Origin of the sequence: Sphingomonas sp. CCH9-F2, from assembly GCF_001556735.1 — a bacterium.
Classification (GTDB): domain Bacteria; phylum Pseudomonadota; class Alphaproteobacteria; order Sphingomonadales; family Sphingomonadaceae; genus Sphingomonas; species Sphingomonas ginsenosidimutans.
Genome location: NZ_LSJO01000676.1, coordinates 1 through 47,913, shown reverse-complemented (window position 1 = coordinate 47,913; position 47,913 = coordinate 1). Strand labels below are relative to the sequence as shown.

Annotated in this window: 44 protein-coding genes and 1 tRNA gene; 29 read left to right on the top strand and 16 right to left on the bottom strand. The window is 68.5% G+C overall.

Annotated features, from left to right (window positions below):
- Positions 1–177 precede the first annotated feature (177 nt).
- The gene (locus tag AX685_RS19455; RefSeq protein WP_066491703.1) at positions 178–1,311 is read left to right on the top strand and encodes a hypothetical protein; all 1,134 of its coding nucleotides are present in this window, start codon (positions 178–180) and stop codon (positions 1,309–1,311) included.
- 7 nt (positions 1,312–1,318) lie between these two features.
- Here the strand turns inward: AX685_RS19455 and obgE are convergent, their stop codons facing one another.
- The 3 genes from obgE to AX685_RS19445 all read right to left on the bottom strand — a co-directional run bounded on the left by obgE (position 1,319) and on the right by AX685_RS19445 (position 3,418).
- Entirely contained in the window at positions 1,319–2,365 is a 1,047-nt protein-coding gene (obgE, locus tag AX685_RS19450) for a GTPase ObgE (protein ID WP_066491700.1), read from the bottom strand.
- Positions 2,366–2,488: 123 nt separating this feature from the next.
- On the bottom strand, positions 2,489–2,803 hold the full coding sequence (locus AX685_RS22105; RefSeq protein ID WP_197418719.1) for a hypothetical protein: 315 nt from the start codon (positions 2,801–2,803) through the stop codon (positions 2,489–2,491).
- A 6-nt stretch (positions 2,804–2,809) separates the two neighbouring features.
- Positions 2,810–3,418, bottom strand: a complete 609-nt coding sequence (locus tag AX685_RS19445; protein ID WP_066491699.1) for a TetR/AcrR family transcriptional regulator — start codon at positions 3,416–3,418, stop codon at positions 2,810–2,812.
- 57 nt (positions 3,419–3,475) lie between these two features.
- Between AX685_RS19445 and AX685_RS19440 the strand changes: the two genes are divergently transcribed.
- Positions 3,476–4,327: a metal-dependent hydrolase gene (locus AX685_RS19440; protein ID WP_082741102.1), complete on the top strand. Its 852-nt coding sequence runs from the start codon at positions 3,476–3,478 to the stop codon at positions 4,325–4,327.
- Positions 4,328–4,375: 48 nt separating this feature from the next.
- Here AX685_RS19440 and AX685_RS19435 read toward each other — a convergent pair whose 3' ends face one another.
- From AX685_RS19435 to hspQ, 4 genes are all read right to left on the bottom strand, one after another.
- The gene (locus AX685_RS19435) at positions 4,376–4,936 is read right to left on the bottom strand and encodes a GNAT family N-acetyltransferase (RefSeq protein WP_066491694.1); all 561 of its coding nucleotides are present in this window, start codon (positions 4,934–4,936) and stop codon (positions 4,376–4,378) included.
- Between the two features lie 174 nt (positions 4,937–5,110).
- A complete protein-coding gene (rpmA, locus tag AX685_RS19430; RefSeq protein ID WP_066491693.1) occupies positions 5,111–5,380 on the bottom strand; it encodes a 50S ribosomal protein L27 in 270 nt (89 codons plus the stop codon).
- 27 nt (positions 5,381–5,407) lie between these two features.
- Positions 5,408–5,704: a 50S ribosomal protein L21 gene (gene rplU / locus AX685_RS19425; protein ID WP_066491690.1), complete on the bottom strand. Its 297-nt coding sequence runs from the start codon at positions 5,702–5,704 to the stop codon at positions 5,408–5,410.
- Positions 5,705–5,832: 128 nt separating this feature from the next.
- Complete coding sequence (hspQ, locus tag AX685_RS19420) at positions 5,833–6,210, bottom strand: heat shock protein HspQ (protein ID WP_066491688.1); 378 nt, start codon at positions 6,208–6,210, stop codon at positions 5,833–5,835.
- A 126-nt stretch (positions 6,211–6,336) separates the two neighbouring features.
- On the opposite strand from hspQ, the gene AX685_RS19415 reads away from it, so the two are divergent.
- Positions 6,337–6,426 (top strand) — tRNA-Ser (locus AX685_RS19415).
- 1,082 nt (positions 6,427–7,508) lie between these two features.
- Here the strand turns inward: AX685_RS19415 and AX685_RS22100 are convergent.
- From AX685_RS22100 to AX685_RS19405, 3 genes are all read right to left on the bottom strand, one after another.
- Positions 7,509–8,276, bottom strand: a complete 768-nt coding sequence (locus AX685_RS22100; RefSeq protein WP_156445946.1) for a hypothetical protein — start codon at positions 8,274–8,276, stop codon at positions 7,509–7,511.
- 114 nt (positions 8,277–8,390) lie between these two features.
- Entirely contained in the window at positions 8,391–8,630 is a 240-nt protein-coding gene (locus AX685_RS19410; RefSeq protein ID WP_156445945.1) for a helix-turn-helix domain-containing protein, read from the bottom strand.
- 274 nt (positions 8,631–8,904) lie between these two features.
- Positions 8,905–10,089, bottom strand: coding sequence for a tyrosine-type recombinase/integrase (locus AX685_RS19405; protein WP_066491720.1), 1,185 nt, complete (start codon positions 10,087–10,089; stop codon positions 8,905–8,907).
- A 374-nt stretch (positions 10,090–10,463) separates the two neighbouring features.
- Between AX685_RS19405 and AX685_RS19400 the strand changes: the two genes are divergently transcribed.
- The 15 genes from AX685_RS19400 (at position 10,464) to AX685_RS19330 (ending at position 25,252) form a co-directional block, all read left to right on the top strand.
- Entirely contained in the window at positions 10,464–11,114 is a 651-nt protein-coding gene (locus AX685_RS19400) for a TetR/AcrR family transcriptional regulator (protein ID WP_066491685.1), read from the top strand.
- 92 nt (positions 11,115–11,206) lie between these two features.
- Entirely contained in the window at positions 11,207–13,552 is a 2,346-nt protein-coding gene (locus AX685_RS19395) for a TonB-dependent receptor (RefSeq protein ID WP_066491684.1), read from the top strand.
- 1 nt (position 13,553) lies between these two features.
- On the top strand, positions 13,554–13,784 hold the full coding sequence (locus AX685_RS19390) for a hypothetical protein (RefSeq protein WP_066491683.1): 231 nt from the start codon (positions 13,554–13,556) through the stop codon (positions 13,782–13,784).
- The gene (locus tag AX685_RS19385) at positions 13,781–14,581 is read left to right on the top strand and encodes an SDR family NAD(P)-dependent oxidoreductase (RefSeq protein ID WP_197418717.1); all 801 of its coding nucleotides are present in this window, start codon (positions 13,781–13,783) and stop codon (positions 14,579–14,581) included. The genes AX685_RS19390 and AX685_RS19385 overlap by 4 nt, the downstream gene beginning before the upstream one ends.
- 11 nt (positions 14,582–14,592) lie before the next feature.
- The gene (locus tag AX685_RS19380; RefSeq protein ID WP_066491681.1) at positions 14,593–15,126 is read left to right on the top strand and encodes a cupin domain-containing protein; all 534 of its coding nucleotides are present in this window, start codon (positions 14,593–14,595) and stop codon (positions 15,124–15,126) included.
- Positions 15,123–16,211: a zinc-binding dehydrogenase gene (locus AX685_RS19375; protein ID WP_231792316.1), complete on the top strand. Its 1,089-nt coding sequence runs from the start codon at positions 15,123–15,125 to the stop codon at positions 16,209–16,211. The genes AX685_RS19380 and AX685_RS19375 overlap by 4 nt, the downstream gene beginning before the upstream one ends.
- A complete protein-coding gene (locus AX685_RS19370; protein ID WP_156445944.1) occupies positions 16,202–16,720 on the top strand; it encodes a hypothetical protein in 519 nt (172 codons plus the stop codon). The genes AX685_RS19375 and AX685_RS19370 overlap by 10 nt, the downstream gene beginning before the upstream one ends.
- A complete protein-coding gene (locus AX685_RS19365; RefSeq protein ID WP_197418716.1) occupies positions 16,717–18,264 on the top strand; it encodes an acyl-CoA synthetase in 1,548 nt (515 codons plus the stop codon). Before AX685_RS19370 ends, AX685_RS19365 begins: the two co-directional genes overlap by 4 nt.
- A 46-nt stretch (positions 18,265–18,310) precedes the next feature.
- Positions 18,311–18,970 carry a TetR/AcrR family transcriptional regulator gene (locus tag AX685_RS19360; RefSeq protein WP_066491675.1) on the top strand — a complete coding sequence of 220 codons (660 nt, stop codon included), beginning with the start codon at positions 18,311–18,313 and terminating at the stop codon, positions 18,968–18,970.
- A 69-nt stretch (positions 18,971–19,039) separates the two neighbouring features.
- Positions 19,040–20,338, top strand: a complete 1,299-nt coding sequence (locus tag AX685_RS19355; RefSeq protein WP_066491670.1) for an acyl-CoA dehydrogenase family protein — start codon at positions 19,040–19,042, stop codon at positions 20,336–20,338.
- A gap of 4 nt (positions 20,339–20,342) precedes the next feature.
- Positions 20,343–21,086: an SDR family NAD(P)-dependent oxidoreductase gene (locus tag AX685_RS19350; RefSeq protein WP_231792315.1), complete on the top strand. Its 744-nt coding sequence runs from the start codon at positions 20,343–20,345 to the stop codon at positions 21,084–21,086.
- 14 nt (positions 21,087–21,100) lie between these two features.
- Positions 21,101–22,138: an alcohol dehydrogenase catalytic domain-containing protein gene (locus AX685_RS19345; protein WP_066491666.1), complete on the top strand. Its 1,038-nt coding sequence runs from the start codon at positions 21,101–21,103 to the stop codon at positions 22,136–22,138.
- Positions 22,139–22,241: 103 nt separating this feature from the next.
- Positions 22,242–23,003 carry a tyrosine-protein phosphatase gene (locus AX685_RS19340; RefSeq protein ID WP_066491664.1) on the top strand — a complete coding sequence of 254 codons (762 nt, stop codon included), beginning with the start codon at positions 22,242–22,244 and terminating at the stop codon, positions 23,001–23,003.
- A 75-nt stretch (positions 23,004–23,078) separates the two neighbouring features.
- Positions 23,079–24,584 carry a tryptophan halogenase family protein gene (locus tag AX685_RS19335; protein WP_066491663.1) on the top strand — a complete coding sequence of 502 codons (1,506 nt, stop codon included), beginning with the start codon at positions 23,079–23,081 and terminating at the stop codon, positions 24,582–24,584.
- The gene (locus AX685_RS19330) at positions 24,581–25,252 is read left to right on the top strand and encodes a DUF6445 family protein (RefSeq protein WP_231792314.1); all 672 of its coding nucleotides are present in this window, start codon (positions 24,581–24,583) and stop codon (positions 25,250–25,252) included. The genes AX685_RS19335 and AX685_RS19330 overlap by 4 nt, the downstream gene beginning before the upstream one ends.
- Before the next feature lie 28 nt (positions 25,253–25,280).
- Here AX685_RS19330 and AX685_RS19325 read toward each other — a convergent pair whose 3' ends face one another.
- Positions 25,281–27,332, bottom strand: a complete 2,052-nt coding sequence (locus tag AX685_RS19325; protein WP_066491658.1) for a hypothetical protein — start codon at positions 27,330–27,332, stop codon at positions 25,281–25,283.
- Positions 27,333–27,412: 80 nt separating this feature from the next.
- Positions 27,413–29,983, bottom strand: a complete 2,571-nt coding sequence (locus AX685_RS19320) for a TonB-dependent siderophore receptor (protein WP_082741101.1) — start codon at positions 29,981–29,983, stop codon at positions 27,413–27,415.
- Between the two features lie 233 nt (positions 29,984–30,216).
- On the opposite strand from AX685_RS19320, the gene AX685_RS19315 reads away from it, so the two are divergent.
- The 4 genes from AX685_RS19315 (at position 30,217) to maiA (ending at position 35,304) form a co-directional block, all read left to right on the top strand.
- Positions 30,217–32,325: a TonB-dependent siderophore receptor gene (locus AX685_RS19315; RefSeq protein WP_066491657.1), complete on the top strand. Its 2,109-nt coding sequence runs from the start codon at positions 30,217–30,219 to the stop codon at positions 32,323–32,325.
- Between the two features lie 81 nt (positions 32,326–32,406).
- On the top strand, positions 32,407–33,891 hold the full coding sequence (locus AX685_RS19310; RefSeq protein ID WP_156445943.1) for a DHA2 family efflux MFS transporter permease subunit: 1,485 nt from the start codon (positions 32,407–32,409) through the stop codon (positions 33,889–33,891).
- A gap of 79 nt (positions 33,892–33,970) precedes the next feature.
- On the top strand, positions 33,971–34,669 hold the full coding sequence (locus tag AX685_RS19305) for a fumarylacetoacetate hydrolase family protein (RefSeq protein WP_066491655.1): 699 nt from the start codon (positions 33,971–33,973) through the stop codon (positions 34,667–34,669).
- 5 nt (positions 34,670–34,674) lie between these two features.
- The gene (gene maiA, locus AX685_RS19300) at positions 34,675–35,304 is read left to right on the top strand and encodes a maleylacetoacetate isomerase (RefSeq protein ID WP_066491710.1); all 630 of its coding nucleotides are present in this window, start codon (positions 34,675–34,677) and stop codon (positions 35,302–35,304) included.
- 78 nt (positions 35,305–35,382) lie between these two features.
- Here maiA and AX685_RS19295 read toward each other — a convergent pair whose 3' ends face one another.
- A complete protein-coding gene (locus AX685_RS19295) occupies positions 35,383–36,288 on the bottom strand; it encodes a LysR family transcriptional regulator (RefSeq protein ID WP_066491647.1) in 906 nt (301 codons plus the stop codon).
- A gap of 100 nt (positions 36,289–36,388) precedes the next feature.
- Here AX685_RS19295 and AX685_RS19290 point away from each other — a divergent pair, with 100 nt between their 5' ends.
- The 4 genes from AX685_RS19290 (at position 36,389) to AX685_RS19275 (ending at position 40,007) form a co-directional block, all read left to right on the top strand.
- Entirely contained in the window at positions 36,389–37,129 is a 741-nt protein-coding gene (locus AX685_RS19290) for an SDR family NAD(P)-dependent oxidoreductase (protein ID WP_066491646.1), read from the top strand.
- The gene (locus tag AX685_RS19285; protein WP_066491644.1) at positions 37,126–38,199 is read left to right on the top strand and encodes a phosphotransferase family protein; all 1,074 of its coding nucleotides are present in this window, start codon (positions 37,126–37,128) and stop codon (positions 38,197–38,199) included. Before AX685_RS19290 ends, AX685_RS19285 begins: the two co-directional genes overlap by 4 nt.
- Positions 38,200–38,210: 11 nt before the next feature.
- Complete coding sequence (locus AX685_RS19280; protein ID WP_066491642.1) at positions 38,211–39,437, top strand: acyl-CoA dehydrogenase family protein; 1,227 nt, start codon at positions 38,211–38,213, stop codon at positions 39,435–39,437.
- Between the two features lie 78 nt (positions 39,438–39,515).
- On the top strand, positions 39,516–40,007 hold the full coding sequence (locus AX685_RS19275) for a nucleoside deaminase (protein ID WP_066491639.1): 492 nt from the start codon (positions 39,516–39,518) through the stop codon (positions 40,005–40,007).
- 43 nt (positions 40,008–40,050) lie between these two features.
- Here the strand turns inward: AX685_RS19275 and AX685_RS19270 are convergent, their stop codons facing one another.
- From AX685_RS19270 to AX685_RS19260, 3 genes are all read right to left on the bottom strand, one after another.
- On the bottom strand, positions 40,051–41,076 hold the full coding sequence (locus AX685_RS19270) for a phytase (protein ID WP_066491637.1): 1,026 nt from the start codon (positions 41,074–41,076) through the stop codon (positions 40,051–40,053).
- Positions 41,073–43,889, bottom strand: a complete 2,817-nt coding sequence (locus AX685_RS19265; RefSeq protein WP_082741099.1) for a TonB-dependent receptor — start codon at positions 43,887–43,889, stop codon at positions 41,073–41,075. The genes AX685_RS19270 and AX685_RS19265 overlap by 4 nt, the downstream gene beginning before the upstream one ends.
- 105 nt (positions 43,890–43,994) lie before the next feature.
- Positions 43,995–45,251, bottom strand: a complete 1,257-nt coding sequence (locus AX685_RS19260) for an MFS transporter (RefSeq protein WP_066491635.1) — start codon at positions 45,249–45,251, stop codon at positions 43,995–43,997.
- A gap of 157 nt (positions 45,252–45,408) precedes the next feature.
- On the opposite strand from AX685_RS19260, the gene leuC reads away from it, so the two are divergent.
- From leuC to AX685_RS19245, 3 genes are all read left to right on the top strand, one after another.
- Positions 45,409–46,842 (top strand): 3-isopropylmalate dehydratase large subunit, encoded by a 1,434-nt coding sequence (gene leuC / locus AX685_RS19255; RefSeq protein WP_066491626.1) that lies wholly within the window; start codon positions 45,409–45,411, stop codon positions 46,840–46,842.
- A gap of 144 nt (positions 46,843–46,986) precedes the next feature.
- Positions 46,987–47,616 (top strand): 3-isopropylmalate dehydratase small subunit, encoded by a 630-nt coding sequence (leuD, locus tag AX685_RS19250; RefSeq protein WP_066491624.1) that lies wholly within the window; start codon positions 46,987–46,989, stop codon positions 47,614–47,616.
- Positions 47,579–47,913, top strand: a 335-nt coding sequence (locus AX685_RS19245) for an alcohol dehydrogenase catalytic domain-containing protein (RefSeq protein ID WP_156445942.1), incomplete at its 3' end; no start/stop codon positions are given. The genes leuD and AX685_RS19245, both read left to right, overlap by 38 nt.

The following is a 47,913-nucleotide window of genomic DNA, read 5'->3' as shown; positions in this document are numbered from 1 at the left end:
CACGCCCGCCGCACGCCGCCGTCGGGATCGACGAGCAGGGCGGAGCCGATCTTGACGATCAGCCGCGGGCAGGTGGCAGGCGGGAACAGCGACATGATGTCGGCTGACTAGCGTCACGGATGACGACGTGCCACGACGAACTTGTCCACATGCCGAAACAGGGGACGGGAGCAGAACATGCAGCGGGGCACTTGGGCGGCGATCGGGATCGTCGCGATGATCGGCATGCCGCCGGCAGCGGCGGAGACGGTGCGCGGCACCGCGCAGATCGATGGCGTCGACAGCGCGGTCGAGTTGCAGACAGGCGAGGGGATCGGCGAACTGCGCTATCGGCCGCTTGCCGGTGCGGCGCGGTGGGAGACGGTGCCGCTCGATACGCTGGCGCCGGTCATCGCGATTCTGGCCGACCGGCGGCTGGCGTTCCTGCACGATGCGATCACGCGCTGGGGCGGGGAGGATGTGTCGCCGTTGCGCGATGCGATGATCGCACGCACGCGCGCCGCATGGGAGAAGGGCCGCGCCGGGACCCGGGCGGCGCAGCCGGCGCAGGGCGCGGTGCGGACGCGGGTGCGCGCGCTGTTGCAATATGTCGCGGCGCTTCGCGATGCGGGACGGTGGCCCGAGGCGATCGCGCTGTTGCGGGAAGAGCGCGACGTCCATCCGTTGAAGAACGACTGGGACCGTTCCGAATGGTCGAGCATGTCGCTGGCCCTCGCGGGCGCGCAGGCGGAGCAGGGGCGTATCGACGAGGCGGTGGCCACGCTCGACGACACGGCGGCGCGGCTGGGCGCGTCCCCCTATGCGATCAACGCCGAGCTACAGGCCGCCTCGATGCTGGCGCTGGCGGGGCGTTATGCGGAGGCGTCGCCGCATTTCGACCGCGCCGAGCGTGCGTTCGCGACGGTCGCGAAGCGCGCGCAGGTCGTGCCGGGCGCGATGGTGCAGTTCGACACGGTGCGCGCCTGCGTGCTGCACGGGCTGGGCAGGACCGCGGAGGCGGCGGCGCTGCTGGCGCGGATCGACCAGGCCGCTTCGCCGGAAAGCCGCCGCTACGCGCCGCCGCCCAACCGCGACCTGATCGAGCGGGCGGCGATCTGCATGAAGGATGCCGAGGCGCTGGCGGCGGTGTGGCGCCGCGATCTGGAACGACTGCCGGTCGGATCGGCGATGCTGATCACCGTTCAGCCGGGTTTCCGGCAACCCTATTACGATGCCGCGACGCTGGAACGCGCGCGGGCGATCCTCGGCGCGCCGCCACCGCTGCGCATCCTGCCGGACCGCTACGCGCCGGCGCTGAACAGCTGGCGGTAAGGGGGCGTTACACCGGCGACCATTGCACCTCGTCTTCCTCGCCATCGTCCTCCACCGGACGGTCGTTGGCGGGGATCGCCTCCAGCAGGCGGTCGAGCGCCCAGTCGACGCCGACGCCGCTGACGCCCGACAGCGGGATGACCGGGCCGCCGCTGGCTTCCTCCAGCTCAGCCGAGAGCGCGGCGATCAGCTCGTCGTCGAGCGTGTCGATCTTGTTGAGCGCGACGACCACCGGCTTTTCGTCGAGTCCGCCGCCATAGGCGTTCAGTTCGTCGCGGACGATGCGATAGCTTTCCGCGACATCCTTGTCGTTGGCGTCGATCAGGTGGAGCAGCACGCGGCACCGCTCGATATGCCCCAGGAAGCGGTCGCCGATCCCCGCACCGTCGGCGGCGCCCTCGATCAGGCCGGGGATGTCGGCGACGACGAATTCGCGCTGGTGGTGGCGCACCACGCCCAGTTGCGGGCGGGTGGTGGTGAAGGCATAGGCGCCGACCTTCGCCTGCGCATTGGTGACCGCGTTGATGAAGGTCGACTTGCCGGCATTGGGCAGCCCGACCAGCCCGGCATCCGCCAGCAGCTTCAGCCGCAGCCACACCCATGCCTCGTCAGACGGCCAGCCGGTGCCGTGCTGGCGCGGCGCGCGGTTGGTCGACGTCTTGTAGCTGGCATTGCCGCGCCCGCCGTCGCCGCCGCGCAGGAACACGATCCGCTCGCCCACGCGCGTCAGGTCGGCGAGCAGGGTCCGCTCCTCGTCGTCGGCGAGGACCTGCGTGCCGACCGGCACCTTGATGACCAGATCGTCGCCGCCCGCGCCGGTGCGGTTGCTGCCCGATCCGCCCTGTCCGCGCGGCGCGCGGAAATGCTGGGTGTAGCGAAAGTCGATCAGCGTGTTGAGGCCGGCCACCGCCTCGAAGATGATGTCGCCGCCCTTGCCGCCGTTGCCGCCGTCCGGCCCGCCATATTCGATGAACTTTTCGCGCCGGAAACTGACCGCGCCGGGACCGCCGGAGCCGGAGCGGACGAAAATCTTTGCCTGATCGAGGAAATGCATGGCGCGCGCCTTACCGCTTCGGCGCGGTTAAAGCGATATCGGAGTGTGAGGGGGGGCGAGGTGGGTTTGCGGCGGCGGGATTCTCGTGGAGTAGTCTACGACTGGTTTTGGTGGGATGCGGACCTAAGGCGCAGTTTGAACCCAGATCGTGGAAACACCGTATTTATCGGCCCATCGCTCTGCAGCTGCCAAAGCTTCGGCCAAGGTCCTGTCGTTCTCGGGCAGCGAGCCATAGCCGACCCATGCGCCGCTCGGCTTCCACGCTGCACCTGTCCCAAAAAACCGCCCATCGTCTGATGCCTCAACGATCAACCACGGCTCTTGGTCCCCATGGTCGGGCATCTCGTCACCGGGCGATAGGTAGATGATCGCTGTCATGATGGAAAAATGCCGCGCTTTTTGAACGGTCGCAAGCGGGCCTGCGCGGCCTTCGCCCAATCAGCGTCACGTGGCGGAAGTGACGCCGTCCAGATGGTCCGCCAGCAGCATCTGCCGCGCGATCGCGCGCGCGCGGTCGCGGGGCAGTTCCAGCGCGCGCGCCATCGGGGCGCCCAGCAGCGCGTCGCCCAGCGCCATCAGCACCAGATGCAGCGTTTCATCGCGGATCGGCACGTTCGGACGATCCTCGTCCTTCGACAGATCCTCGACCAGATCATGGATCGCGGTGAGGATCGGATCGAGCGCGTCGTGGTTGCCGTTCAGGATCATCCACCCGGCCAGCGCCCCGGCGCCGTTACGGCCGAAGGCGTCGAAGACCAGGTCGACCAGTTCCGCCGGGTCGCGCGCCGCGCGCGAGCGGTGGACCGCGTCGCGGATCGTGCCGACGATGCTGGTCGCCATGCGCTCGATCAGCGCCTTCTGCAGGCCGTCCGCGGAGCCGAAATGGTGGAGCAGGTTGGCGTGCGTGCGCCCGATCCGCGCCGCCACCGCCTTCAGCGTCACCGCCTGCGGCCCCGATTCGACCAGCAGCGAACGCGCCGCATCCAGCGCCGCGTCGCGCGACGCTTCGGGCGTCAGGCGACGGCGGGGGGTTGAAAGCGCGGTGGCGGTCACGTAACTTACACTCTTGTCAGTTATTGTTTGTTGTCCCTACCCTTACTGGAGGTTTCCGTGGCGAAAGCAACCACGCCCGCCGACCTGACGATCACCCCGCGCGACCGGCGCTTCGCCCGCGACGGGCAGGTGCGGCGCTGGTGGCTCAACGACGATCCCTATGCGACTGCCTTCTACAACGCGCTGTCGGTGACGTTTCCGAAGGGCGAGGGCTTCTTCGTCGACAGCGTCCGCCGCTTCCGCGACGGCACGCCGCCCAAGCTGGAGCGCGAGATCAACGCCTTCATCAAGCAGGAGGTGCTGCATACGCGCGAACATGTCGCGTTCAACCGCCATGTCGCCGACCAGGGATATGACACCACGCTGCTCGACCGCGACGTCGATGCCGCGCTGGCGCTGACCAGGGGCAGGCCGCCGATCGGCAGCCTGGCGGCGACCTGTGCGCTGGAGCATTTCACCGCGATGCTGGCGCATGCGCTGATCGCGGACCCGCGCCATCTGGAGGGCGCCGATCCGCAGGCGCGCGCGCTGTGGCTGTGGCACGCCGCCGAGGAGATCGAGCACAAGGGCGTCGCCTATGACACCTGGCTGCACGCGACGCGCGACTGGCCGCGCTTCCGCCGCTGGTGGGTCAAGTCGCTGGTGATGTGGCTGACCAGCTGGCAGTTCCTGAAGGGCCGCGCGCGCGGCATGGCCGAGCTGCTGCGGCAGGACGGGCTGACCGGGCCGAAGGTGTGGGCGCGGATGGCCTGGTATGCGTTCGGCCGCCCCGGCATGGCGCGCAAAATGGCGGGGGTGTGGCTGGCCTATTTCCTGCCCGGCTTCCACCCGTGGAAGCATGACGACCGCGCGCTGATCGGGTTGGCGGAAAGCGACTATGAAGCGGCGGTGATGCCGCAGGCGGCGTAACCATGCTGATGCCCCCCGCGCCGGTCGTGGCGCGGGGGGCAGCGGTCGTCAGGCGGCGATCGGCATGTTCGACGGGTCGTCGGCGGCTTCGCCATCGCCGCGCAGGTCGATCGCGAAGTCGACGCACTCCACCTCGCCGCCGCGCGAGAGCGTGGGGAGGCGCGAGCGCGTGCCGGTGGGCGCAAAGCCCAGCTTGCGCATGACCCGGCCTGAAGCGGGATTGTCGACGAAGTGCCGCGCGACGACGCGCTTCAGCCCGAGCGCGTGGCGCGCCATGTCGAGCACCGCGCGCCCCGCCTCGGTCGCATAGCCGCGGCCCCAGGCGTCGGGGGTCAGCCAATAGCCCAGTTCCCAGTCGCCATGCGCCTCCAGGTGAAGGCCGATGCCGCCGATCAGCCGGTGATCGCCGAACCGTTCGCAGATCTGAAACCGCGGTTCGTGCGCGCCGCGCGGCAGCGCGAGGAACGCCGCCGCATCCGCCACGCCATAGGGCCAGGGCGCGCGCGACAGGTTGCGGACCACCGGCTCATGCCCGATCGCGCGCGCCAGCGCGGGCGCGTCCTCCGGCCAGCCGGGCCGTAACGTCAGTCGGGGCGTCAACGCGAACATGCTCCGTCTCCTCGATCGGGCCGCTGCCACGCGCGGATGACGTGGGCGCGACACAGGGCAGGGGAGGGAGCAAGAAAAAAGGGAGCCGGGGCGACCCGTCTCCCTTGTCTGGCGGGGTTCCGTTCCCGGAACCGGCGGGTCGCCCTGGAGGGCAACCCGCATGGTCGCCCGATGTTATTCGGCCGCGGCCTGAATCATGTCCACCGAGCAGAACTTGCGACCAAGCTTGCCGTCATGGAACACGACGCGACCGTCGACGAGCGCGAACAGGGTATGGTCCTTGCCCATGCCCACGTTGCGGCCCGGATAGAATTTGGTCCCGCGCTGACGCACGAGGATATTGCCCGCGATCGCTTCCTGACCGCCGAACTTCTTCACGCCAAGGCGACGGCCGGCCGAATCACGACCGTTGCGCGACGAACCGCCTGCTTTCTTATGTGCCATTGCGAATACTCCTGCGCTGCTGTGGGCTTAGCCGACCGAGACGATCTTGAGGATCGTGTGGTTCTGGCGGTGGCCGTTGCGGCGACGATAGTTGTGGCGGCGACGCTTCTTGAAAACGATCACCTTCTCGCCCTTGGCCTGGGCGATGATCTCGGCGGCGACGGTCAGGCCGGCGACGTCCTTCAGCTCCGAGCCTTCGCCCGCGAGCAGCACGTCACCCAGCGTCACCGACGCGCCGGCCTCGCCCTCGATCTTCTCGACGACGATCTTGTCTCCGGCGGCGACGCGATACTGCTTGCCGCCCGTGCGCACGACTGCGAACATGGCTCTTGTCACTTCCCAAATATCATGACCCGCAAAGGGCGCACCTTCACGGGAGAAGCGCGGCTGCTAAGGGATGGGGCGATTCGTGTCAACCGCTATCCCGCCACCGCGGCGCCGCGGCGCGCCGGTCAGTGGCGGTGCAGCGGTTTCAGGCCGTAGCCGCCGTCGGCGCGCCGATCGAACAGCCCGGCGATCGCGGGGTGATCGACCGGTTCGTCGCTGTCGTCATGCACCAGGTTCTGCTGGCTGACATAGGCGACATAGGTCGATTCCATGTTCTCGGCGAGCAGGTGATAGAACGGCTGGTCCTTGCGCGGGCGCAGCCCCTCCGGGATCGACTGATACCATTCCTCGCTGTTGGCGAAGACGGGGTCGACGTCGAACACCACGCCGCGGAAGTCGAGCATGCGATGGCGGACGACGTCGCCGATCGAGAAGCGGGCATGCGCCACCGCGGGCGCCTCGGGCAGAGCGATGGCAGGGGGCGACAGATGCGTACGGATCATGCCCCCTATCTAATGCGGAAATCGCAGCGCACAACGTCGACCCGCTTGCGTCCCGCGCCCGACCGCGCTAGGGGCGCCGCTCGATCGCCGCCGGCCGCCGTTTCCACGGCCCCGGCGTCCCTCCGCGGAGAGGTGCCAGAGTGGTCGATTGGGACGGTCTCGAAAACCGTTGTGCCCTCACGGGTACCGTGGGTTCGAATCCCACCCTCTCCGCCACTTACCCACGATAAATCGTTGAATTAGATCGATAAAGCGCGAAGCGCGGGTCATGTTCCCCTCATCCTTCCCCACACGCGGGTTGCGACCGCCCGGCCTGTGAAGGGCAACATGCATTTTTAGCGCTAGGGGCGCACGACCGATGCAATCATGCGCCCGGCATTGCGCGGCATTTTGCTGAGTTCTTGGACGGTTCTATATCTGCATCAGGCAGGCGCGTGGTCTCAGCGCCGTGAGCGCCGCGCAGGCACCGCTGGTCTTGCCCTCGCCATCGTAGCTGCAACGGCGCGAGCGACGTACCCGCAAACGTTGGCCTCGTTCGGTGCCCCCTTCGCGGCGGTACAGGCCTGTACGTCAGCGCGGAACGTCGTCGGGCTGGCTACATGGTCGGGCAAAGGACAGCCCTGTCCAGCGAGTAGCGGGACGATGCGGTCCCCATTCTGCGAGAACTTCTCGTGTGAGTCGGCTATCGCGCGTAGGCGACGAGACACGACGTTCAGGTCGCCAGTAGCGTTCGCATAGGTTTGATCGGCCTTGAGCATCGACTGGTTGGCATCGTCGATGATGGTGAACGCTACCTCGTTCTCTGCGAAGCTCCGTAGCAGCTTTTCGCACGGCGAGGGCATTGGGGCTGACGCTTGGATCGCCAGCGCAGCAACAAGGGTTAAAGGCATGTAAGTCCCCGTGTTCGCCGCACCGCCCCGCCAGTCGGGTCGGTTGAACGACGCGAACACAGGAACACGCCTCCCGCGTATTCCCCGAAGGTGTTGTATTTCGCAGGCCGCCCGACCGTATGGCCGAGAGCCTGTGTTCGCCGCCGATTGCGGGTCACTCCTCCCGTTCAAAGTCGGAGCGACAGGGGACTGTTACGTCGAATTGAGGGGCGGGTTCAATGACGTTGTCGTGACAAGGTCGATTTCCGTGGAACTGCGTCCCGAGTGGAGTCATCTGGGGTCGCGCCCCTCCCCGCTGGCGACCGCCGCTACAGACGGCAGCGGTCAACGGCAGCTACAGCCCATTCTCGATCACCGAACATCGGTTGTTCCAGTCGTAAAGCGTCGTTCCGGCTAGGAGCGGGCCTGTCATGCATTCGCCACGTTGCTCGCCGGAGGTGGCGGCAACTGGGTCAGACCATCCCGCCGCTTCCACTCATCATGGCGGTTACGCATCTCCACGACTGTGCGGTTGGCATCGTTCCCGAAGACCAAGTCGGCGAACGTTTTATCGCCAACAGTGTGGTGTTTGCCCCATCCGAGGAAATGGTTCCAAATATGTGTTGAATGGCCAAGACAGTCGGAAAGCATTAACTGGCCTACCGCTTCAGCGTCATTCAGCAGTCGCCACGATCCCGGTACGGGATGGCCACCTAACTCGCAGTGAAAGCCGTAATCGGCGCTCCTGAAATGACCGTCGGCCGCCTTGCGAAGCTTGGCGGGTGTGAAAAACGAATGTCTCTCCTCCCGCGTACTTCGAAGCCAGCGGCGACATTCTTCATCATCTTTCTCAAAGGCCCATGCCAGATATTCCACCTCGACAAGCTGACGCACAAGTGCTGCGCCCGCATAGTGACGGCCCCTGTCCACAAGGTCCGCACATCCTGATACAAGCTCACTACCAATGCGTAGCAGCATCGAAACCGCGACCACGGCATCGTCGCCATGCCCGAACGGTGAAACGCCGTCGCGTCGGTCGGGGCCAAGTATATGACCGCAGACAAACAATTTCTCGCCCAAGTTCTTGAACGTGTTTGCGGTGAACTTTGCAAAACTCAGCCGCGCTGCAACGTGTGACGGATCGATCGCAGCTGCTCGAATGGTTTCGCGGGAAAGGTCCAGATGGCTATCGTTCATGCGGATTCCATACCACGTGCCAGTGGAGCGGACCTAGCGCTCTGGACCTTATGGCCAGACCCTCCTTGTCCGGCGCTCAGCGACATGGCGATGGCGTAGCCCAGGCGGCGGCGGTTACGTTGGTCGGCCAAACTGTCCGGCGATGAGGGCTTCTAGATCGGCGGCACGGATGAGGCGGCGTTTGCCGATGAGCGTGGACGGCAGGACGCCTTCCGTCATTAGCGCGTACAGCTTGGTCTTGCCGATACCGATCGCGGCGGACGCCTCTGGCACGCTGTACGCGAGGCGGCCAAGCCGGTCCCCGCTGCCGCTGCTGGTCGATGTGTCACGTTGCAAGTTGTAGATGTTGGTCATGGTGTTCGCCTCCGACACACCATCTACGTTCGATCGGAGCCGCTGTCAGCCGCCACTGGCCGAGTTACCGGGTAGTTGTAGCAGCTGCAGTTTACTGAAGTACGCCACCTCCGCCTTCAGTATGTCTCAGTTTTTTCTGTTTTACCGGGTAACTCTTCATTTATATATTACTTTTCAACATCATCATCAAATCCAGATATATAAAATGTGCAGTATGGAACGGTACAAAGTACCCGGTAAAACGGAAAAAACCGGAAGGGAGTAGGACCGGCAGTTATGCGGCCTTGAGCATCGGCGGCGCGCCCGCCCCCACGAACGTCGCCCAATCGGTCATCATCGTCCGTCGGATATCGAGGTAGATCGATCGAAGGTACGACTTGACGGTTTTGCTCGGGATGACGTGGGCCAGTGCGGCCTCTGCCGCCTCGCTGGGGAACGTCGTCGCCTCCGCTGCCCAATCGCGAAAGCTGGATCGCAAGCCGTGGACCGTCCACGTCCCGCCGACCGCAGTTCTCAACGCCTTCCGCATCGTGGCGTCGCTCAGGGGCTTGCCGCTTGGTCCGGGGAACACTGGCTCACCCGCGATACCCTTCCGCATGCTCTCTGCGACCCGCAACACGGCGAGGGCGGCGGGCGAGAGCGGCACAAGGTGTTCTTTCTGGGCCTTCATGCGACTGGCGGGGATGGTCCACAACGCCCCAGCAAAATCGATTTCTTCCCACGTCGCGCCGATCACCTCACCCGATCGCGCAGCCGTCAGGATGACGAACTGCAACGCCAGTCGGCCCGCCGTGTCGTTCCCAATGAGCTTGGCCATGAGGCCTTCCACCTGCTGGTACGGGAGCGCGGCAAAATTGCCCGGTCGCGTGGTCTGCCGTGCCAGCCCGGTCTTGACGGATCGCAGGGGCGCTTCCTCCGCCCTGTGACCCTTGGCGTGCGCCCAATCGAGCACGGTCTTGATCCGTTGAAGAACGCGCCGCGCCGTCTCCGGCTTGTCGTTCCAGATCGGCGCGAGCAGGTCGCGGATCGCTGGCCCGGCGACCTTATCGACCGGCGTCCCGCCGATGCTAGGGAATGCGTAGGTCTGCAACGTCGAGAGCCACTGCGCCCGATGCTTCGGGTTCTTCCAGTACCGCTCGCGCTCGCTGTGGACAGCGAGCGCTGCCTCGCGAAAGGTCGGCATGGCCGCTAGGATTCTTCGTGAGGCCCGTTTGGCTTCTGCCGGGTCCGTACCCGCCTCGGCCTGCCGACGCGTCTCTGTGGCCCTCTGACGGGCTTCCTTGACGCCCACCGTCTTCGCGGACCCTAAACCAAACTCTCGACGCCGACCGTTCCATTGGATCAACAGCACCCAAGACCGCGAGCCGCTGCCCTTGATGACGAGATACAGCCCGTCTCCGTCCGCATAGCGTCCCGGCGCGGTCAGGGCCTTGATGGCGAGGGTGTTCAGCTTTCCCATGATCGTCTCCGTCCCTACAGTTGACCCCACAGTTTTGAGCGGTCGTGGGCGAACAGGGAAGGTCGGGGGCGGCAAGCTACCGGGTAAGAACTCCGGTTCTTCAGGGGATTAGCGATCGTGGGCGATTCAGCGCGGACACGGGTCCGGCAGACACCCTCTCCGCCATTCCGTTTCCCGATACGCTGCTGTCATGCCCGAAAGGCCACGGAAGCGCGGCTTTCGCGCGGCGGCACCTGCTGCAGAACCGGACACATCCGCCCGGCGGGTGCAGGGGCGTCGCTGCCGTCATCGGCGCGGTGCGTATCGCTTCCTCCGGCGTTCGCCCGGCCGAACCCGGCGATTGAATTGCGCGGCGTAACGGGTCAGATCGGCCCATGCAGAACAGCGACCCCGCCTATATCAAGCGCCCGACGCGCCGACTGACGGACAAGGGCGCCGCCACGCGCGAGCGTATCCTGGCGGCGACGGTGGAGCGGATCGTCGAATCGGGCTTCGCCGCGATGACGATCGAGAGCGTGATGGCCAAAGCGGGGCTGTCGCGCGGATCGGTGCTGCACCAGTTCCCGACCCGGCTGGACCTGGCGATCGCCACGGCGCAGCGGACGATGCGTGCGGTAATGGACGCAGCACGGGAGCGCGCCAACGCCATCGACGATCCGTTCGAGCGACTGGCCGGTTACGCGCAAATCGTCTGGGACACGCATTCGACGCCGGAAGGCCTGGCGCTCACCGATATCCTCAACGCCGCGCGCTGGGATACGGAGCTACTTGCCGCGATCCAGCCCGTCGCCGCGCAGGTGGAGGCGGAGATCGCGGAGGAGCTGCGGGCGCTGGCGACCGCGGGCGGGCTGGCGGAGCCGGAGGCGATGGTCGCGCGCGGATGGCTGCTCGTATCGAGCGCGCGGGGCCTCATCATCGAGCATCGGCTGGGCAGCAACCGGCACGTCATCAACGCCGCGATCGAGGAGATGAAGCTGAGCCATCGGCGTTACTGCGAGGCGCATTCGAAAATTAGTCAGACGTGATTGGTTGATATTGACTAGAAAAGGTATTGGTGCTCTACCGGTCGCGAGCCGGGCACCATGAATGCGCCGGCCGATCAGGAGAGGATCAGCCGATGGCATATTCGAAGGCGGTGTTGTGCGCAGGTGCGGCCTGGTGGGCGCTGGCGGCGGCACCGGTGATGGCGCAGACGGTCGAGGGCAGCGGCAGCGGCGTCGCCGTGCCGGCGCCGGCCGCCGACGCGCCGGCCGACGCCGCTCCGGGGACCGGCGACATCATCGTCACGGCGCAGCGGCGTGCCCAATCGGTCAACTCGGTGCCGATGTCGATCACCGCGATCGGCGGCGACCAGCTGGCCGCGCAGGGGATTTCCAGCACCGCCGATCTGGTCAAGCTGGTGCCCGGCCTGACCTTCACGCAAAGCCAGGTGGCCACCCCGGTCTACACGCTGCGCGGCGTCGGCTTCTATGAATCGACGCTGTCCGCCTCGCCCGCCGTCAGCGTCTATGTCGACGAAGTGCCGCTGCCGTTCGCGATCCTGACCGAGGGGGCGAGCCTCGACATCGCGCGCGTCGAGGTGCTGAAGGGGCCGCAGGGCACCCTGTACGGCCAGAATGCCACGGGCGGCGCGATCAACTATATCTCCGCCAAGCCCGGCGAGCAGTTCGCCGCCGGCGCCGACGCCAGCCTGGGTCGCTTCGGCGCGTTCGACGCCTCCGGTTTCGTCAGCGGCCCGATCACCGATACGCTGGGCGCGCGGATCAGCATGAAGACCGAGCAGGGCGGCACCTGGCAGCGCAACTATACCCGCGATGACACGCTGGGGCGTGCGGACCGTGTGAGCGGGCGGGCGATCTTCGTCTGGCGGCCGGACAGTGCGCTGACCGTGACCGCCAATCTGAACGCCTGGTCCGACACGTCGGACGTGCAGGCGCCGCAGCTGATCGGCCATACGCCGTACAATCCCGGCAACGCCTATGCCCGCGTGCTGGCGGTGCCGCCGGCACCGGCCAATGCCCGCGCCGCGAACTGGAGCGCGGACTGGCCGATGCGCCGGGACGACCATTTCTATCAGGGATCGCTGCGCGCCGACTGGGACCTGACGGATTCGGTCAAGCTGACCTCGATCTCGTCATGGCTGCGCTTCACCACCAATTCGTACCAGGACCTGGACGGTACGCAGTTTCGCCAGCTCGACAGCTATACCCCGGGCCGGGTGCGCAGCTTCTATCAGGAACTGCGGCTGACGGGCACGACCGGCCCCGCCCGCTGGATCCTGGGCGCCAATTACGAACGCGATCGCGCGCGCGAAAGCCAGATCCTGCGCACCGACGATCTCAGCAGCAACGTCATTATCCCCGGTCTGCCGATCCTGACGCGATCGGGCGTGTTCACCGAACAGGCGGTCAAGAGCTATGCCGGTTACGCGAACCTCGAATATGACGTGACGTCGCGGCTGACCGCGCAGGGCGGCGTGCGCTATACGCGCAATATTCGCGATTTCCGGGGCTGCGGCTACGACGCCGACGGGACGACATATCTGTCGTTCAACGTCCTGACCCAGGTGTTCACCGGCGCGCCGCCGCTGGTGCCGATCCCGGCGGGCGGGTGCCTGACGTTCAGCCCGACGTTCCAGCCCGGGCTGGTCACCGATCGCCTGTCGCAGGACAATGTGTCGTGGCGCGGGGGGCTGACCTATACGTTCGACAGCCGCGCGATCGTCTACGCCAATATCTCCAAGGGGTGGAAGGCGGGCGGCTTCCCGACGGTGCCGGCATCGTCGTTCACCGGTTTCCTGCCGGCGACGCAGGAATCGCTGCTCGCCTATGAGGCGGGGTTCAAGCTGCCGCTCGCCGAGCGCACGTTGCAGCTGAACGGCGCGGGCTTCTACTATGATTATCGCAACAAGCAGGTTCGCGGGCGGATCCTCGACCCGATCTTCGGGCTGCTCGAAAAGCTGGTCAACATCCCGACATCGGAGCTGTACGGCGCCGAGGCGGCGATCGTGTGGACCCCGCGCGGCACCGGGCTGACCGCCAACCTGTCGGGTACGTGGGTGAAGAGCCGGATCATCGAATTCACCGGCTACAACGGCACGGGGGCCTTCGGCAGCTATGCCGGATCGCCGTTCCCGTTCACGCCGGAATGGCAGGTGATGGGCGACGTGCAATATCAATGGCCGCTGACCGAGCGGTGGAAGGCCACCGTCGGCGCCAATGCCAATTACAACAGCGCCACCAATTCCACCTTCGGCGATCCGGCGATCCTGTCGATCAACGCGCGCACGCTCGTCGATCTGCGCGCCGGGGTGGAAACCGAGGACGGGAAGCTGCGTGCCCAGTTGTGGGGGCGCAACGTCTTCGACAAATATTACTGGAACACGACGTTCCAGGGCGACACGGCGTGGCGGATGGCCGGGCGACCGGCGACCTATGGCGTGACGCTGGGCTGGCGGTACTGACGTGACGGCGACCCGCCTCACCGCCGCGAACGGCATCAGGCTGGGCGCCACGGTCGAAGGTGACGGCCAGCCGGTGGTTCCGGGACTGGACATGATCGTGGCGATGCGGGCGATCGTGCCCCATCTGTCCGATGCGATCCTGTTCGGCGGATGCGGCCACTGGACGTGGGCCGCGGAGGTGACCCGGCACCTTCCGGCCTGGCTGAGAACCCTACCGGCGGGAGAGAGATGATGCGCTTCGGCGGCAAGGTGGCGATCGTGACCGGCGGGGCGTCGGGGATCGGAGCGGCGTTCGCGCGGCGGGTGCAGGCCGAGGGGGGGGCGGTGATGGTCGCCGATCTCGACGTCGAGCGCGGGCAGGCACTGGCCGCCGAACTGGGGGAGCGCGCCGCATTCCGCCCCGTGGACGTCGCCGATCCGGCAGCGATGGAGACGCTGGCGGCGGACACCGCGGCGGCGTTCGGCGGGATCGACATCCTGTACAACAACGCCGGGATCGGCTGCTACGGGCTGACCCCCGATCTGGCGATCGAGCAATGGCGGCGGGTCGTCGCGGTCAATCTGGATGCGGTGTTCTACGGCTGCCGCGCGGTCATCCCGCACCTGAAGGCGCGCGGCGGCGGCGCGATCGTCAACACCGCCTCGGCCAGCGGGCTGCATGCCGACTATGGCTTCACCGCCTACAATGCCGCCAAGGCGGGCGTCATCAACTATACGCGCAGCCTGGCCATCGACCATGCGCGCGACAACATCCGCGCCAATGCCGTCTGCCCCGGCCCGGTCGACACGCCGATCCTGACCAGCGGGGTCGATGCGATCCCCGGCCTGCGCGCCGAGTGGGAGCAGGTCGTCCCCGCCGGCCGGTTCGCGCGGCCCGAGGAGATCGCGGCGGTTGCCGCATTCCTGGCCAGCGACGACGCGAGCGCGGTGACCGGCGCGGCGATCCCGGTCGACGGCGGGCTGACGGCCCATACCGGCCAGCCCGATCTGCGCGCCCGCATGGAAGCGGCGGCATCCCAGAACGTGTGAGGAGAGCGATCATGACAGTCCCATCCGAAACCAGCGACACCCCCCGTTTCCAGGTCTATCGCGCAGCCGATGCGCCCGATTACAGCGAGACGTCGTGCATGGAGACGTCGGGACTGACCGACATCATCATCGACGGGATCACCCGCGCCGAGGCGGCCGGCGCGTCGGAGGGCAATGTCGTCAAGCTGCTGTTCGCGATGCCGGGGATGAGCCTGACCTATGCCTGGTTCAAGAGCGGCTTCCCGCTGCCGCTGCACAGCCACAACGCCGATTGCCTCTATTACATCATCGCGGGATCGCTGCGGCTGGGCACGGAGGAACTGGGCGCGGGTGACGGCTTCTTCGTGGGGCGCGACGTGCCGTACAACTACAAACCGGGACCGGACGGGGTCGAGGTGCTGGAATTCCGCACCGCCGACACGTTCGACATCCGCTTCCTGGGCAAGACGGCGGCCTTCTGGGACAAGACCGTCGCCGCGCTGGAAGCCGAACGCCCCAAATGGGCCACGCAGCGCCCGCCGCACGAGCTGGCCGCGGCACGATGAGCGCGACGATGCGCGCGCTGGTGCGGCGCGGCCCCACGCTTCAGGTCGCCGACGTTCCCGATGCCGTGCCGGGCGGCGGGCAGGTGGTGGCGCGGGTGCTGGCGTGCGGCATCTGCGGATCGGACCTTCACGCGGTCGATCATCTGGAACATGGCGTCGCGATCGGCCTTCGGTCCGGCGCCGCGGACACGATCGACCCGACCTGCGATCTGGTGATGGGGCATGAATTCTGTGCCGAGATCCTCGATCACGGTCCGGGCAGCGACCGGCGGCTGAAGCCCGGCACGCGCGTCGTTTCCACGCCGTTCGCCTTCGGTCCGCTGGGGCCGGAGCTGATCGGCTTTTCCACCCGCTACCGCGGCGCCTTCGCGGAGCGCGTGGTGCTGACCGAGGCGCTGTTGTTGCCGGTCGCCAACGGATTGTCGTCCGACGCCGCCGCGCTGACCGAGCCGCTGTCGGTGGGCACCCATGCGGTGGCGGTCGCGGCGCCGACGCCGCGGTCCGTGGCGCTGGTCGTCGGGTGCGGGCCGATCGGACTGGCGGTGATCGTCGCGTTGAAGCGCCGCGGGGTCGGACCGGTGATCGCGAGCGATTTTTCCCCCGCGCGGCGCGCCCGTGCCGAACGCCTGGGGGCGGACATCGTCGTCGATCCCGCAACGACGTCGCCGCACGGCGAATGGGAACGCCATGACGTGCCCGCGACGCTGGCATCGCTGGGGCCGGCGCAACTGGCCGGGCGCAGCCTGCGGGATGCGATCATCTTCGAATGCGTCGGCGTGCCGGGCATGTTGCAGTCGCTGATCGAGAATGCGCCGCCGACCGCGCATGTCGTGGTGGTCGGCGCCTGTCAGGAGGACGACCGGATCCTGCCGGTGATCGCCATCAACAAGCAGCTGCGCTTCAGCTTCGTCTTCGCCTATTCGCCGGACGAGTTCGCGGAGACGCTGGCGGCGCTGGCGGAGGGGGAGATCGACGCCGATGCGTTCCTGACCGGCGCGGTCGCGCTGGATGAGGCGCCGGCCGCGTTCCGGCGGCTGGCGACCCCGGACGACGCCGTGAAGGTGGTGGTGCGGCCATGGCAGTGACGGCCGGGGCGGCGCCCGCGCCGCCGCTGACCATCGCGCTGGCGGCGGGGATCACGCTGGGCGTGGTCGTGCTGATCGCCGGTTTCCTGGTGCTGGGCGCCGCGCTGGGCCTGGCGCCGCTGTACGCGGGGTTCCTGATATTGTGGTATTTCGGGAACATCGACATGCTGGACGACAAGGCGTTGCCGGTGCTGTGCGTCGGCGCGCTCGCGGGGGCAGCGACCGCGTGGCTGCTGCAGGCCGGCATCGTCGCGGCAGGGGCGGTCGGGGCCGTCCCCGCGCTGGCCGTCATCGTCGCCGCGATCTTCTGCCAGCTGCTCGGCTGGCTGCCGCTCGTCATCAACCGCGCCTATATGCTGTACGTGACGGTCCTGGCGGCCCCGTTGCTGCAGCAGCATGAGCGGTTCGACCGCGTGCTGCTGACGATCGTCGTCGCGACCGTCTATTTCGGCGGCGTGGTGCTGGCCGGCCGCCGGATCGTCGCGATGCGCCGCGGGGCGGGCGCATGACCGCGCCTACGACAGGGTCGGTCGGGCTGCACCTGACCCAGCCGCTGCATCGCGCGCTGCGCGAGGGCGCGGATCGCATCGCGACGATCGACGGCACGCGCGTGCGCCGCTGGCACGAGGTGGTGGGCCGGGTGCGGCGCGTGGCGACCGTGCTGGCCGGCCGCGGCGTCGAACCGGGCGACCGCGTGGCGTTGCTGGCGCCGAACGGCGACGTGTTTGTCGACCTGCTGTTCGGCACGGCCTGGGCCGGGGGCGTGCTGGTCCCGATCAACACGCGTTGGTCCGCCGCGGAGATCGCGCACGCCCTGACCGACAGCGCGCCGCGCGTGCTGGTGATCGATCACGGCTTCCTGCCGCTGCTGCCCGCGATCCGGGACGCGATGCCGCAGTTGCCGCCGGTCATCGTATCGGGAGCGGTGGCGGAGGGGTTCGACGATCTCGACCACCTGGTCGCGGCGGCGGCGGAAGCGGACGAGCGATTGCGCCATGGCGACGATCTGGCCGCGCTGCTCTACACCGGCGGGACGACCGGCGCATCGAAGGGCGTGATGCTGTCGCATCGCGCGCTGCTTACCTATGCGATGTGCCTTGCCGGCTCGGGGGAGAGCGCGCCGGGGGCGTGCATGCTCCACACCGCGCCGCTGTTCCACGTCGGCGCGCTGTCGGGATTGCTCGCCAGCTTGCTCAACCGCGCGCGGCACGTCTTCCTGCCGGCGTTCGACGCCGGCGCGGTGATCGCCGCGATCGCGGAACATCGCGTCAGCGACCTGTTCCTGGTGCCGACGATGCTGCAGGCGCTGCTGGATCATCCCGCATTCGGGCAGCACGATCTTTCCTGTGTCGAGCGGGTCTATTACGGCGCGGCGCCGATCGCGCCGGCCCTGATGGACCGCGCCATCGCAGCGATGGCGCGCGTCGGCTTCGTGCAGGGTTACGGGATGACGGAGACGTCGGGGTCGGTCGCGCTGTTGCAGCCGTCGGACCACCGGCACGCCGCGCATGTCCGCTCGAACGGCCGGGCGGTGATGGCGATCGAGATGCGGATCGTCGACGCCGACGACCGCGAGGTGCCGGCCGGCACGCATGGCGAGATCGTCGTGCGCGGCGACGCGGTGATGCGCGGTTACTGGAATCGCCCCGACGAGACCGCCGCGGCGCTGCGGGGCGGCTGGATGCACACCGGCGATGTCGGCTGGATGGACGCCGACGGCTATGTGCATGTCGTCGACCGGCTGAAGGACATGATCCTGACCGGCGGCGAGAACGTCTTTTCGATCGAGGTGGAAAGCGCGCTGTCGCATCATCCCGCGGTCGCGCAATGCGCGGTGGTGGGGCGCCCCGACGATCGCTGGGGAGAGACGGTGCACGCGATCGTCGTGCTGCGCGCGCCGGCGACGGCCGACGACCTGATCGAACATTGTCGCGATCGGATCGCCCGCTACAAGTGTCCGCGCAGCATCGAGTTCCGCACGCAGCTGCCGCTGTCGTCGGCGGGCAAGATCCTGAAGGCGCAGTTGCGGGACCAGGCGCGCAACGGGGCATGAGCGCGCGCCGTTTCCCTTCGTCGCGCGGGACCGCTAAGGCGCGGCGATGGCAACATCGGGATCGAAGGTGCAGCGGGCGACCGCGACGCGCACGCAACTGAAGCGTGTGGCGCGCCGCATGTTCGCCACCCGCGGCATCAGCGCGGTCGGCCTGCGCGAAGTGGCGGTCGCGGCCGGCCAGCGGAACACCGCCGCGGTCCACTATCATTTCGGCACCAAGGACGACCTGCTGCGCGAATTGCTGGTCGATGGCGCGCGGGCGATCGACGCGCATCGCTGCATGATGCTGGACGCGGCGGAGGCGGCCGGCGCGGTGACGCTGGACGACGTGGTCCGCGCGCTGGTTCAGCCCAGCCTGGACCTGCGCAGCGATCCCGAGGATTTCGAAACCTATCATCGCTTCATCAGCAACATCATGGGCGAGCGTCGCGAGCTGTTCGAAAGCACGATCGTCGACCGCCATGCCGTCGGCTACCAGCGCGCGACGCAGCATGTCCGCCGGCTGCTGGGCGACGTGCCGCCAGCGGAGGTCGATCGCCGCATCGTCTTCGCCACGCTGTCGCTGCAGGCGATCTTCACCGCGCGCGAGGCCGCCTGCGACGCGGTGCGCGGCGATGCGCATCCGTTCTGGGGACGCGCCGATGTCACGCAGGGCATCTTCACGACGACCGCCACCATCCTGCGACAACGCGACCCGAACGGATAAAGCGGTTGCTTTAAGAATGCCCGACGCTACGGTCCGCTGCCAGGAGACATCGCAGGGAGAGGACCGCGGATGGGCTGGGATTTCGAAACCGATCCGGCATTTCAGGAACGGCTCGACTGGGTCGCGCGGTTCGTCCGCGAGGAGGTGGAGCCGCTCGACCACGTGCTCGGCAGCCAGTGGAACGTCCACGATCCCGACTTCGTGCGCCTCGTCCGGCCGCTGCAGGCGATCGTCCGGCGCGAAGGGTTGTGGGCGTGTCACCTGGGGCCGGAACTGGGCGGGCAGGGGTTCGGCCAGGTCAAGCTGGGACTGCTGAACGAAATCCTCGGCCGCTCGCGCTTCGGTCCGGTCGTCTTCGGAACGCAGGCGCCCGATACCGGCAATGCGGAGATCCTCGCGCATTTCGGCACGCCGGCGCAGAAGGCCCGCTGGATGGCGCCGCTGCTGGAGAACGAGATCGTCTCCTGCTTCTCGATGACCGAGCCGCAGGGCGGGGCCGATCCGCTGATCTTCACCACCAGCGCGACGCTGGACGGCGACGAATGGGTCATCAGCGGCGAGAAATGGTTCTCCTCCAACGCGCGGTTCGCCGATTTCCTGATCGTGATGGCGGTGACCGAACCGGACGCGCCCCCGCATCAGCGCATGTCGATGATCATCGTCCCCACCGCCACGCCGGGGGTGGAGATCGTCCGCGACGTGGGTTGGTACGGCGAAAGCGTCCACGCGCATGCCTATATCCGTTACCACGACGTGCGCGTGCCCGCCGGGAACCTGCTGGGCGAGCGCGGGCAGGCGTTCGCGATCGCGCAGACGCGGCTGGGCGGCGGGCGCATCCACCACGCGATGCGGACCATCGGCGAGGCGCGCAAGGCGTTCGACATGATGGCCGAGCGCGTCCTGAGCCGCGTGACAAAGGGCGAACTGCTCGCCGACAAGCAGATGGTGCAGGAGAAGATCGCCGACAGCTGGATCGAGATCGAGCAGTTCCGCCTGCTGGTGCTGCGCACCGCCTGGCTGATCGACAAGCACAACGACTATCGCCGCGTCCGACGCGATATCGCCGCGGTGAAGGCGGCGATGCCCAAGCTGCTGCACGACGTCGCCGCGCGCGCGCTGCACCTGCACGGTTCGCTGGGGCTGACCCACGAAATGCCGTTCATGGCGCAGGTCGCGACCTCGTTCATGCTGGGCCTGGCCGACGGACCGACCGAGGTCCACAAGGTCACCGTCGCGCGCGAGACGCTGAAGGCCTATTCCGCCACCGACGAGCTGTTCCCCGCCTATCACCTGCCGCGGCAGGAAGCGGCGGCGCGCGCCCGATACGATATGCGCACGATCGACGAACTGGTGCAGGCCGATGGCTGATCCGATGTTCGACCTTGCGGGCAAGGTCGCGCTGATCACCGGCGGGTCGCGCGGGCTGGGGCGCGAGATGGCGCTGGCCTTCGCCGATGCGGGCGCCGACGTCATCATCTCCAGCCGCAACATCGACGCGTGCGAGGCGGTGGCATCCGAGATCGGCGACAAGGGGCGCCGCGCGCTGGCGATCGCGGCCCATGCCGGGCGCTGGGACGAGGTCGACCGGCTGATCGACGCGGCCTATGCCGCATTCGGGCGGATCGACGTGCTGGTCGCCAACGCCGGCATGTCGCCCGCCATGTCCTCGCACGAGATCAGCGAGAAGCTGTTCGATTCGGTCGTCTCGCTCAACTTCAAGGGGCCGTTCCGGCTGGCGTCGGCGGTGGCGCACCGCATGGCGCAGGGCGACGGTGGTTCGATCATCTTCACCTCGTCCACCGCCGCGCTGGAACCGTCGCCCAAGGTGGTGCCCTATGCCGGGGCGAAGGCGGCGCTGCTGGCGCTGACGTCGTCGCTGGCGCACGAATATGCGCCGCGGGTACGCGTCAATGCGATCGCCGCGGGACCGTTCCTGACCGACATTTCGAAGGCATGGGCCGACGTCGATCGCGAAACGGCGCGCAACGCACTGGGCCGCCCCGGCCGCCCGGAGGAGATCGTCGGCACCGCGCTGTACCTTGCCAGCGCCGCCTCCAGCTTCGTCACCGCGACGACGATCCGCTGCGACGGTGGCACCTGTCGCTCGCAATATTGACGGAAGGACGCACCATGAAGGCCCTGCAATATGTCGCCCCGCGCGACGTCCGCTACGGCGACATGCCCGATCCGCGGATCGAGGATGCGCGCGACATCGTCGTGAAGATCGACCGCTGCGGCATCTGCGGCAGCGACCTGCACATCTATCACGGCGACAAGCTGCGCGATGATGCCGGTTTCTGCATCGGGCACGAGGCGATCGGTGAGGTGGTGGAGACCGGCCGCGCGGTGACGCGGCTGAAAGCCGGCGACCGCGTGCTGATCCCCGCCTCGGTCGGGTGCGGCGCGTGCGTCCATTGCCTGGCGGGCAACGTGCTCAAATGCAGCAACGACGTCGAATATTGCTACGGCCTGAGCAGCCGGCTGCAGGGGTGCCAGGCCGAGGGGATGCGCGTGCCCGCCGGCGATTTCAACGCGGTGCCGATGCCGGAGGGAATCACCCCCGACCAGGCGATCATGCTGACCGACAATCTGCCCACCGCATGGTTCGGGTGTCGCAATGCCGATATCGCGCCCGGCGCCACCGTGGTGATCGTCGGCCTGGGGCCGATCGGACTGATGGCGGTGGAGGCGGCATTCGTCCTGGGGGCCGCGACGGTCTTCGCGATCGATCTGGTGGCCGAGCGGCGCGCGGTCGCCGCCTCGCTGGGTGCGATCGCGCTGGGCCCGGAGGATGCCGCGGACGTTATCCGCGACGCCACCGACGGCCGCATGGCCGACAGCGTGGTCGAGGCGGTGGGACTGGAAAAGACGATCGCGCTGGCGGTGCGCCTTGCCGGCAAGCAGGCGAGCGTATCGATCATCGGCGTCAACATGAACCGGCGCATGGAATTCCCGATGGCGCGCGTGTTCGTTAACGGACTGACGCTGCGCAGCGGCATGTGCCCGGTGGCCCGCCAGTTCGGCGAGCTGGTCCCGCTGATCCAGCAGGGCCGGCTGCACCCCGAACGCTTCGTCACCGACGTGCTGCCGCTGTCGCAAGGCGCGCAGGCCTATGCCAGGTTCGACGCGCGCGAGGAGGGCACGTTGAAGATGATCCTGGTCCCCTGACCTCATATCGTCATCATCGTCCGGCGAGATGCGGCGTGCCGGCACCGCCGTGCCGACGCTATAGCACCGGCGATTCGCCGCAACGGCGCCCGAGAGGATCGAGATGCACGACGACCGACTGGTTCCGCTGGCCGGCGGCCACAATTTTCGCGATTTCGGCGGCTATCCGACGGTCGATGGCCGTCGCGTCGTGCGCGGGGGGCTGTTCCGGTCCGGCGTGATGTCGCATCTCACTGCGGACGATGAGGAGCGGTTGCGCGCTTTGGGCATCGTCACGATCTGCGACCTGCGGACCCGCGCCGAGCGCGACGAGCGCCCGACGCGCTGGTTCGACGATACGTGCGACCTCTTGGTCGATGACGATACCGAGCCGACCACCACGCTCCGCGCACTGCTTGATCGCCCTGATTCGAGCGAGGAGGAGGGCAGGGACGCGATGATCGCGCTCTATCGCGAACTGCCGTTCAAGCACCGGGTGATGTATCGCGCGATGTTCCGGCGGCTGGTGGACGGACGGGTGCCGCTGGTCGTCAATTGTTCGGCGGGCAAGGATCGCACCGGGGTGGGCGCCGCGCTGGTGCTGCGCGCGCTGGGCGTGGCGCCGGACCTGATCGAGCGCGATTTCCTGGCCACCGCGACCGCGCTGGATACCGCGCGGCTGCTGGGCGACACCGGCTTCGCGCGCGGCGTGGACGTATCGTCGCGGGTGGTCGCCGCGATGATGACGGTCGTGCCGCAATATCTTGCCGCCGCCTTCGCCGCCATCGACGAACGGTGCGGGTCGTTCGACCGCTATCGCGTGGAGGAACTCGGCGTGGACGATGCCGACCTTGCCCGGATGCGCGCGATATTGCTGGAGGGATAGGTCGCCGGGGCCGCGTCGACGTCGACGGGGGGGGATGGTATCGCCGGGCGGCGCGGAAGGCCGTAAGACGCGCGGATGAGCACCGACCGACGTATCTCGCGCATCGTGATTCTGGGTGGAGGAACCGCCGGGTGGATGACCGCGGCGGCACTGTCGCGCAGTTTCGGGCCCACGGTGGCGATCACCTTGCTCGAATCGGACGAGATCGGGACGGTGGGGGTCGGTGAGGCGACAATCCCGACGATCCACTGGTTCAACGATCTGATCGGCCTGGACGAGGCCGAATTCCTGCGCGAGACCAAGGCGACGTTCAAGCTGGGGATCGAGTTCGTCGACTGGACGCGGCCCGGCCACCGTTACTTCCACCCGTTCGGCCAATATGGCGCGCCGCTGCCGGGGGTCGCCTTTCACCACCGCTGGTTGAAAGCTCGGGCGGAGGGGAGCGCGTTGCCGCTATCGGCGCTGTCGCTGGCGGCGCGGCTGGCGGGGGACGGGCGCTTTGCCAGGCCGGTCGGCGATGCGCGCTCGATCCTGTCGACGTTGGGCTATGCCTATCATTTCGACGCCGGGCTGTACGCCCGCTACCTGCGCCGGCTGGCGGAGGCGGGCGGCGTGGTCCGTGTCGAGGGGCGCTTGCGCGACATCGTGCGCGACGGCGACAGCGGGCATGTCACCGCCCTGGTCACCGAGCGCGGGGAGACGCTGGAAGGCGAGCTGTTCGTGGATTGCTCGGGGTTCCGCGCGCTGTTGATCGACGGCGCGATGGGCGAGGCGCTGGAGGACTGGTCGCATTGGCTGCCGTGCGACCGGGCGGTGGCGGTGCCCTGTGCGCGGGTCGCCGCGACCACGCCCTACACGCGCTCGACCGCGCGTGCGGCGGGGTGGCAATGGCGCATCCCGCTGCAACACCGCACCGGCAACGGCTATGTCTATGCCAGCGCGCATCTGAGCGAGGACGAAGCGACCGCGACGCTGCTCGCCAACCTTGACGGCGAGCCGCTGGCGGCGCCGCGCACCTTGCGCTTCACGGCCGGGACACGGCGGCGGCCGTGGCGCGGGAACGTGGTGGCGATCGGGCTGTCGTCGGGGTTCCTAGAGCCGCTGGAATCGACCAGCATCCATCTGATCCAGAGCGGCATCACCAAGCTGCTGACGCTGTTTCCCGACCGCGACATGGATCCCGCGCTGGCGGACCGGTTCAACGGGCTGTTCGGCCGCGACATGGACGGGATCAAGGATTTTCTGATCCTCCATTATCACGCCACCAGCGGACGGGACGCGCCGCTGTGGCAGCATTGCCGCACCATGACGCTGCCCGACACGCTGGTCGCGCGCGTGGCGCAATATCGCCGTTCGGGGCGGCTGATCCTCGACAGCGACGAGCTGTTCCGCGAAGCCAGCTGGCTGGCGGTGCTCGACGGGCAGGGCGTGACCGCCAGCGGTTACAATCCGCTCGCCGATGCGCTCGATGCCGATACCAACCGCGCGCAGGTGGAGCAGATCGCGCAGGTGATCGCGCGCGCCGCGCCGACGCTGCCGATGCACGACGATGCGCTGGCGCAGCTGATCGGCGCACCGTGACGACGCCCGACATGGTCGCGCGGCGGATCGGCGCGGAGCGGCAGCCGATCGCGATCGTGGACGGGTTCCACCCCGATCCGGCGGCGCTGCGCACGGCCGCGCTGTCCGCGCGCTTCGCGCCGGGGCGGCATCATTATCCAGGCGTCCGCGCGGCGTTGCCGCCCGATTATTTCGTGGCGGTGCGCCCGGCGCTGACCGCGGTGCTGGCGGGCGTGTTCGGGCATCGCGGCGGCGTGTCGCTGCTCGATGCGAGCTTTTCGATCGTGACGACGCCGCCGGCGCAGCTGAGCGTGACGCAACGGCTGCCGCATATCGATGCCACCGACCCGCGCCGCATCGCGCTGGTCCATTATCTGGGGGAGGGGGACGGGACCGCGTTCTTCCGGCATCGCGCGACCGGCTACGAGACGATCGATACGGCGCGCGCGGCGGGGTATCTGGCCGGGCTGAACGATGAGCTGCGTCGCGACGGCGATCCGCCGTCGGCCTATATCGCGGATTCGACGCCGCTGTTCGAGCGGACCGCCCTGGTCGCGGCGCAGCCGAACCGTGCGGTGATCTATCGCAGTTCGCTGCTCCACAGCGGTGCGATCGCGCCCGGGGCGGCGCTGGGCGACGATCCGGCGCGCGGGCGGCTGACGGTGACGGCGTTCCTGATGCTGGAGTGACGCCGTCCCGCCTGGCCGCGGCGCGCGCCTATTTCTTCGGCGGCTGCACCGCGAGATAGACGGTGCTCCACAATTGCGCGGCATTCGATTCGTCGACGTCCTGCTTGCCCGCGCCGAAGGCGACGACCTTGTACCGGCCGCCCTCATAGGCCCAGGACCACAATTCCGAGCTTTGCGTCGCGCGCGTCGCCTGGATCGCGCGCCACAGCGTCGCCTGCGCGCGCGTCAGGATCGCACGGGTCGAGGCGGGCAGGTCGCGGCGGGCCAGCTGGCGTTCCAGCCCGGCCGCGAACAGCGCCTGCTGCCACGACCACACGACCGCACCGTGATAGGCCGCCGGGGTGAAACGGCCCTGCGCGGTCGCATCCGCCTGCGCCGCATTGGCGACCAGCATCCCGATATCGGTCATCAGCCCCGCCGGGAACGGGCGCATCGCCGCGGTGACATAGGTGTCCAGTTCCGCCGGCGAGGGGTTCGAGAACATCAGCGCGAACCCCTCGTCGGAATTGACGATCGGCACCGCCTTGCCGCCCGCGTCGAGCGACAGCGCATGGAAGGTGAGCGGCGCATCGCCGAGCGACGCCAGCGCGGGCTGGGCGGGAATCCCCAGCGACCGGGCATAGTCACGCACCCGCGCGCTCGCCTGCGCCGCCGGAATATCGACGCGGAACAGCGCCGGGGCGCGCTGGCGCCAAGTCGCGGCCATCGCCCCGGCCTTGCCCAGCGCCGCGCGGTCCTGCGGCGTCAGATAGGCGTCGAGCAGGCCCGCGCGCAGCATCCGCGCCGCGGCGTCGAGCGCGGCGGGGACGAACACGGCGTTGACGTCATAGGCATATCGCCCGCGGCCCAGCCCCTCCTCGCTGTCGCGCCACTGGCCGGTCAGGCGGCCGGGCTTGAGCGCCACCAGCCGCTCGACCGCCGGGGTGCGGGCGAAGGGTTCGGCGGTCGCGACCACGAAGCGCAGGTTGCGCACCAGCGCCTTCCCCGCCGGCTCGACCGTGCCGGGCACGCCTTCGCTGGTCATCGCCCGCGCAAGGAAGCGACGCGCCGCGGCACGGTCCGCGTGATCGAGCAGGTAGGTCGCGGCGACCGGCGCGAGCATGTAATCGTCGTCGACCATCGCGTAATCGAGCACCGCGGCGTCGCCGCTGCCGCCATGCGCGCGGCGGTCGACCACCGCGAATTCGCCGATCCCCTCCTCGTGCGCGACGTCGCCGCGCGCATCGAGCCGGGCAAGGACCGATCCCAGCCCCGCCTCCACCGCGCCGGGTTGCAGCACGGGCATCAGCATGCGTACCGACATCAGCGTGTCGCGCCCGAAATAGGTCTGGAACCGCCACGATCCGGCCAGGAACTTCTCGCGATAGCTGAGAAAGCGCAGCGCATCGCGCGCCGCAGGATCGTCGGCGGCGCGCGCGGTCAACAACGCGCCCGCCGTCAGCCCGGTCAGCGGCGTCTCCCCGGTGGCGGCGGTGATGCGCAGGCGGATGCGGCCGTCCGCGCCCGGCAGGATCGCGGTGCCGTCCACGCGACCGCCCAGCACCTCCAGCTTCAGGTAATAGCCCGGCGCGCCGTCCAGCCGGCGGCGATAGCCGGTCACGACGTTGCCGGCGATGGACGGGGTCGCCTCCACCTCGTTCGGCAGGCGGCCGATCGCCTGATAGTCGCGCAGGAAGCGGATCGACGAGAGCACCGTCTTGTGCAGCTCAAGCCGCGGCGCGTCGATGCTGGCCACCGCGACCACGCCGTGCAGCCGGCGCCCCGCCGTGCCGTTCGGCTCCGCCATGGTCAGCGGACGCGGCGCCTGTTCCAGGCGCCACGTTGCCGGGCGATCAAGCCGCGCGAACCACTGGCCCGCCCCGCTGTTGCCGGCGGGGAAGGCGACGAGGATGCGCGGGTCGACGCCATTGCGCAGCAGCAGATGTGCCGCGACCGGTCCCTCCCGCACGAAGGCGTTGATGTTCTGGCCCTCGGTCAGTTCATACGCCAGATCCGGTGCGGGTGCCTCGCGCTGCGCCGTCGCCATCCCTGCCGCCGTCACCAGTGCCGCGCCCAGCATCATGCGTGCCACGTGCTTCATCGCCTTCTCCCGTCAACAAACGGGGGCGCCGCGACCGCTGCCGGTCACGACGCCCCCCATGATCGTTCTAACCGCCCGGATCAGAAGCGGAAGGTCAGCGACCCGCCATAGGTGGGGCCGACGATGCCGCGGGCGTAGAAATAGCCGTCGGTGATCGCCTGCGTCTGTCCCTGGCGCGGATTGCCCTCGGTCAGGCCGACGACGTCGAAGATATTCTCCGCATTCAGGCTCAGCTGCAGCTGCGGCGTCAGGTTCAGGTTCACGCCGACGCTGGTCACGCCATAGCTGGGCAGCGCCACGCCGTTGCCGGCATCGGCGAAGATCTTCCCGATGAACTTGTACCGGCCGTAGACCTCGCCCAGCCCGTTGGGGAGCGAGAACGACGGCGTGACGGTCCACAACTGGGCGGGCGTCCGCTCGGGACGGTTGCCCTCGAAGCCGGCTTGGTTCGCGCCGTCGATCTGCAGATTGACCAGCTTCGGATCCTGGAACACGCCCTGGAAATCGACCGAGAAGAACGTCACCGGCCGCACCATCACGTCGATCTCGACACCCTTGGTACGCAGGTCGGCGTTGATGTTCTGCTGCTGCGACGGGTTGCTCGGGTTGGCGAAATTGTAGTTCTGATCGTCGAAGTTGGTGCGGAACACGGTCACCGATCCGCTGAAGATGCGCGCATACTGATAGCGCACGCCCGCTTCATACAGCTTGATGGTGGTGATCGGGTCGACGTTGTTGGTCTGGAAGCCGTCGGCATAGCGGCCGTAGATCGACAGGTTGGGGGTGATCAGATAGTTCGCACCCACCGTCCAGGCGATCTTGTCCTGCTTGCGACGGCGAACGTCATACTGGCCGGCGAACGTCGCGCCGACCGTGGTCAGCACGCCGCCCTGGCCGACGGGCACCAGCTGTTCGAACCCGCCGTTCGCCGCCACGATGCGGCGCGAGGGATCGGCGGCGGCGGCGTTGCGACCGTCGAGCGCGACCGCGCTGTCCTGTTCCCAGCGGATGCCGCCGTCGATGCGCAGGTGATCGCCCAGCGCGATTTCGTCGTTGGCGTAGAGCGACACGGCTTCGTCGTTGCGCTCGCGGATGCCGTTGCCCCAGTCGCCATAAGACACCAGGCCGCTGTCGGTCAGCGACCCGATGACGCCGTTGGCGCCGTTCAGCGCGACGATGTCATAGACGTCGGAATTGTTGCGCACGTCGTTGACGACGCTGGCGGTCGCCGACTGGTTCTGGCGGCGCTTGACGTTGTAGTACATGCCGCCGACGGTCAGCGAGTTCTTGATCGAACCCGCCTCGAACGCCCAGGTGGCACCGGCGTTGATGCCCAGGTCACGCCCGTCGATGCGATCGTGGTTGAGCGTCGTGCGCTGCAGGAAGCCGTTGCCGTTCAGCGCGTTGAGCGCGCCGGTCTGGTTCGATCCGATGACTTCCCCGGTGCGGATGTTGCGGATGCCGAAGCGCGCCGCGGTGGGGAATGCCGCCTGCCCGCGGGTCAGCAGATCGTTGATCGGCGAATTGGCGCCGGGCGTCAGATAGTTGACCGCGCTCGCCAGACCCGCATTGCCCGTGCCCGAGCCGGGGAACAGGCCGTTGAAATCATAGGTATAGTCGATGTAGCGCGCGCGGGCGAACAGGTCGAGCGTGTCGGACACCGGCACATCGACGTCGAGCCGCGCCTGATTGTAAAGCGAGCGGATGCCGTCGCGGTAGCGGAACGGGCGGTAGCCGCTGGCGTCGACATAGGTCGACACCGGCACGCGGATCGAACTGAAGGCGTCGCCGCCGATATTGTCGCGCTGGATGTCGAAGCCGGGGATGCTGGCCGGCTCGCCATTCTCGAAGCGGTACGGCGCGGAGGCGTAATAGGCGGTTTCGATATCGCCGCGGCGCCCCGACAGGCGGATCGATCCGCCACCCGGCAGGCGATATTCCAGCGATCCCTTGATGCGATAGCCGGCATAGTCGAACGGATTGCGGCGCACGCCCGGGCTGCTCTGCACATAGCCGCCGAAGTTGAAGGCCAGGTTCTCGGCGAGCGGCGCCGAATAGTAGAAGTCGGCGCGCTTCAGGCCGTAGTTCATGCCCGTCAGGCGCACCGCGCCCTCGAATTCGTTGAAGTTCGGGCGCTTGGAGATGAAGTTGATCGTCGCGCCCGCGCCGTTGACGGTCAGCACGCCCGACGAGCCGCCCTTTACCGCTTCCAGCCGGTCGATCGTCAGATCCTGCTGGAAGAAGAAGTCCGCGCCGCCGCCGCCGTAGAGGATCGGCATGCCGTCCTCTTCGAGCTGCACGAAGCGCTGCCCGCCGCCCTGGAGGCCGCGCACCGAGTAATTGTTCGACGCCTCACCGGCGGTCGCCTCGACGAAGATGCCGGGCACCAGCTCCAGCATGTCCGCGGTGGAGCGCGGCGCGCGGCGATCGATATCCTCGCGAGTGGCGTAGGTGATGTCGGCCGAGGAGGTGATGAGCGGGCGGTCGCGGGTGGTCTGCCCGGTGACCACGATGTCCTGGAGATCATCGGTCTGCGCGGTGGGCGCGGCCTGCGCATCGCCGCCGGCGGTTTGCGCCATCGCGACGGCGGGCATCAGCGTCGCCCCGGCCAACAGGAGCGCACGCGCGCTGAAACCGGTTACAATCGCCATAAGTCTCCCCTTTGACTTTTTACACGCCCCATTGGGCCGAACGGACGCGCGTTAAACCAAGGTCGAATACGATCGCAACGGGGTGATGGGGCGTGATGTGCGGATAACGCCGGGGTGTGGCCGCCGTGCTACAGACCAGTGGCGGAGGGGGGCACACCGGTCGCCTCGATCGCTATTGCGAATCCTTATCATCATCATTAAGCGCGCTCCGTCATCAACTGGGGGACCGCACCATGAAGCCCATCATTCTCGCCGGCACGGCGTTCATCGCGCTGAGCGCATCGCCCGTCCGGGCGGCTGCGGGCCCGGAGGGCGGTGGCGTGCGGGCGAGCGACGAAGTGGCAGCAGAACCGCAGCACGATATCCTGATCGAGGGGCGCGTCGACCGGACGTCGGCCGGTACCAAGACCGACACGCCGCTGATCGAGGTGCCGCAGCCGCTGACCGTCATCCCCGAAGACGTCTATCTGGCGCAGGGGGCGATCAACATCGCCGACACCGTCCGCTATGCCGCCGGCGTCAACGCCGATGCCTATGGGCGGGATACCCGCGTCGACACCTTCACCGTCCGCGGGGTCGATGCGCTCCAGTTCCGCGACGGCATGCGCGACATCTTCAGCTTCTACGCCAGCATCGCGTCCGACCCCTATAACTTTTCCCGCGTGGAGGTGGTGCGCGGCCCTGCGTCCGTGCTGTTCGGGCAGGGTTCGATCGGGGGCATCGTCAACCTGGTGTCGAAGACGCCGCTGTTCACCAACAGTGCCGACGTCAACCTCGTCTATGGCAGCTACGATCGCAAGGAAGTGCTGGCCGATCTGAACGGCCGGCTGGGCGACACGCTCGCCGCGCGGATCGTCGCGCGGGTGCGCGATGCCGATACCTATGTCGATCACGTACCCGACGACCGCGTGATGATCGCGCCGTCGATCACCTGGCGGCCGGGGGCGAGCACCGACGTGACGCTGCTGGGCCTGTACCAGGACGACAAGACGGGCTCGACCTCGAACTTCCTGCCCGTCATCGGGACGCTGCGCCCCAATCGCGACAACCCGCCGCTGCCGCGTTACCTGTTCGTCGGCAAGCCGGGATACGACCGTTACGACGGGCGGCTGCTGCAAGGGTCGGGGATGGTCACCCACCGCTTCACCGACGACCTGAAGATCAGCCTGAAGGCGCGCTACATCGACAGCGACCTCGATTATTTCACGCACTACACGAACAGCTACGGCAATCCGACCGACCCGTATGTGGCGGGCAGCAACGGGCGCCTGATCCCGCTGATCGCCGGGTCGTCGGTCGCGCGGCTCAATGTCTTTTCCACCGACAACAACGTTCAGTGGCGCTTCTACACCGGCGCGGCGGTGGAGCATGTGCTGCTGGCCGGCGTCGACTACAGCTGGAACCAGGTGCGCAAGAGCGACAATTACGATTACTCGCAGGTCATCGACCTGTACGACATCGATTATGCGTCGATCGTCGAGCCGAAGTTGGTCGCCCCGTTCACCCGCGACACGCAGAAGCAGCTCGGCCTGTACGTGCAGGACCAGATCAGGATGTGGGACCGCGTCTCGGTGGTGCTGGGCGCGCGGCGCGACCGGGTGCGGGGAACCAGCCTGGACATCAATAGCGGCACGACCACGCGCACGACCGACAGCGCCACCACCTATCGCGCCGGCATCATCGGCGAGGTGGGGGCGGGCGTGTCGCCGTTCTTCAGTTATACCGAAAGCTTCCAGCCGATCGCCGGCCGCACCACCGCGGGCGACCCCTTCCGTCCGCAGACCGGCCATCAATTCGAAGGCGGCGTGAAGTGGCAGCCCGATCGCGCGACGTTGGTCACGCTCACCGGCTTCCGCATCAAGGAACGCAACCGCCCGGTGGCCGATCCCGCCAACCCGATGGGTCAGATCCAGGCGGGGGAACTGGTCACCAAGGGGTTCGAGCTGGAGGCGACGCGCACGCTGCCGGGCCATTACGATTTGTCGCTGGCCTATGGCTTCAACGACGTGACCGGCGATACCGGCGAGATCGGCTATCTTTCGCGCCACACCGCCTCGGCGTGGGCGACGAAGACGATCCCCGGCGACTGGGCGACGCTGCGGCTGGGGGCGGGCGTGCGCTATCTGGGGCAGCAATCGTCGGGCAATGCCTTCTGGACGCTCGTCACCCCGGCGCGCACGATGGTCGATGCGCTGGTCGAGATGGAGCGCGACAGCTGGCGGTTGCGGCTTAACGCCACCAACCTGTTCGACAATCGCGGCTATGCGACGTGCCTTACCCGCGGCGACTGTTTCGTATCGGCGCCGCGCAACGTGATGCTGTCGCTCGGCTATCGCCTGTAACGGCGGCCGGTCGAACCGCGCCACGCTGGACCTTCGCGCGCCGATCGCGTTGTAGCGGTCGGCGGGTGGAGACGAGCGGACATGCGGTGGCGACGGCGTAATCTGGCTTCGATGAGCGCGGACGTGGGCGACGGGCTGGCGCCCGGCGTGGAGGCGATCGCCGCCGCGCCCACCGGGGGCAGCGCGCACGGCTATCGCGTCACCGCGCTGGTCGTCGCGTCGGCGCTGTTCATGCAGCAGCTTGACGGTACGGTGCTGACCGTCGCGCTGCCGACAATGGCGCATGATTTGGGCCGCCCGGCGACCAGCCTCAGCCTGGCGCTCACCAGCTACCTGCTGGCGCTGGCATTGTTCATCCCCGCGAGCGGGACGCTGGCCGATCGCTTCGGGTCGCGCAGCATCTTCTGCGCGGCGATCGGCATCTTCCTGATCGGCTCGGTCGCGTGCGCACAGGCGACGTCGCTGCCGATGCTGGTCGTCGCGCGCTTCGTACAGGGGATCGGCGGGGCGATGATGGTGCCGGTCGGGCGCCTCGTCCTGCTGCGCAGCGTCGCCCGGGAGGACATGGTCAGGGCGCTGTCGTGGCTGGTGATGCCGGCGCTCGCCGGACCGATCCTCGGCCCCCCGCTGGGCGGGTTCATCGTCACCTGGCTCGACTGGCGCTGGATATTCTACCTCAACCTGCCGATCGGCATTCTGGGCATGGTGGGGGCGTGGCTGCTGGTGCCCGAGGTACGCGGCGATGTGCGCGCGCGGTTCGACCTGTCCGGCTTTTTCCTGTCGGGCGCGGCGCTGGGGTGCCTGCTGTTCGGGCTGGAACTGGCGAGCCGGCCGGGCACCGGGCGCGTGGCGATCGCACTGCTGGTCGTGGGGGCGGTGTTCGCCGTCCTCTATATCCGCCACGCCCGGCGGGTCAGCGACCCGATCCTGGACCCGTCGCTGATGCGCATCCCGACGTTCCGCCTGTCGGTGATCGCCGGTTCGCTGACGCGCATCACGCAGGGGGCGCAGCCGTTCCTGCTGCCGTTGATGTTCCAGATCGGCTTCGGCCTGTCCGCCGCGCGGACCGGGACGATCACGATGGCGGGCGCGGTCGGCGCGCTGGCGATGAAGACGCTGGCGCCGCGCGTGCTGCGCCGCTGGGGCTTTCGCCGCAGCCTGATCGTATCGGGGGTCGCCAGCAGCGCCGGCTATGCCGTCTGCGCGTTCTTCCGCCCCGACTGGCCGACCGCGGCGATCATCGTGGTGCTGGGCGTCGCGGGGTTCTTCACCTCGTTCCAGTTCACCGGCTACAATGCGGTCGCCTATGCCGACATCGACAAGGAACGGATGAGCGCGGCGACCAGCTTCTACGCCACGTTCCAGCAGCTGACGCTGTCGCTGGGCATCTGCATCGCCGCGACGGTGCTGGAACTGGGAACGTTGGCAGAAGGGCAGGGCGGGCCGGGGTTGCGCACCTTCTCGCTGGCGTTCCTGACGGTTGCGGCGATTTCCCTGTCGGCGGTGGTGTGGAACCGGCGCTTCGATGCGGCGGCGGGCGCCGAGATGAGCGGGCATCGCCCCTGACACGCAGGCGCCCCGGTTGCGCGCCGCGCCGATTTCTGGTTCGGCGATGTGCGGTAACGCCGTGTCCCGACAAGGAGGAATGTGCGTGAGCGACGTGTTCGAAGCCCCCGCCGCGACCCGCGCCGCCGCCAGCGACGGTCGCCAGTTCCCGGTGCGCCGCGTGTTCTGCATCGGGCGCAATTATGCCGCCCACGCGCGCGAAATGGGCAGCGACCCGGATCGCGACCCGCCGTTCTTCTTCACCAAATGGGCCGAGGCGGTCGTGCCGTCCGGCACGACGATCGCCTATCCCCCCGAAACCGCCGATTTCCATTACGAGGCCGAGCTGGTCGTCGCGATCGGCAAGGGCGGGCGCAACATCGCGGCGGGCGACGCGGCCGCGCACATCTTCGGCTATGCCGCCGGCCTCGACATGACGCGCCGCGATCTCCAGCAGGCCGCGAAGGAGAAGGGGCGGCCGTGGGACACCGCCAAGAACGTCGAGCAATCGGCGCCGCTGGGCGTGATCCACCCCCGCACCGCGGTAATGGCCGCCGGCGCGATCGCGCTGACCGTCAATGGCGAGGTCCGGCAGCAGGGCGACATTGCCGACATGATCTGGCCGGTCGACGACGTGATCGCCTATGTCTCGCGCTTCTACCGGCTGGAGCCGGGCGATCTCATCTACACCGGCACGCCGTCGGGCGTCGGCGCGGTGGCGGAAGGCGATGAGATCGTCGTCACGATCGACGGCCTGTCGCCGTGCACGGTGCGGATCGGCGCGCCGGCCAGGGACTGATCGACATGCGCCTGCACGGCTATTTCCGATCGACCGCCTCCTATCGCGTGCGCATCGCGCTCAACCTGAAGGGGCTGGCGTACGAACAGGCGTTCGTGCAGCTACGCGAGGGGGAGCAGCGCGCCCCGGCGTTCTTGGCGCGCAACCCGCAGGGGCTGGTGCCGGCGCTGGAGCTGGACGACGGCACGGTGCTGACCCAGTCGCTCGCGATCTGCGACTATCTGGACGAACTGCATCCGCAGCCGCCGCTGTTGCCGCGCGATGCCGCACAGCGCGCGCGGGTGCGCGCCGTCGCGCAGGTGATCGCGTGCGACACCCATCCGGTGCAGAACCTGAAGGTGCTCGACCGGCTGCGCGCGCTCGGCCTGGCCGAGGAACAGGTGACGGGATGGGCGCGCACCACGATCGCGGAGGGGCTGGACGCCTGCGACCGGCTGATCGCGGGCGACGGCGGACGCTATTGCTTCGGCGAGGCGGTGACGCTGGCCGACATCTTCCTGGTGCCGCAATTGTTCAACGCGCGCCGATTCGGAGTCGAGTTGCGCTGGCCGCGGCTGGTGCAGGTCGAGGAGGCGTGCCTGGCGCTGCCCGCCTTCGCGCAGGCGGTGCCCGAGCGGCAGCCCGACGCGCCCTAGGGATGCGATAACCAGGGCGCGTCCGGCGAGCGCCGCGACGCATATCGGTTTTCGCCTCGTCCTGCGCGACCGGCGGGGTCAGGACGGCGGTGTCATCCGGCGCAGCCGGTCGAGGAACCGGTCGGTGCCGGCACGGCGGCGTCCGGGGTTCGCCATCGCCACCAGCCGCGTGCGCACCGTCCATTCCGCGACCGCCCGGCGCACCACGCTGGCGCAGGGCGGCACGAACCAGCCGAGGTCGATCGCGGCGATGCCAAGCCGCGCGCCCTGCCGCAGAACCGCGCGGGCATCCCCCTCGGGAAGGGTGCGCGCCTCGGCACCGGCGTCGATGATCGCCTTCCCCACGCTTTCGGCGATCGCGACGCCGTGCGAGCGGTCGATCATCGCGATCGCGCGTCCGCGCAGCGCGGCGGCCGGGAGCACGTCGGCTCCGCATGCCAGCTGGTCGTCGTGCGGCAGTTGCAGCGTGACGGCGCGCTCCGCGACTACCCAGCTGGGCGCCGCATCGGCGCGCGCGGGCGCGTCGTCGGGCGGGACCAGTTGCAGCGTGATCGCGACGTCGATGTCGCCACGGTCCAGATCGTCGCGCAGCTGCTCGGCGCTGCGGCGCATGACGCGCAGCGGCACGTCAGGCTCTTCGGCGACGAAATCGTCGATGATGCGGTTCCGCTCCGCGATCTCGGCGGTGTAGTGCGCGGTGCCGACGCGCAGCTGGTTGTTGCGGATATCGCGCGCGGCGTTGTTCGCCCATTCGGTTTCCCTGACCAGCCGCCGCGAGCGGTCGAGGAACAGCCGTCCCTCGATCGTCAGCGACACCTTTCGGCTGGTACGGTCGAGCAGGCGGAAGCCCAGCCGCCGCTCGAACTCCTTCAGCTGCGCCGACAGCGCCGGCTGGCTGATATTAAGCATCGCCGCGGCGCGGCTGAACGAGCCCGTTTCGGCGATCGCGATGAAGGCGCGGTGCGGGCGGGCATCCAGATCCATAACGCGATCCATAAGAATATCCGATCGTCGATCAAGGAATCCGATATTGGACACGCCCGGTCCGATCGCCGATCCTCCGCCGCCACGGGAGAGGCGGGCAATGATCGCACTGGATTTCACGGGCCGGCGCGTGCTGGTGGTCGGAGGGTCGAGCGGGATCGGCAACGGGATCGCGCAGGGCTTTCGCGCGGCCGGCGCGGACGTGCACGTCTGGGGAACCCGCGCCGCCGCGGCCGATTACGACGGGGAGGACGGCTCCGATCTGACCGGCCTCCACTATTCCTGCGTCGACGTCGGCGATCGCGATGCAATCGACGGCTGGGCCGCGCCGTTCGCCACGCTGGACGTGCTGGTCCAGTCGCAGGGCACCGTCGTCTATAAGCGCGGCGAATTCGAACGGGCCGGCTGGGACCGGGTGATGGCTGTCAACCTCGACAGTCTGATGGCGGTCGCCGGGAACTTCCGCGCGATGCTGTCTGCCGGGGGCGGGGGTGCGATGATCGTCGTCAGCTCGATCTCCGGCTTCCAGGCCAATATCGGCAACCCGGCCTATAGCGCGTCCAAGGCCGGGGCGATCAGCCTGACGAAAGTGCTGGGCAAGGCTTGGGCACGCGAGGGCATCCGCGTCAACGGTATCGCCCCCGGACTGGTCGCGACCAAGCTGACCGCGGTCACCACCGGCGATCCGCAGCGAAAGGCCGCGGCGCTCGCCGCCATTCCCGACGGTCGGGAGGGGACGCCGCAGGACATGGCGCATGCCGCGCTGTTTCTCGCATCGCCGCTGGCGGGCTATGTCACCGGGCATACGCTGGTGGTGGACGGCGGGCTGAGCCTGGCATGACGGCGCCGCTGACCCACGACCGCGAGGCCTGGGCCGAGGTGATCGACCTGGCCGCGCTGTCGCGCTGGATGGACGGGCGGGCGCTGGGCGCCGGCGCGACGATCGAGCGGGTCGAGACGCTGGGCGGGGGGACCCAGAACATCCTGCTGCGCTTCACGCGCGCTGGCCGCGATTACGTCCTGCGTCGCCCGCCGCGCCGCCCGCGCGCGGAAAGCGACGCGGTGATGCGCCGCGAGATGACGGTGCTGTCCGCGCTGGCGGGCACCGACGTGCCGCATCCCGGCTTCATCGCGGGGGAGGCGGACCCGGCGGTGCTGGGCACGGCCTTCTACCTGATGGAGCCGGTCGAGGGGTTCAACGCGACGGTCGCGCTGCCGCCGCTCCACGCCGGCAGCGCCGCGATCCGGCGCGGCATGGGGGAAGCGATCGTCGACGGCGCCGTCGCGCTGTCGCGCATCGACCCGGCCGCGGCGGGGCTGAACGATCTGGGCAAGCTGGACGGGTGGATCGAGCGGCAGGCGTCGCGCTGGCGCGCGCAGCTGGACAGCTATACGCAGTTCGACGGCTGGCCGGGGCTGGCCGCGCTGCCGCAGGTCGAGCCGATCTGCCGCTGGCTCGACGCGCACCGCCCGGCGGCGATGCAGCCGGGGCTCATCCACGGCGACTATCACCTCGCCAATGTCATGTACCGCCCCGACGGGCCGCAACTGGCCGCGATCGTCGATTGGGAACTGGCGAGCCGCGGCGACCCGTTGCTCGATCTGGGATGGCTGACCGCGACCTGGCACGACCCGGACGAGCACACGCATCGCGTGGCGGTAACGCCATGGGACGGGTTCCCGACGCTGGGCGAGGTGGTCGACCGCTACCTTTCCGCCACGGGGCGCAGCGCGCAGGACGCGCGCTGGTATGCCGTGCTGGCCCCGTTCAAGCTGGGCGCGATCCTGGAGGGCAGCCATGCGCGCGCGCTCGCCGGGCTGACGCCGCCGGCGATCGGCGATCAGCTCCACAGCCATGCCGTTGCGCTGTTCGATCGCGCGCTGCGCCGCATCGACCGGCCGATCGTCTGAAAGGACCGACCATGAACTTCGACTATACCGACAAGACCCGCGATCTGATCGCCCGCGTCGAGGCGTTCATGGCGGCGCATGTCTATCCCGCTGAGCGCGAGCGGCATGAATTCGTCATCGACCAGAACAACCTGTGGCAGGAATGGCCGGGCTTGGAGCCGCTGAAGGCGCGGGCGAAGGCGGAGGGGTTGTGGAACCTGTTCCTGCCGCACGAATACGGCCATTGGTCGCCGGGGCTGACCAACCTGGAGTACGCGCCGCTGGCGGAGATCATGGGGCGGGTGCCGTGGTCGAGCGAGGTGTTCAACTGCTCCGCTCCCGATACCGGCAACATGGAGGTGCTGGCCAAATACGGCAGCCCCGAACAGCAGCAGAGCTGGCTGAAGCCGTTGCTGGCGGGGGAAATCCGCTCCGCCTATGTGATGACCGAGCCGCAGGTCGCGTCATCGGACGCGACCAACCTGGAAATGTCGATCACCGCCGATGGCGAGGATTACGTCATCAACGGGCGCAAATGGTGGATTTCGAACTTCATGCACCCGCAGTGCACGGTGCTGCTGGTGATGGGGAAGACCGATTTCGATGCCCCCCGCCACCTGCAGCATTCGACGATCATCGTGCCGAAGGACACGCCGGGCGTCACGGTGGTGCGCCATCAGCGCGTGTTCGGCAGCCTGAATTCGCCGGGCGGCGAATGCGAGCTGCGCTTCAACGATGTGCGCGTTCCGCGCGAAAACCTGATCCTGGGCGAGGGCCGCGGGTTCGAGATCGCGCAGGGGCGGCTGGGACCGGGGCGCATCCACCATTGCATGCGCTCGATCGGGCAGGCGCAGCGCGCGCTGGAGATCATGGCGCGCCGCGTCGAGAACCGCGTCGCGTTCGGGCGCAAGCTGTCCGACCAATCCTCGATCCGCCAGGATGTCGCGCGCAGTTTCTGCGAAGTGGAGATGGCGCGGTTGCTGACGCTGAAGGCGGCCGACCGGATGGACCGGTTCGGCAACAAGGACGCCCGGGACCTGATCGCCGCGATCAAGGTGATCGCGCCGCAGATGGCGCAGACCGTCGCCGACCGCGCGATCCAGAGCCACGGCGGCATGGGGGTGAGCGACGACACGCCGGTCGCGGAATTCTTCACGCTCAACCGCTTCCTGCGGCTGGCGGACGGGCCGGACGAGGTGCACATGAGCCAGCTCGGCAAGCAGAAGATCACCGAATACAATGCGATGAACGCCTATTGAGGGCGGTGCTCCTGCGGTCGTCGCACCGTCCATGGGCCTTTCCCGCGCGATGCCGCGTTAGGGGCGGCGGAGGTGCCGATGACCGAGGAAGACGAACGCTGGATGCGCCGCGCGATCGCGATCGCGACGTCCAAGGGGGCCGACCCGTCCACCGCGCCGCTGGGGTCGGTGATCGTGCTGGACGGACGCGAGATTGCGGGCGAGCGCAATCAGACCGAGGAACTGCCCGACGCGACCGCGCATGCCGAGATGATGGCGATCCGCCGCGCGTGCGAGGGGATCGGCGAGCTGGAGCTGCGCGGGGCGACGCTCTATTCCACGCTCCAGCCGTGCGGGATGTGCACGATGGCGTCGATCTGGTCGAAGGTCGGGCGCGTCGTCTACGGCGCGGGGCGCGACGACGTGCACGAAATGTATTTCGAGGCGCGGCACGTCGATACGCTGTCGTTCATCGCGGATGCGTATCGCGACGATATCGTGATCGAGGGCGGGTGCCTGCGCGAGGAATGCGCGCGGCTTTATTACCCGCCCGACGCGGACCTGCCGCGCGAGGAGCAGGCGAACCTGTAAGGGTGGCCGCGACCATCGCGGGCGGGCCACCCCGAAACGTGCGTCAGCGCAGCTTCAGCGCGCGCAGCACCTTGGCCCAGCTGACATATTTGAAGTTCTGCGTGGCGGGCGCATTGTCACCGTCCTGCGCGATGAACAGTCCGGCGGGATAGTCGGGGCCGAAATTGCCGAGCGCCAGTTCGATGCCGTCGGTGTCGCTGGTCCCGTCGATCGCGCCGCCGCCGATGCGGAAACGGCCGGCATAGGTGACGCCGGGCAGGCGATAGAGCGTATAGGCGTTGTCGCCTTGGCTCGACACCACCAGATAGCCGCCGGTGCGCCCGCGCGGGGCGAGCGCCAGCCCCTCCGCATCGGCGACCAGCGTGCGCCCGTCGACCTGCGCGATCGCGGTCGCGGTGGTCGGGGCGGCGGGGTCGGCGGCGAAGCGCCACAGGCCGACGTCCTCCTCCGCGACGTAAAGCAGCCCGGTGCGGTCGTCGACGACGCAGCCCTCGGCCTGCGTACCCAGCTTCATCGAGCGGACGGTGGTAACCTTGGGCGTCGGTGCGGCCAGGTCGATCGCGACCTGGTCGATCCGCCCGTCCTTCATCACCACGAAGCCGAACAGTGCGCCGTCCGTCGCACGGCGCCACAGGCACATGCCATAGGCCTCGCCCGCGCCGGAGGGATAGCGGCCCATCGGCACCAGCCGCGCGGCGGCGGTGTCGAGCGTGAACAGCGCGACATGCCCCTGCGTCACGTCCGCGCGGTCGCTGGCGGCGACGATCACCCGCCCGCCCAGATCGCGCAGATCGACGTTGTTAAGCCGCGCCGCGGCGGTGAACGACACGCGCTTGCCGGTCAGGTCGTAGACGTGGATGCCGGCTTTCTTGTCGGTGCCGATCACCAGGCTTTTCGCCGGATCGCGCGGGTTGCGCCAGATCGCGGGATCGTCCGCCGCATCCGCCGCGGTATCGACCGGATCGGTCTCCGCGCTGGCGGCGACGGTCGGGACCGCGGGCGTGGCGACGGGGGGAACCGTCGCGCACGCCGTCAGCGCGAGCGTGGAGGCGAGGAGCGCGACCCTCACAGCTTCACCCGCACGCCGCCGAAGATTGTGTAGCCGAACTTCTCATATTCATAGACGCGCTGCCGCTCGCCGAAATAGCGCACGCCGGCGGTGTTGGTCAGGTTCTTGCCCTCGACGAACAGGTTCAGTTCCTTGGTCAGCTGGAAGCTGCCCGTCGCGTCGAGTTGCCCGCGGCCCTCCCAATAGAGGTCGAGCCGCGCGTCGTCGGCGTTGATCTCGTCCAGGTAATCGCTGCGCTTGGTATAGGCGACGCGCAGGTTCACCGGGCCGCGTTCGTAGAATAGCGAGGCGTTCCACATATGCTTCGACTGGCCGGGCAGGCGGAAGCGGGTGCGCCCGCCGAACGGCGCGTCGAAGCGCGCATCGCCGTCGGTATAGGTGTAGTTGGCGAAGACGCCGAACCCGCCCAGCATCCCCGGCAGGAACGACAGCTGCTGCTGCCAGTTCACCTCGACACCGTACAGCTTGCCCTCGCGCGCGTTGACCGGGCGGCTGAGGATCGCGCCGGCGACGCCGTTGTAGGTGCCGGTGCCGTTCACATTGTAGCGATAGTCGGTCAGATCCTTGTAAAAGCCGTTGACCGCGATGATGCCGAGCGGGCGGATGTAATATTCCAGCCCCGCATCGACGTTGTTCGACAGCGTCGGGCGCAGATCGGGGTTGCCGAATTCGACGCGGATCGTGCTGCCCTCGGTCGTTTCGAGGACGCGGGGTGCGATCTGCGGGAAGTTCGGGCGATTGATCGCGCGGGTCAGCGCAACGCGCCCGATCAGGTTGGGGGTGAACGCTTGGCGCAGCGTCAGATTGGGGAAGAAATCGGTGTAGTTGTTGTCGCCGCGCGCGGTGGTGATCGCGCCGTTGCGCGCGACGCTGGGCGCCTCGCTGCGGAAATCGGTGACCTCGACGCGCAGGCCCGCGATCAGCGTGGTGTCGCCGAACTGGAACTTGCCCATGCCGAACATGCCCAGAATCTTTTCCGTCGCGCGATAGTCGGCGGTCACCGACTGCGGCAGGCGGCGCTGCGACGCGGCCTTGGTTGCGTCGAAATAGGCGTCGGCCAGCCCGGTGTCGAACCGCTTACCCAGGTCATAGTCGAAATTGCGCGAATCCTCGTCCGACAGCATCCCGGCGAGCGTCCGGGTCGGCGCAGCGGAGGACCGCTGGTCGCGCAACCGCTCCTCGTCCGCGGTGATGTTGCGCGCGCGATACTTGCCACCGGCCGACAGGGTCGCGGTGCCGCTGCCGAGCGGCTGCGGAATGTCCATGCGGATCTGTGCGGTGAATTCGTCGTTCAGCGTGGTGTTCGACCGGTAGGTGTTCTCGCGGAAGCCGTAGGTGCCGGTCTGGAGATGCTCCTTGCTGGTGAACAGCGAATAGGTCGGCAGATCGCTGTCGCGCCCGAAATCGTAGGACAGCGTCGGGCGCAGCGTGGAGCGGAACAGCAGCTCGTCACGGCGCGGATAGGTCTGCGACGTTTCGCTGTAGGCGACGTCGGCGCGCACCTGGCCTTCGCCCAGCTGCTGCTCGATCCCGCCGGTGACGGTCTTGATCTCGTTCACCTGCACGCGGTGGCGCACCTGCTTTTCGATGCGGGTGTTGGCCCAGGTCGCGGCGGTGTCGGTTGATCCGGCGACCGGCGCGGCATTGCCCGCGTTCCAGGTGATGCCGATGCGGTCGCGGAACTCGTTATCCTCGAACCGGGCGTAGGTGCCGCGCACCCAGGTGCGCGTGGCGTCGGTGGGACGCCATTCGAACGCGGCGGTGCCGGCGATCCGCTCGCGCTTGGTATCGTAATCCTTGAACAGCGTTTCGGTGACACGCGGGCCGGACCCAAGGATCGACCAGGTGTTCTCGACATTGTCGGGGCGGCGGTGCGTGCGCGAATAGCTGCCCGACACGAGCACGCCGAACTGCCGATCCGCACCGAAGCGATCGCTGACCGCACCCGATGCGCGATAGTCGCTGCCCTTGCCGAACTGGTTGTAGCTGGCACCGGCCATGCCGGTCAGCGCGAACCCCTTGCGATCGAAGGGCGAGCGCGTGCTGATGTTGACCGCGCCCGCGATCGAATCGGCATCCTGGCTGGGGACCAGCGACTTGGTGACCTCCAGGTTCGCGACGATGTCCGACGGCAGCGTATCCAGATCGACCGCGCGGGTGGTGGGATCGACCGACGGGATCTGCACGCCGTCGACCGAGATCGCCGACCATTCCGACGGCGCGCCGCGAACATTGATGTAGCGGCCCTCGCCCTGGTCGCGCTCGATCCCGACGCCGGGCGCGCGCTGCAGCGCCTCGGCGATGTTGGGATCGGGGAAGCGGCCGATCGCGTCGGCGGAGATGATCGTGACGGTATTGTCGGCCTGTCGCTGCTGGTTGAGCGCGCGGGCGGTATTGTCGAGCAGCGAGGCGCCGACGACGACGATGTCGCCGGCATTGTCGCTGGCGCCGGGCATCGTCACTTCGACGTCGCGGGCGCGCTGTTCCGGGGTGACGGTGATCGAGAAGGGCGGGCGACCGAGATAGTCGACCAGCAGCGTCACCGCGCTGCTGGCATCGGGGGTCGCGATGGTGAAGCTGCCCTGCAGGTCGGTGGTCGCCTGCGCGCCGCTGCCCTCCACCACGATGCGCGCGCCCGGCAGCGCGACGCCCGTCACGTCGTAGACATGGCCCGACACGCTCGGGCCGGCGACCGCCTCGACCGTGGCCGAAGGGGCGGCGTCGGCGCTCGCGTGCGCGGGCTGGGCGGCGACGGCAAGGGCGATGAGCGAGACACCCGCGATCGCGCGGGCGCCGTGACGGGCGTGGTGCATGTTGTTCCCCCAAAGAACGCTGTCGGGGCGCCTGATGGCGCTGCCCGGTGTGCGCCGCATGGCGTGTTTTCATGACGTGACGGGGGAAGTTTGGTGACGGTTGCGTTACAATCCCGGCCGCGGCGCTCCGGCAACAGCGGCGGTTTCCGGCATTGCGGCTAGATACAGTGCCAGCCCCACGCCCGCGATCGCCGCCAGCACCAGGAAGGCCAGGTCGTATCCGCCAGCGACGATCAACCGGCCCGCCAGCGACGCGCTGATCGCGCCGCCCAGCCCCTGTACGGTGGCGACGGCGCCTTGCGCGACGTTAAACCGCCCGCTGCCGCGCGTCAGCGCTGCGACCACCACCGGGAACAGCGCGCCGAAGATGCCGGCGCCGACCCCGTCGAGCAACTGCACCGCCAGCAGCCACGGCGCGGCGTCGGACACGGTATAGAGCAGGCCGCGTGCGGCGAGGATCGCGAAGCCGGCTAAGAAGATCGGCTTGTGCCCCCAGCGATCGGCATGGCGGCCCACGACGATCGCGACCGGGACCATCACCAGCTGTGCGCCGACAATGCATGCCGACATCAGCGACGTGGCGGTGCCCGCGCCGACGCGATGCGCAAGCAACTGGCCCACCGACGGCAGCATCGCGGCATTGGCGAGGTGGAAGGTGAAGGCGGCGGCCGCGAACACCGCCAGCCCGCGCGTATGGCGCAGCACATGCCACATCGATTGCGGGGGGGCGTCGCAGGGTTCCTCGTCGTCGTCGGCGCACAGGCCGCGCGCGACGTCATGGTCGATGCGGTCGCCGGGAATGGCCAGCGTCGCGCCGATCGAGGCGACCGCCAGCAGCGCCATCAGCCAGAACACCACCTGCGGCCCGAAACGCCACGCCAGCAGCCCGGCGAGCGCGGCGGACACCGCATTGCCGCCGTGATTGAACGCCTCGTTCCGGCCGACCCGCGCGGTGAATGCACGTGCGCCGACCAGCCCCAGCGTGATGCCGGTGATCGCGGGGGCGAAGGCGGCGCCGGCGACCGCGGCCAGCGCCTGCGTCGCGGCGACCGCGGTGAAACCGGTGACGAACGGCAGCGCTAGCGACGCGGCGGTGACCAGGATCGCGGCGACCACCAGCAGCGCGCGCTTGGCGCGCAGCCGGTCGACCAGCGCCCCCGCCGGCGCGGTGGCGAGCAGTCCGGCGAGTCCGGCGATGGTCATCACCATGCCGGTCGTCGCCTCGTTCCAACCATGCGTCGGCCCGCGCACCGAGGTGAGGTAGATCGCCAGATACGGCCCCAGCCCGTCACGCACGTCCGCCAGGAAGAAATTGACCCAGTCGAGCGCACGGTCGCCGGGGGTTCGGGCAGGTGGGGCCAAGGCATTTCTCCGGCACGGCGGCGGCGGCCACGTTAACGTCGGTTAGCGGCAAAGGTGTCCCGGCGACCGGTTGCGCGCGCGGCGGGGGCGTGTCGCGCACGAATCGTGCGATTTTGCGGGTTCGCGTCGCGCCGCAACTGGGTTAACGCGGGTCATCATGTCGAACGCACCGCGCACGTTGTACGAGAAGGTCTGGGACGCCCATGTCGTGGAGCGTCGCGACGACGGCTCCTGCCTGATCTATATCGACCGTCATCTGGTTCATGAAGTCACCAGCCCGCAGGCGTTCGAGGGCCTGCGCAGTGCCGGCCGCCGCGTGCGGCGCCCCGACCTGACGCTGGCGGTGCCCGATCACAACCTGCCGACGACCGCGCGCGTCGATGCCGAGGGGCGCGAACTGCCGATCGCCGACCGCGAAAGCGCGGAGCAGCTGGGCGCGCTGCGTGCCAATGTCGCGGAATTCGGCGTCCCCTATATCGACGCGCTGTCGGCGAAGCAGGGGATCGTCCATGTCGTGGGGCCGGAACAGGGTTTCACCCTGCCGGGCACGACGATGGTGTGCGGCGACAGCCATACGTCGGCGCATGGCGCGCTGGGCGCGCTGGCGTTCGGGATCGGCACCAGCGAGGTCGAGCACGTACTTGCCACGCAGACGCTGATCCTGTCGCCGTCGAAGACGATGGAGGTGCGCGTCGACGGCACGCTGGGCTTCGGCGTCAGCGCCAAGGACGTCGTGCTGGCGATCATCGGGAGGATCGGCGCGGCGGGCGGCACCGGCCATGTCATCGAATTCACCGGCGAGGTGATCCGCAACCTGTCGATCGAGGGACGGCTGACGATCGCCAACATGTCGATCGAAGGTGGCGCGCGCGCGGGAATGATCGCGCCGGACGAGAACACCTTCGCGTATCTGAAGGGCCGGCCGATGGCGCCGCAAGGCGCGGACTGGGACCGCGCGGTCGAATGGTGGCGGACGCTGCCCAGCGACGCGGGTGCCCGCTATGACAAGACGGTCGTGCTGGACGCGGCCAATATCGCACCGGTGCTGACCTGGGGCACCAGCCCGGAGGACGTCGTGCCGATCACCGGCGTGGTCCCGGCGCCGGACAGCTTCGCCGATCCGTCGAAGCAGGAGGCGGCGCGCAAGTCGCTGGATTACATGGGGCTGGCGCCGGGGATGCGGATGCAGGACGTGCCCGTCCAGCACGTCTTCATCGGCAGCTGCACCAACAGCCGGATCGAGGATCTGCGCGCCGCCGCCAGCGTCGCCGACGGGCGCCGCGTCGCCGCCGGGGTGCGTGCGATGGTGGTGCCCGGATCGGGGCTGGTGAAGCGCCAGGCGGAGGCCGAGGGGCTGGACCGCATCTTCACCGCCGCGGGATTCGAATGGCGCGAGCCGGGCTGTTCGATGTGCCTGGCGATGAACCCGGACAAGGTGCCGGCGGGGGAGCGGTGCGCGTCGACCAGCAACCGCAATTTCGTCGGCCGGCAGGGACCGGGTGCACGCACCCACCTGCTGTCGCCCGCGATGGCGGCGGCGGCGGCGGTGACCGGGCGGCTGGCCGACGTGCGCGAGTTGATGGATCGTTGAGCGACACGACAGAACAGAGGGAGACGTCGCGATGAAGAAGGTGCTGGTATTCCTGATCGCCGGTTCGGTGCTGAGCGGCGTGGCGGCCTATGCCGCGATCGCCAAGCCGACCTTCCCGGCCACGCGCCCGACGCGCTGACGCCGATGCAGCCGGTCAGCGAGGTTTCGGGCACGGCCTATCCGTGGGGGGCGAAGAACGTCGATACCGACGTCATCATCCCCGCGCACTGGCTGAAGACGATCAAGCGTTCGGGGCTGGGCCGCGGCGCGTTCGAGACGGTGCGCGCACAGCCGGGCAACATCTTCGACGATCCCGCCTATGCCGGGGCGCCGATCCTGATCGCGGGCGACAATTTCGGCTGCGGCTCCAGTCGCGAACATGCCGCCTGGGCGCTGGCCGACATGGGCATCCGCGCGGTGATCGCGCCGAGCTTCTCGGACATCTTTTCGGGCAATGCGTTCAAGAACGGCATCGTCCCGGTCGTCCTGCCACAGGAGGCGGTCGACCGGCTGCTGCAGGTGGCGAAGGACCAGCCGGTCACCGTCGACCTGGAGACGATGACGGTGACCACCCCGTTTCAGGACCGCTTCGCCTTCGAACTCGACCCGTTTCGCCGCCGTTGCCTGATGGAGGGGCTGGACGAAGTCGGCCTGACGCTGGCAAAGGATACCGTGATTTCGAAATTCGAGGAGCGGCTCGATCACGAGCGGCCCTGGATCAAGGGAGAGAGCGGATATGCGGGCGTTGCTGTCGAGGGCACCGGGCGGACCTGAAACTCTGGAGATCGGCGACCTGCCCGAACCCGTCGCGGCGGCGGGCGAGGTGCTGGTGTCGGTCAAGGCCTGCGCGATCAACTATCCCGACGTGCTGGTGATCGAGGACAAATACCAGTTCAAGCCGCCGCGCCCGTTCGCGCCGGGCGGCGAGTTTTCCGGCGTGGTCGAGAGCGTGGGCGAGGGCGTGACCGCGTTCAGCCCCGGCGACCGCGTGATGGGCAATACCGGCATGGGCGGGCTGGTCGAGCGGCTGGTCGCCAAGGCGGACAACATCTACCCGATCCCCGACGAGCG

Excerpts from the sequence above, each read along its gene's own strand:
- AX685_RS22100 (WP_156445946.1), bottom strand. The coding sequence starts at position 8,276 with ATGAACGATAGCCATCTGGACCTTTCCCGCGAAACCATTCGAGCAGCT.
- AX685_RS19315 (WP_066491657.1), top strand. The coding sequence starts at position 30,217 with ATGAAGCCCATCATTCTCGCCGGCACGGCGTTCATCGCGCTGAGCGCA.
- leuC (WP_066491626.1), top strand. The coding sequence starts at position 45,409 with ATGTCGAACGCACCGCGCACGTTGTACGAGAAGGTCTGGGACGCCCAT.
- AX685_RS19275 (WP_066491639.1), top strand. The coding sequence starts at position 39,516 with ATGACCGAGGAAGACGAACGCTGGATGCGCCGCGCGATCGCGATCGCG.
- rpmA (WP_066491693.1), bottom strand. The coding sequence starts at position 5,380 with ATGGCACATAAGAAAGCAGGCGGTTCGTCGCGCAACGGTCGTGATTCG.
- hspQ (WP_066491688.1), bottom strand. The coding sequence starts at position 6,210 with ATGATCCGTACGCATCTGTCGCCCCCTGCCATCGCTCTGCCCGAGGCG.
- AX685_RS19405 (WP_066491720.1), bottom strand. The coding sequence starts at position 10,089 with ATGGGAAAGCTGAACACCCTCGCCATCAAGGCCCTGACCGCGCCGGGA.
- AX685_RS19375 (WP_231792316.1), top strand. The coding sequence starts at position 15,123 with ATGAGCGCGACGATGCGCGCGCTGGTGCGGCGCGGCCCCACGCTTCAG.
- rplU (WP_066491690.1), bottom strand. The coding sequence starts at position 5,704 with ATGTTCGCAGTCGTGCGCACGGGCGGCAAGCAGTATCGCGTCGCCGCC.
- AX685_RS19365 (WP_197418716.1), top strand. The coding sequence starts at position 16,717 with ATGACCGCGCCTACGACAGGGTCGGTCGGGCTGCACCTGACCCAGCCG.
- maiA (WP_066491710.1), top strand. The coding sequence starts at position 34,675 with ATGCGCCTGCACGGCTATTTCCGATCGACCGCCTCCTATCGCGTGCGC.
- obgE (WP_066491700.1), bottom strand. The coding sequence starts at position 2,365 with ATGCATTTCCTCGATCAGGCAAAGATTTTCGTCCGCTCCGGCTCCGGC.
- AX685_RS19310 (WP_156445943.1), top strand. The coding sequence starts at position 32,407 with ATGCGGTGGCGACGGCGTAATCTGGCTTCGATGAGCGCGGACGTGGGC.
- AX685_RS19355 (WP_066491670.1), top strand. The coding sequence starts at position 19,040 with ATGGGCTGGGATTTCGAAACCGATCCGGCATTTCAGGAACGGCTCGAC.
- AX685_RS19370 (WP_156445944.1), top strand. The coding sequence starts at position 16,202 with ATGGCAGTGACGGCCGGGGCGGCGCCCGCGCCGCCGCTGACCATCGCG.
- AX685_RS19400 (WP_066491685.1), top strand. The coding sequence starts at position 10,464 with ATGCAGAACAGCGACCCCGCCTATATCAAGCGCCCGACGCGCCGACTG.
- AX685_RS19380 (WP_066491681.1), top strand. The coding sequence starts at position 14,593 with ATGACAGTCCCATCCGAAACCAGCGACACCCCCCGTTTCCAGGTCTAT.
- AX685_RS19345 (WP_066491666.1), top strand. The coding sequence starts at position 21,101 with ATGAAGGCCCTGCAATATGTCGCCCCGCGCGACGTCCGCTACGGCGAC.
- AX685_RS19385 (WP_197418717.1), top strand. The coding sequence starts at position 13,781 with ATGATGCGCTTCGGCGGCAAGGTGGCGATCGTGACCGGCGGGGCGTCG.
- AX685_RS19455 (WP_066491703.1), top strand. The coding sequence starts at position 178 with ATGCAGCGGGGCACTTGGGCGGCGATCGGGATCGTCGCGATGATCGGC.
- AX685_RS19435 (WP_066491694.1), bottom strand. The coding sequence starts at position 4,936 with ATGTTCGCGTTGACGCCCCGACTGACGTTACGGCCCGGCTGGCCGGAG.
- AX685_RS19290 (WP_066491646.1), top strand. The coding sequence starts at position 36,389 with ATGATCGCACTGGATTTCACGGGCCGGCGCGTGCTGGTGGTCGGAGGG.
- AX685_RS19320 (WP_082741101.1), bottom strand. The coding sequence starts at position 29,983 with ATGGCGATTGTAACCGGTTTCAGCGCGCGTGCGCTCCTGTTGGCCGGG.
- AX685_RS19285 (WP_066491644.1), top strand. The coding sequence starts at position 37,126 with ATGACGGCGCCGCTGACCCACGACCGCGAGGCCTGGGCCGAGGTGATC.
- AX685_RS19360 (WP_066491675.1), top strand. The coding sequence starts at position 18,311 with ATGGCAACATCGGGATCGAAGGTGCAGCGGGCGACCGCGACGCGCACG.
- leuD (WP_066491624.1), top strand. The coding sequence starts at position 46,987 with ATGCAGCCGGTCAGCGAGGTTTCGGGCACGGCCTATCCGTGGGGGGCG.
- AX685_RS19280 (WP_066491642.1), top strand. The coding sequence starts at position 38,211 with ATGAACTTCGACTATACCGACAAGACCCGCGATCTGATCGCCCGCGTC.
- AX685_RS19265 (WP_082741099.1), bottom strand. The coding sequence starts at position 43,889 with ATGCACCACGCCCGTCACGGCGCCCGCGCGATCGCGGGTGTCTCGCTC.
- AX685_RS19340 (WP_066491664.1), top strand. The coding sequence starts at position 22,242 with ATGCACGACGACCGACTGGTTCCGCTGGCCGGCGGCCACAATTTTCGC.
- AX685_RS19410 (WP_156445945.1), bottom strand. The coding sequence starts at position 8,630 with ATGACCAACATCTACAACTTGCAACGTGACACATCGACCAGCAGCGGC.
- AX685_RS19325 (WP_066491658.1), bottom strand. The coding sequence starts at position 27,332 with ATGAAGCACGTGGCACGCATGATGCTGGGCGCGGCACTGGTGACGGCG.
- AX685_RS19350 (WP_231792315.1), top strand. The coding sequence starts at position 20,343 with ATGTTCGACCTTGCGGGCAAGGTCGCGCTGATCACCGGCGGGTCGCGC.
- AX685_RS19305 (WP_066491655.1), top strand. The coding sequence starts at position 33,971 with ATGTGCGTGAGCGACGTGTTCGAAGCCCCCGCCGCGACCCGCGCCGCC.
- AX685_RS19295 (WP_066491647.1), bottom strand. The coding sequence starts at position 36,288 with ATGGATCTGGATGCCCGCCCGCACCGCGCCTTCATCGCGATCGCCGAA.
- AX685_RS19395 (WP_066491684.1), top strand. The coding sequence starts at position 11,207 with ATGGCATATTCGAAGGCGGTGTTGTGCGCAGGTGCGGCCTGGTGGGCG.
- AX685_RS19335 (WP_066491663.1), top strand. The coding sequence starts at position 23,079 with ATGAGCACCGACCGACGTATCTCGCGCATCGTGATTCTGGGTGGAGGA.